Origin of the sequence: Stutzerimonas kunmingensis (assembly GCF_032106285.1) — a bacterium.
GTDB classification, from domain to species: Bacteria; Pseudomonadota; Gammaproteobacteria; order Pseudomonadales; family Pseudomonadaceae; genus Stutzerimonas; species Stutzerimonas kunmingensis_B.
In genome coordinates this window covers 55,030-110,540 of the sequence record NZ_DAMCPO010000017.1, presented here as the reverse complement: position 1 = coordinate 110,540, position 55,511 = coordinate 55,030, and the positions used below count along the sequence as shown (strand labels likewise).

The 55,511-nt window shown below is 63.3% G+C and carries 56 protein-coding genes, 1 tRNA gene and 1 riboswitch (2 of these 58 only partly in view); of the genes, 26 read left to right on the top strand and 31 right to left on the bottom strand.

Annotation, left to right across the window (positions count from 1 at the left end; all coding sequences use genetic code 11):
- From RT582_RS14815 to lpxC, 4 genes are all read left to right on the top strand, one after another.
- Positions 1-602, top strand: partial view of a cell division protein FtsQ/DivIB gene (locus RT582_RS14815; RefSeq protein ID WP_014821335.1) — the 3' portion only. The gene continues 256 nt to the left of window position 1, outside the view; only the last 602 of its 858 coding nucleotides appear in the window; the start codon falls outside the window, past its left edge; it ends in the stop codon at positions 600-602.
- 12 nt (positions 603-614) lie between these two features.
- Positions 615-1,862, top strand: a complete 1,248-nt coding sequence (gene ftsA, locus RT582_RS14810; protein ID WP_046617978.1) for a cell division protein FtsA — start codon at positions 615-617, stop codon at positions 1,860-1,862.
- Between the two features lie 49 nt (positions 1,863-1,911).
- Entirely contained in the window at positions 1,912-3,099 is a 1,188-nt protein-coding gene (gene ftsZ / locus RT582_RS14805; protein WP_014821333.1) for a cell division protein FtsZ, read from the top strand.
- A 115-nt stretch (positions 3,100-3,214) separates the two neighbouring features.
- Entirely contained in the window at positions 3,215-4,126 is a 912-nt protein-coding gene (gene lpxC / locus RT582_RS14800; RefSeq protein WP_003302766.1) for a UDP-3-O-acyl-N-acetylglucosamine deacetylase, read from the top strand.
- A gap of 119 nt (positions 4,127-4,245) precedes the next feature.
- Here lpxC and RT582_RS14795 read toward each other — a convergent pair whose 3' ends face one another.
- The 9 genes from RT582_RS14795 to RT582_RS14755 form a co-directional block, all read right to left on the bottom strand.
- Positions 4,246-4,779 (bottom strand): ferritin-like domain-containing protein, encoded by a 534-nt coding sequence (locus RT582_RS14795; RefSeq protein ID WP_014821332.1) that lies wholly within the window; start codon positions 4,777-4,779, stop codon positions 4,246-4,248.
- Between the two features lie 221 nt (positions 4,780-5,000).
- Entirely contained in the window at positions 5,001-5,399 is a 399-nt protein-coding gene (locus RT582_RS14790) for a Rho termination factor N-terminal domain-containing protein (protein ID WP_090519226.1), read from the bottom strand.
- Positions 5,400-5,466: 67 nt separating this feature from the next.
- Positions 5,467-5,808, bottom strand: coding sequence for an osmotically-inducible lipoprotein OsmE (gene osmE / locus RT582_RS14785; RefSeq protein ID WP_090519225.1), 342 nt, complete (start codon positions 5,806-5,808; stop codon positions 5,467-5,469).
- 82 nt (positions 5,809-5,890) lie between these two features.
- Positions 5,891-7,204, bottom strand: a complete 1,314-nt coding sequence (locus RT582_RS14780) for a PQQ-dependent sugar dehydrogenase (RefSeq protein ID WP_313478155.1) — start codon at positions 7,202-7,204, stop codon at positions 5,891-5,893.
- Positions 7,205-7,236: 32 nt separating this feature from the next.
- The gene (locus RT582_RS14775; RefSeq protein WP_014821328.1) at positions 7,237-7,755 is read right to left on the bottom strand and encodes an MgtC/SapB family protein; all 519 of its coding nucleotides are present in this window, start codon (positions 7,753-7,755) and stop codon (positions 7,237-7,239) included.
- Between the two features lie 57 nt (positions 7,756-7,812).
- Positions 7,813-8,835: a DUF5924 family protein gene (locus RT582_RS14770; RefSeq protein WP_023446561.1), complete on the bottom strand. Its 1,023-nt coding sequence runs from the start codon at positions 8,833-8,835 to the stop codon at positions 7,813-7,815.
- A gap of 164 nt (positions 8,836-8,999) precedes the next feature.
- Complete coding sequence (locus RT582_RS14765) at positions 9,000-9,485, bottom strand: SgcJ/EcaC family oxidoreductase (RefSeq protein ID WP_023446560.1); 486 nt, start codon at positions 9,483-9,485, stop codon at positions 9,000-9,002.
- A 118-nt stretch (positions 9,486-9,603) separates the two neighbouring features.
- Positions 9,604-10,080, bottom strand: coding sequence for a DUF2726 domain-containing protein (locus tag RT582_RS14760; protein WP_023446559.1), 477 nt, complete (start codon positions 10,078-10,080; stop codon positions 9,604-9,606).
- Positions 10,081-10,485: 405 nt separating this feature from the next.
- Positions 10,486-11,073 (bottom strand): LOG family protein, encoded by a 588-nt coding sequence (locus RT582_RS14755; protein WP_044315469.1) that lies wholly within the window; start codon positions 11,071-11,073, stop codon positions 10,486-10,488.
- Positions 11,074-11,766: 693 nt separating this feature from the next.
- On the opposite strand from RT582_RS14755, the gene RT582_RS14750 reads away from it, so the two are divergent.
- Positions 11,767-12,678, top strand: a complete 912-nt coding sequence (locus tag RT582_RS14750) for an SDR family oxidoreductase (RefSeq protein ID WP_256076038.1) — start codon at positions 11,767-11,769, stop codon at positions 12,676-12,678.
- Positions 12,679-12,715: 37 nt separating this feature from the next.
- Here RT582_RS14750 and dauA read toward each other — a convergent pair whose 3' ends face one another.
- The gene (dauA, locus tag RT582_RS14745) at positions 12,716-14,446 is read right to left on the bottom strand and encodes a C4-dicarboxylic acid transporter DauA (protein WP_213574617.1); all 1,731 of its coding nucleotides are present in this window, start codon (positions 14,444-14,446) and stop codon (positions 12,716-12,718) included.
- A gap of 192 nt (positions 14,447-14,638) precedes the next feature.
- On the opposite strand from dauA, the gene RT582_RS14740 reads away from it, so the two are divergent.
- On the top strand, positions 14,639-14,926 hold the full coding sequence (locus RT582_RS14740; protein WP_003302753.1) for a PA4642 family protein: 288 nt from the start codon (positions 14,639-14,641) through the stop codon (positions 14,924-14,926).
- A gap of 322 nt (positions 14,927-15,248) precedes the next feature.
- Positions 15,249-16,760: a malate dehydrogenase (quinone) gene (gene mqo, locus RT582_RS14735; protein ID WP_080950556.1), complete on the top strand. Its 1,512-nt coding sequence runs from the start codon at positions 15,249-15,251 to the stop codon at positions 16,758-16,760.
- 86 nt (positions 16,761-16,846) lie between these two features.
- On the opposite strand, the gene RT582_RS14730 is transcribed toward mqo, so the two are convergent.
- A complete protein-coding gene (locus RT582_RS14730) occupies positions 16,847-17,038 on the bottom strand; it encodes a hypothetical protein (protein ID WP_045665853.1) in 192 nt (63 codons plus the stop codon).
- Positions 17,039-17,206: 168 nt separating this feature from the next.
- Between RT582_RS14730 and RT582_RS14725 the strand changes: the two genes are divergently transcribed.
- Positions 17,207-17,791: a YajG family lipoprotein gene (locus RT582_RS14725; RefSeq protein ID WP_014821319.1), complete on the top strand. Its 585-nt coding sequence runs from the start codon at positions 17,207-17,209 to the stop codon at positions 17,789-17,791.
- A gap of 143 nt (positions 17,792-17,934) precedes the next feature.
- Here the strand turns inward: RT582_RS14725 and RT582_RS14720 are convergent, their stop codons facing one another.
- Positions 17,935-19,284: a DUF1329 domain-containing protein gene (locus RT582_RS14720; protein ID WP_042928499.1), complete on the bottom strand. Its 1,350-nt coding sequence runs from the start codon at positions 19,282-19,284 to the stop codon at positions 17,935-17,937.
- Positions 19,285-19,667: 383 nt separating this feature from the next.
- Between RT582_RS14720 and RT582_RS14715 the strand changes: the two genes are divergently transcribed.
- Positions 19,668-19,940 (top strand): hypothetical protein, encoded by a 273-nt coding sequence (locus tag RT582_RS14715; protein WP_313478146.1) that lies wholly within the window; start codon positions 19,668-19,670, stop codon positions 19,938-19,940.
- A 56-nt stretch (positions 19,941-19,996) separates the two neighbouring features.
- Here RT582_RS14715 and RT582_RS14710 read toward each other — a convergent pair whose 3' ends face one another.
- Positions 19,997-21,163 carry a 1-acyl-sn-glycerol-3-phosphate acyltransferase gene (locus tag RT582_RS14710; RefSeq protein WP_014821316.1) on the bottom strand — a complete coding sequence of 389 codons (1,167 nt, stop codon included), beginning with the start codon at positions 21,161-21,163 and terminating at the stop codon, positions 19,997-19,999.
- A gap of 238 nt (positions 21,164-21,401) precedes the next feature.
- On the opposite strand from RT582_RS14710, the gene RT582_RS14705 reads away from it, so the two are divergent.
- The 3 genes from RT582_RS14705 to RT582_RS14695 are packed head-to-tail and all read left to right on the top strand — an operon-like array spanning position 21,402 to position 22,473.
- Positions 21,402-21,584, top strand: a complete 183-nt coding sequence (locus tag RT582_RS14705; protein ID WP_003302744.1) for a CPXCG motif-containing cysteine-rich protein — start codon at positions 21,402-21,404, stop codon at positions 21,582-21,584.
- Positions 21,584-21,844: a putative signal transducing protein gene (locus tag RT582_RS14700; RefSeq protein ID WP_014821315.1), complete on the top strand. Its 261-nt coding sequence runs from the start codon at positions 21,584-21,586 to the stop codon at positions 21,842-21,844. Before RT582_RS14705 ends, RT582_RS14700 begins: the two co-directional genes overlap by 1 nt.
- Before the next feature lie 11 nt (positions 21,845-21,855).
- Complete coding sequence (locus RT582_RS14695; protein ID WP_102831974.1) at positions 21,856-22,473, top strand: SOS response-associated peptidase; 618 nt, start codon at positions 21,856-21,858, stop codon at positions 22,471-22,473.
- 21 nt (positions 22,474-22,494) lie between these two features.
- On the opposite strand, the gene RT582_RS14690 is transcribed toward RT582_RS14695, so the two are convergent.
- Positions 22,495-24,624 carry a methyl-accepting chemotaxis protein gene (locus tag RT582_RS14690; RefSeq protein ID WP_313478143.1) on the bottom strand — a complete coding sequence of 710 codons (2,130 nt, stop codon included), beginning with the start codon at positions 24,622-24,624 and terminating at the stop codon, positions 22,495-22,497.
- Positions 24,625-24,946: 322 nt separating this feature from the next.
- On the opposite strand from RT582_RS14690, the gene RT582_RS14685 reads away from it, so the two are divergent.
- Positions 24,947-25,765: a M48 family metallopeptidase gene (locus RT582_RS14685; protein WP_014821312.1), complete on the top strand. Its 819-nt coding sequence runs from the start codon at positions 24,947-24,949 to the stop codon at positions 25,763-25,765.
- 22 nt (positions 25,766-25,787) lie between these two features.
- Here the strand turns inward: RT582_RS14685 and RT582_RS14680 are convergent, their stop codons facing one another.
- The 4 genes from RT582_RS14680 to RT582_RS14665 form a co-directional block, all read right to left on the bottom strand.
- Positions 25,788-26,231 carry an ester cyclase gene (locus RT582_RS14680; protein ID WP_041014797.1) on the bottom strand — a complete coding sequence of 148 codons (444 nt, stop codon included), beginning with the start codon at positions 26,229-26,231 and terminating at the stop codon, positions 25,788-25,790.
- Between the two features lie 84 nt (positions 26,232-26,315).
- The gene (locus tag RT582_RS14675; RefSeq protein WP_014821310.1) at positions 26,316-26,903 is read right to left on the bottom strand and encodes a TMEM165/GDT1 family protein; all 588 of its coding nucleotides are present in this window, start codon (positions 26,901-26,903) and stop codon (positions 26,316-26,318) included.
- 90 nt (positions 26,904-26,993) lie between these two features.
- A riboswitch (yybP-ykoY riboswitch) is annotated at positions 26,994-27,110 on the bottom strand.
- A gap of 54 nt (positions 27,111-27,164) precedes the next feature.
- Positions 27,165-28,163, bottom strand: coding sequence for a class I SAM-dependent methyltransferase (locus RT582_RS14670; protein WP_313478138.1), 999 nt, complete (start codon positions 28,161-28,163; stop codon positions 27,165-27,167).
- Between the two features lie 84 nt (positions 28,164-28,247).
- Positions 28,248-29,207 carry a 2-hydroxyacid dehydrogenase gene (locus RT582_RS14665; RefSeq protein WP_313478136.1) on the bottom strand — a complete coding sequence of 320 codons (960 nt, stop codon included), beginning with the start codon at positions 29,205-29,207 and terminating at the stop codon, positions 28,248-28,250.
- A 68-nt stretch (positions 29,208-29,275) separates the two neighbouring features.
- Here RT582_RS14665 and RT582_RS14660 point away from each other — a divergent pair, with 68 nt between their 5' ends.
- The 6 genes from RT582_RS14660 (at position 29,276) to RT582_RS14635 (ending at position 39,460) form a co-directional block, all read left to right on the top strand.
- Positions 29,276-29,905, top strand: a complete 630-nt coding sequence (locus tag RT582_RS14660; protein ID WP_313478134.1) for a LysE family translocator — start codon at positions 29,276-29,278, stop codon at positions 29,903-29,905.
- 106 nt (positions 29,906-30,011) lie between these two features.
- Positions 30,012-31,697: a fatty acid--CoA ligase gene (locus tag RT582_RS14655; RefSeq protein WP_313478132.1), complete on the top strand. Its 1,686-nt coding sequence runs from the start codon at positions 30,012-30,014 to the stop codon at positions 31,695-31,697.
- 211 nt (positions 31,698-31,908) lie between these two features.
- A complete protein-coding gene (locus tag RT582_RS14650) occupies positions 31,909-32,553 on the top strand; it encodes an MBL fold metallo-hydrolase (protein ID WP_041014793.1) in 645 nt (214 codons plus the stop codon).
- Between the two features lie 138 nt (positions 32,554-32,691).
- On the top strand, positions 32,692-33,345 hold the full coding sequence (locus tag RT582_RS14645; RefSeq protein WP_003302724.1) for an OmpA family protein: 654 nt from the start codon (positions 32,692-32,694) through the stop codon (positions 33,343-33,345).
- Positions 33,346-33,493: 148 nt separating this feature from the next.
- Positions 33,494-37,210, top strand: a complete 3,717-nt coding sequence (locus tag RT582_RS14640; RefSeq protein WP_313478130.1) for a CHASE domain-containing protein — start codon at positions 33,494-33,496, stop codon at positions 37,208-37,210.
- 126 nt (positions 37,211-37,336) lie between these two features.
- Positions 37,337-39,460: a putative bifunctional diguanylate cyclase/phosphodiesterase gene (locus RT582_RS14635; RefSeq protein ID WP_101274379.1), complete on the top strand. Its 2,124-nt coding sequence runs from the start codon at positions 37,337-37,339 to the stop codon at positions 39,458-39,460.
- 9 nt (positions 39,461-39,469) lie between these two features.
- Here RT582_RS14635 and RT582_RS14630 read toward each other — a convergent pair whose 3' ends face one another.
- From RT582_RS14630 to RT582_RS14620, 3 genes are all read right to left on the bottom strand, one after another.
- Positions 39,470-40,378: an acyltransferase gene (locus tag RT582_RS14630; RefSeq protein ID WP_125897744.1), complete on the bottom strand. Its 909-nt coding sequence runs from the start codon at positions 40,376-40,378 to the stop codon at positions 39,470-39,472.
- 131 nt (positions 40,379-40,509) lie between these two features.
- Positions 40,510-42,606, bottom strand: a complete 2,097-nt coding sequence (gene pta, locus RT582_RS14625) for a phosphate acetyltransferase (protein ID WP_313478128.1) — start codon at positions 42,604-42,606, stop codon at positions 40,510-40,512.
- A gap of 164 nt (positions 42,607-42,770) precedes the next feature.
- Positions 42,771-43,958, bottom strand: coding sequence for an acetate kinase (locus RT582_RS14620; protein WP_014821300.1), 1,188 nt, complete (start codon positions 43,956-43,958; stop codon positions 42,771-42,773).
- A gap of 238 nt (positions 43,959-44,196) precedes the next feature.
- Between RT582_RS14620 and RT582_RS14615 the strand changes: the two genes are divergently transcribed.
- From RT582_RS14615 to RT582_RS14600, 4 genes are all read left to right on the top strand, one after another.
- Positions 44,197-44,682 carry an FKBP-type peptidyl-prolyl cis-trans isomerase gene (locus tag RT582_RS14615; RefSeq protein ID WP_014821299.1) on the top strand — a complete coding sequence of 162 codons (486 nt, stop codon included), beginning with the start codon at positions 44,197-44,199 and terminating at the stop codon, positions 44,680-44,682.
- 114 nt (positions 44,683-44,796) lie between these two features.
- On the top strand, positions 44,797-45,279 hold the full coding sequence (locus RT582_RS14610; protein ID WP_313478126.1) for a glutathione peroxidase: 483 nt from the start codon (positions 44,797-44,799) through the stop codon (positions 45,277-45,279).
- A 141-nt stretch (positions 45,280-45,420) separates the two neighbouring features.
- Positions 45,421-46,080 (top strand): TetR/AcrR family transcriptional regulator, encoded by a 660-nt coding sequence (locus tag RT582_RS14605; protein ID WP_313478124.1) that lies wholly within the window; start codon positions 45,421-45,423, stop codon positions 46,078-46,080.
- Positions 46,077-47,186 (top strand): NADH:flavin oxidoreductase, encoded by a 1,110-nt coding sequence (locus tag RT582_RS14600; RefSeq protein ID WP_313478121.1) that lies wholly within the window; start codon positions 46,077-46,079, stop codon positions 47,184-47,186. The genes RT582_RS14605 and RT582_RS14600 overlap by 4 nt, the downstream gene beginning before the upstream one ends.
- Before the next feature lie 98 nt (positions 47,187-47,284).
- Here the strand turns inward: RT582_RS14600 and RT582_RS14595 are convergent.
- From RT582_RS14595 to RT582_RS14565, 7 genes are all read right to left on the bottom strand, one after another.
- Positions 47,285-47,395, bottom strand: a tRNA-OTHER gene (locus tag RT582_RS14595).
- Complete coding sequence (cysZ, locus tag RT582_RS14590) at positions 47,361-48,116, bottom strand: sulfate transporter CysZ (RefSeq protein WP_023444190.1); 756 nt, start codon at positions 48,114-48,116, stop codon at positions 47,361-47,363. The genes RT582_RS14595 and cysZ overlap by 35 nt, the downstream gene beginning before the upstream one ends.
- A gap of 237 nt (positions 48,117-48,353) precedes the next feature.
- The gene (locus RT582_RS14585; RefSeq protein WP_313478119.1) at positions 48,354-48,692 is read right to left on the bottom strand and encodes a HopJ type III effector protein; all 339 of its coding nucleotides are present in this window, start codon (positions 48,690-48,692) and stop codon (positions 48,354-48,356) included.
- Positions 48,689-48,982, bottom strand: a complete 294-nt coding sequence (locus tag RT582_RS14580; RefSeq protein ID WP_003285880.1) for a DUF1244 domain-containing protein — start codon at positions 48,980-48,982, stop codon at positions 48,689-48,691. The genes RT582_RS14585 and RT582_RS14580 overlap by 4 nt, the downstream gene beginning before the upstream one ends.
- A gap of 76 nt (positions 48,983-49,058) precedes the next feature.
- Positions 49,059-49,433: a dihydroneopterin triphosphate 2'-epimerase gene (folX, locus tag RT582_RS14575; protein WP_003285881.1), complete on the bottom strand. Its 375-nt coding sequence runs from the start codon at positions 49,431-49,433 to the stop codon at positions 49,059-49,061.
- 18 nt (positions 49,434-49,451) lie between these two features.
- Positions 49,452-50,156, bottom strand: a complete 705-nt coding sequence (gene folM / locus RT582_RS14570; protein WP_313478116.1) for a dihydromonapterin reductase — start codon at positions 50,154-50,156, stop codon at positions 49,452-49,454.
- 66 nt (positions 50,157-50,222) lie between these two features.
- Positions 50,223-50,849, bottom strand: a complete 627-nt coding sequence (locus RT582_RS14565) for a PilZ domain-containing protein (RefSeq protein WP_313478114.1) — start codon at positions 50,847-50,849, stop codon at positions 50,223-50,225.
- Between the two features lie 233 nt (positions 50,850-51,082).
- Here RT582_RS14565 and RT582_RS14560 point away from each other — a divergent pair, with 233 nt between their 5' ends.
- On the top strand, positions 51,083-51,535 hold the full coding sequence (locus tag RT582_RS14560) for a flavodoxin (protein WP_102831959.1): 453 nt from the start codon (positions 51,083-51,085) through the stop codon (positions 51,533-51,535).
- A 104-nt stretch (positions 51,536-51,639) separates the two neighbouring features.
- Positions 51,640-52,416, top strand: coding sequence for a class II aldolase/adducin family protein (locus tag RT582_RS14555; protein ID WP_044315541.1), 777 nt, complete (start codon positions 51,640-51,642; stop codon positions 52,414-52,416).
- Between the two features lie 15 nt (positions 52,417-52,431).
- Here RT582_RS14555 and RT582_RS14550 read toward each other — a convergent pair whose 3' ends face one another.
- The 3 genes from RT582_RS14550 to olsB are packed head-to-tail and all read right to left on the bottom strand — an operon-like array spanning position 52,432 to position 54,558.
- Complete coding sequence (locus RT582_RS14550) at positions 52,432-53,004, bottom strand: acyl carrier protein phosphodiesterase (RefSeq protein WP_003285887.1); 573 nt, start codon at positions 53,002-53,004, stop codon at positions 52,432-52,434.
- A 33-nt stretch (positions 53,005-53,037) separates the two neighbouring features.
- A complete protein-coding gene (locus RT582_RS14545) occupies positions 53,038-53,811 on the bottom strand; it encodes a lysophospholipid acyltransferase family protein (RefSeq protein ID WP_191122303.1) in 774 nt (257 codons plus the stop codon).
- Positions 53,812-54,558 (bottom strand): L-ornithine N(alpha)-acyltransferase, encoded by a 747-nt coding sequence (gene olsB / locus RT582_RS14540; RefSeq protein ID WP_046618036.1) that lies wholly within the window; start codon positions 54,556-54,558, stop codon positions 53,812-53,814.
- Positions 54,559-54,745: 187 nt separating this feature from the next.
- Here olsB and RT582_RS14535 point away from each other — a divergent pair, with 187 nt between their 5' ends.
- Positions 54,746-55,511, top strand: partial view of an acyl-CoA dehydrogenase gene (locus RT582_RS14535; RefSeq protein WP_046618037.1) — the 5' portion only. 143 nt of this gene lie beyond the right edge of the window; only the first 766 of its 909 coding nucleotides appear in the window; the start codon lies at positions 54,746-54,748; the stop codon falls past the right edge of the window.

Below are 55,511 nucleotides of genomic sequence, written 5' to 3'. Positions count from 1 at the left end.
GCTATGTGAGTCGCGAGGCGGTCCAGCAGCGCATAGCGCCTTTCGTCGAACAGAGCTTCTTCAAGGTTGATCTGAACGGCATGCGCCACCAACTGGAACAGATGCCGTGGATCGCCCATGTCGAAGTCCGCCGCGTCTGGCCGGACCAGGTGATGGTGCGGCTGGATGAGCAATTGCCGATTGCCCGCTGGGGGGGCGAAGCATTGCTTAACAATAAAGGGCAGGCTTTCTCGCCGGATGACCTGACCCGATATGAACACTTGCCACATTTATATGGTCCGAAGCGGGCCCAACAGCGTGTCATGCAGCAATACCAGATGCTCAGCCAGATGCTGCGCCCATTGGGATTCTCCATTTCCCGTCTGGAGCTGCGCGAGCGTGGAAGCTGGTTCCTGACCACCAACCAGGGCGTCGAGTTGCTGCTGGGGCGGGACCAGGTTGTAGAAAAAATGCGTCGCTTCACCGCCATCTATCAAAAGGCGCTGGAGCAGGAAAGCGAGAAGATCGCACGGATCGATCTGCGCTATGCGAACGGCCTGGCCGTCGCCTGGCATGAGCCGGTCCCGACTGTGACGGATACGACCGTCGCTGCGAAGAATTGAGGAATGAAACACATGTCGAGCGTGCAAAGCGGCAAGATGATCGTCGGCCTGGACATCGGCACCTCCAAGGTGGTGGCGCTGGTAGGTGAGGTGACCGCCGATGGTGAGCTGGAAATCGTGGGAATCGGTACCCATCCTTCGCGCGGGTTGAAGAAGGGCGTAGTGGTCAATATCGAATCCACCGTGCAGTCGGTTCAGCGCGCTATCGAAGAAGCTCAGCTGATGGCTGGCTGCCGCATCCATTCGGCCTTCGTCGGCCTGGCTGGCAACCACATTCGCAGCCTGAACTCCCATGGCATCGTCGCGATCCGCGACCGTGAAGTCAGCGCCGCGGACCTGGAGCGGGTACTTGACGCCGCCCAGGCTGTGGCCATTCCGGCGGACCAGCGCGTGCTGCACACGCTGCCGCAGGATTACGTGATCGACAACCAGGAAGGTGTGCGCGAACCGCTGGGCATGTCCGGCGTGCGCCTTGAGGCCAAGGTCCATGTGGTCACTTGCGCGGTGAATGCGGCGCAGAATGTCGAGAAGTGCGTGCGTCGCTGCGGCCTGGAAGTGGATGACATCATCCTGGAGCAACTGGCCTCTGCACACGCGGTACTGACCGACGATGAAAAGGAGCTGGGCGTCTGCCTGGTGGACATCGGCGGCGGCACCACCGACATCTGCATTTTCACCGAAGGCGCGATTCGTCATACCGCGGTCATCCCGATCGCCGGCGATCAGGTCACCAACGACATCGCCATGGCATTGCGCACGCCGACCCAGTATGCCGAAGAGATCAAGATTCGTTATGCTTGCGCGTTGGCCAAGCTGGCCGGTGCAGGCGAGACCATCAAGGTTCCCAGCGTCGGCGATCGCCCACCGCGCGAACTCTCGCGGCAGGCTCTGGCAGAGGTGGTCGAGCCGCGCTATGACGAGCTGTTCACCCTGATCCAGGCCGAGCTGCGTCGTAGCGGATACGAGGATCTGGTCCCGGCCGGGATCGTTCTCACAGGCGGTACAGCGAAGATGGAAGGAGCCGTCGACCTGGCCGAGGAAATCTTTCACATGCCGGTGCGCCTGGGCGTGCCGCACAGCGTCAAGGGACTGAGCGACGTAGTACGTAACCCCATCTATTCAACGGGCGTGGGCCTGTTGCTGTACGGACTGCAAAAGCAGGCCGACGGCATTCCCGTGTCTGGCATCGGCAATTTCGCCGACGAATCAAAGACGTCTGTTCTGGACCGACTCAAGGGCTGGATCCAGGGCAATTTTTAAGCAGTGCGCTGTAACAACCAAAACTAGAAAGCTGGAAGGAGAGAGGGAAATGTTCGAACTCGTAGATCATACCCCGCAAAGTGCAGTCATCAAGGTCATCGGTGTCGGTGGCGGTGGCGGCAATGCCGTGAACCACATGGTTCGCAATAACGTCGAAGGCGTCGAATTCATCTGCGCCAACACTGACGCCCAGGCGCTGAAGAAAGTTGAAGCACGCACCGTGTTGCAGCTCGGCTCGGCCATCACCAAAGGTCTGGGTGCCGGTACCAATCCGGACATCGGTCGCCAGGCGGCGATGGAAGATCGTGAGCGCATCGCCGAAGTACTGGAAGGTGCGGACATGGTGTTCATCACCACCGGCATGGGCGGCGGCACCGGTACTGGAGCTGCGCCGATCATCGCTTCGGTAGCCAAGGAAATGGGCATCCTTACCGTCGCCGTGGTCACCCGTCCGTTCCCCTTCGAGGGTCGTCGTCGCATGCAGGTGGCCGACGAAGGTATCCGTGCGCTGTCCGATTGCGTCGATTCGCTGATCACTATCCCCAACGAGAAGTTGCTGACCATCCTCGGCAAGGACGCCAGCCTGCTGGCCGCTTTCGCCAAGGCTGATGACGTACTGGCCGGTGCGGTCCGTGGCATCTCCGACATCATGCAGCGTCCGGGCCTGATGAACGTCGACTTCGCCGACGTCAAGACCGTTATGGGCGAGATGGGTATGGCGATGATGGGCACTGGTTGCGCCACCGGCCCGAACCGTGCTCGCGAAGCCACCGAGGCTGCCATTCGCAACCCGCTGCTGGAAGACGTCAACCTGCAGGGCGCACGTGGCATTCTGGTCAACATCACTGCTGGTCTGGACCTTTCGCTCGGCGAGTACGCTGCCGTGGGCGAAATCATCGAGGCCTTCGCGTCCGATGAGGCCACCGTCAAGGTTGGCGCCGTGATCGATCCGGACATGGCCGACGAGCTGCATGTCACCGTGGTCGCTACCGGGCTCGGTCCGCGCAATGAAAAGCCGGTCAAGGTCGTCGACAACACCGTGCAGACCTCTGTTGCCGCTTCCGCCGCTCCGGCACCGCGTCAGCATGAGCAGGCCGCGGTCAATTATCGTGACCTCGAGCGTCCGACCGTGATGCGTAATCAGGCGCATGCAGCTGCCACTGCAGCCAAGCTGAATCCGCAGGAAGATCTGGATTATCTGGACATTCCCGCGTTTCTGCGTCGTCAGGCCGATTGATTGAATTTATCAGGAGTATCGTTGTGATTGGTGTTCAGCAAAGTTGGCTTCTGCTATTATCGCCGCCAATTGTTGAAAACTATTCGCAACTAGCGCTAAAGCGAAGCAAAAGGCCATGATCAGACAACGCACCCTGAAGAACATCATTCGCGCCACCGGCGTCGGCTTGCATTCGGGAGAGAAGGTTTATCTCACCCTGAAACCGGCACCGGTGGATACCGGAATCGTGTTCTGTCGCACCGACCTCAATCCGCCTGTGGAGATTCCTGCGCGGGCCGAGAACGTTGGCGAAACCACCATGTCCACGACATTGGTCAACGGTGACGTCAAGGTCGACACGGTGGAGCATTTGCTGTCGGCAATGGCTGGCCTGGGGATCGACAACGCCTACGTCGAACTCTCAGCGTCGGAAGTGCCGATCATGGATGGTAGCGCTGGACCTTTCGTATTCCTGATTCAATCCGCCGGCCTGCAGGAGCAGGACGCCCACAAGAAGTTCATCCGCATCAAGCGTGAAGTGACAGTCGAGGAAGGTGACAAGCGCGCTACTTTCCTGCCTTTCGACGGCTTCAAGGTGAGTTTCGAGATCGATTTCGACCATCCGGTTTTCAAAGGCCGCACCCAGACTGCCAGTGTGGATTTCTCGAGCACTTCCTTCGTCAAGGAAGTCAGCCGTGCACGTACCTTCGGGTTCATGCGCGACATCGAGTTCCTGCGCTCGCACAACCTGGCGCTTGGCGGCAGCGTTGAGAACGCAATCGTGGTGGACGAAACCAGTGTGCTCAACGAAGACGGCCTGCGTTACGAGGACGAATTCGTGAAGCACAAGATTCTCGATGCCATTGGTGATCTGTACTTGCTGGGCACCAGTCTGATCGGCGAATTCCGCGGCTATAAATCCGGCCACGCGTTGAACAACCGTTTGCTGCGCACCCTGATGGAACAAAAGGATGCGTGGGAACTGGTGACCTTCGATGACCCGCAGACCGCACCGATCTCCTACATGCGTCCGGTGGCAGCCGGCTAAGCTGTACCTCTCTTCCTAAAATTTAAGGCCACCCTAGGGTGGCCTTTTTTTATGTTTCGCTGAAAAGCTGACGGGAATGGCGTGCCGCCTGCTTCAGCGAGGCGCCGGCAGGTCCTGGGCTAGTTCATGCCGTCCAGCAGGCCAGCCAGATCATCGGCGTGCTCTTCTTCCTGAGCGAGGATGTCCTCGAAGATGCGGCGGGTGGTCGGATCCTTGTCACCGATGTACTGCACGATCTCGCGGTAGCTGTCGATGGCGATGCGTTCGGCCACCAGGTTCTCGAAAACCATGTCGCGCAGGCCGTTGCCTTCGGCGTACTGCGCGTGGGCGCGCTCCGTCAGGCCGTCGGGGTTGAAGTCCGGCGCGCCACCCAGTTGGACGATGCGCTCGGCCAGCCGATCGGCGTGTTCCTGCTCCTCATTAGCGTGCTCGAGGAACTCGTCCGCGGCGGCGCTGGATTTCAGCCCTGTGGCCATGTAGTAGTGGCGCTTGTAGCGCAGATAGCACACCAGTTCTGTCGCCAGCGCTTCGTTCAGCAGATTGATCACGACTTCTCGATCGGCCGAGTAACTCTCGGTGACGGCTCCATTCTCGACATGTTGACGAGCCCGCTCGCGCAGGCTCTGTTTATCGCTCAATTGTACGTAGCTCATCGCCATCTCCTGGTCTGGTTCACCGCGGACGCGGTGATTCACGGTTCCCAGTTTGAGAACAGGATGCTGGCGAAAAGTTTAGCGGTGGGGCTCGTCCGGCGGTGCGGGCGCCGGCTCAGGCTCACCCGGCTCATCAATCGGCACAGGGTCGCCTGGGTCCTCGCGCTTGGGATTGCCCTCTTTCGGAGCGGTTTGGTCAATCATCGGCATGCCCTCAGTCCTCAGCTCAGCGCCCGTAGCAGTTCGTTCTTGCGCATCTTCGAACGGCCACGAATGTCCCGCTCGCGGGCCTTTTCCATGAGCTGGTCGCGGGTCATGTCGGCAAGCGCCGTGCTGGCCGACTTCGAGCTTCGTGCCGAACCCTTGTTTGGTGATTTGCCCTGGCGGGCATCGGCTGCGCGGTGGGCCGAGTCCTTGCGCTCAGCCCGCTTGGCGGTCTCGCCCTTGCTCCTGCCCGAGCCCCCTTTGCGTTCTCCGCCGCCGGATTGCTTGTTGACCGTCGCCCATGCGCGCGCTTCGGCCTCGTCCTCGGGGACGCCACGCTTCTCGTAGCCTTCCTCAATGTGTTCGGCCTTGCGTTGCTGCTTGTCGGTGTACTTGGTTTTTTCTCCACGAGGCATGCTGGTCTCCTTCAAGGGGAGCGTTGAATGCACAGGCCCGAAGCGTGCTCGCGCCTGTGCCCGGCTGTCAGCGGTGCAGTTTGCGCTGGTTTTCCTCAAGCTGATCGCAGGTCAGGAAGCCCTGGCCGTCCACGCGGCCGGAGCCATCGAAACTGACGTAATAAGGTTGCTGATGGCCATCGCGATTGAGGATGTAATCGTGGCAGATGCCAGGCACTACAGTGCGAGCTGCGGCCTTCGAGGGCTCGCCACCGATGGTCAGTACCTGCTCCTGAGACATGCCGGTCTCCACATCGCGTACCAGTGGCTCGTCACGGAAGGTGATGCGGTCTACCGGGTTCTGCACATTGCCGGAACAGCCGGCGAGCAGCACGACAGGGGCGAAGATGTAGATGGCGCGCTTGATCATGGGAGTGCCTCGTTGCGTATGGACGTTACCTTTATGGCCATACGGCGTCCGGCAAGGTTCAACGGATCAGCGGGCGACGGTATCAACGGTCATCAGGGGTGACGCGCCAGACCACGTTGCCGACATCGTCGGCCACCAGCACGGCCCCGGTCTTGTCCACGGCGACCCCTACCGGGCGACCCATTGCCTCTCCTGCCTCGTTGACGAAGCCGGTCAGCACATCCTCTGCCTGCCCAGCCGGCATGCCGTCGCGGAAGGGGATGAAAACCACCTTATAGCCACTGCGCGGCTTGCGATTCCAGGAGCCGTGCTGACCAACGAACGCGCCGTGGCGGTAGTGCTGCGGCAGCAGCGTGCCTTCGTAGAAGGCCAGGCCGAGCGAGGCGGTATGCGCGCCCAGTGCATAGTCTGGGACGATGGCACGCTCGACCAGATCCGGGCGTTGGGGCTGCACGCGCTCGTCGATGTGCTGGCCGAAGTAGCTGTAGGGCCACCCGTAGAATCCGCCGCCCTGCACCGAGGTCATGTAGTCCGGCACCAGGTCGCTGCCGATCTCGTCTCGCTCGTTGACGGTGGTCCATAGCGCTCCGCTGTCCGGCTGCCAGGCAAGGCCATTGGGGTTGCGCAGGCCTGAAGCGAACAGACGCATGCTCCTGGCTTGCGGATCCACCTCGAGAATCGCTGCGCGGTTCTCTTCGGCCTGCATGCCGTTCTCGGCCACATTGCTGTTGGAGCCGCTGGTGACATAGAGGCGGCTGCCGTCCTGGCTGGCAATGACGTTCTTGGTCCAGTGGTGATTGATCGGCCCAGCGGGTAGGTCCACGACCTTCTCGCCGTTCGCGGTGATACGGGTGGTGCCGGGCGTATAGAGAAAGCGCAGCAGCGCGTCCGTGTTGGCGACGTAGAAGTGGTTGCCTACCAACGCCATACCGAACGGGGAGTTGAGGTTTTCCAGAAACACCGTGCGCTGTTCCGCCACGCCATCGCCGTCACGATCGCGCAGCAGGGTGATGCGGTTGGCGCTGGGGCCTCCGGAGCCAGCGCGGGCCATGATCTTGCTGGCAATCCAGCCGCGCAGTCCCTGGCTCTGTTGCTTCGGCGGTGCGTCCGATTCCGCCACGAGCACATCGCCATTGGGCAGCACATGGAGCCAGCGGGGATGGTCCAGGTCACGGGCGAACGCCGCCACGCGCAGACCGGCCGCCGCCTGCGGTTTGCCATCTTGCGGCCAGCCTTTGGCGGGGGCGATGTGTACCGCGGGCAGGACTGTCTTGTTCGGCTCTGGCAGCGCCGGTGTCGGGCCGTATCCGGATTCCACCGGAAGCTTGGCCGTTTCGCTGCAACCTGCCAGAGCAGTTAGAACGGCGCCGGTCAGAAGAATACGGAAGTTGGACATGGCGAAATCCTTGGGCAGTGGAGTGGCGTTCGCTAGCGCGGCTGGTCCGGGTGGCGACGCTTGCGCGCGGCACGCAGGGCAGTATGTCGCTCCAGCCGTGGCATCAAAGCAAAGATCGCCAGCGCCAACAGCGTGCTCATTACGGCCGTTGCTTCATGCCCGAGGCCGACGGCGACACCGATGGCGGCCGTAAGCCAGATGCCCGCGGCGGTGGTCAGGCCCTTGACGTCTTCCGCGGAGTCGCCCTTGAGGATAGTCCCGGCTCCGAGAAAGCCAATACCGGTAACCAGGCCCTGAATCACCCGGGAAATGTCCTCGAGGCTCATGCCCGCCTGCACCGGTACCAGTACGAACAACGCTGCACCAAGCGCAACCAGCATGTGGGTGCGCAAGCCGGCGGCCTTGCGTCGGCGCTCGCGTTCATAGCCGAGCAGGCCGCCGAGAATCGACGCGATCAGCAGTCGGCTACTGACGCGGGTCGCGTCCTCCAGGTCGGTGATGTCGGAGAACTCCGACGCGATGGTGTAGGAGATGCTCGCCCACCACTCCATGTCCTTCTCCAAGCCAGGCTGGTTCTGATTTGGATACGCGAGGCGGCGGGTGGTTCGCTAATCGGTGACCTGGAAACGCAGCATGCCGATCATCTGGCCTGCTTCGGTAACGACACGTACTCGCCAGCGGCCCGATGATCTTTCCGGGAAGTTGCGCTTGTGGGTCCATGCGCGATAACCGGCTTCGCGGCCGCCGCTGATCTCCAGGGCGATACGGTCGACGCGCCGGCCGTTGTGGGTCCACTCGTGGAAGATGCGCTCCTTCAGGCCGCGCGGTGCGTTGATGGCGGTATAGGCGTAGAGGCCATTTGCGTGCAGTTCTGCGCTGGTGATTTCGCGCAGCCCCTTGCCGGGTTTGCGTTGCCGATCATCGAGGCTCATGGTCACGGCGACATCGGTCAGCCACAGGGTTGCCGGGGGTACCCAGGTCCGTCCCAGCCAACCTGCGGCACCCAGCGCCACCGCCAGCAACAGGATGCCGGGCCACGTGCGCCAGTTCGAGCGGGGAAACAGTCCGCTGAGGCTCGGCAGGGCCAGCACTACTGCGACGCCCAGCGCCAGTTGATAACTCTGCGGGGTGGACAGATGAAGGATGATCGGCAACGCGGTCAGCAGGACGGCGAACAGCGTCAGCGCGTGAAACCCCAGGTAGACCCAGCGCCGCGGTGCCAGCCATTTGTAGTACAGCGGATCGATCAGCGAAACGAGCGCGGCGGCGCCAAGCAGGCCGGTGAACAGGGCTTGTCCGCTGTTCCAGGTGGTGGTGATGGCAAAGAACGGAATGATGAAGAACAGGCTTTCCTGATGCACCATCTGGGTGGCATAGCGCAGCAGCGGTCGTGGCACCTGCCAGCCGAACCAGCGCTGCAGGCTACGCCGCAGGCTCGACTCCAGCACCAGCCAGAGCCAGCTCACCAGCATCACCAGGGCGACCACCTTGGCGAGGCCGGCGTGGCGTTCCACCAGAACGAAACTCGCCACCCCGGAAACGAATCCGAACAGCGCAACCGTACCGGGATAGCGCCGAATCAGGCGGCTGGCCAAGTCGAACAGGCGTGATAACAGCGGCTTGAGTTGCATGGTGGTTCGGGTCCGAATACGGCGTGCTTATCAGAAGTATCGAGCACAGGCGGGCTGGTGCAAGCGCGCGGTCGAGACCCTTCGCTTGTCGAGGGCGGATGGTACAGCGGGCGCGCCCCGCTGGTGTGGCAAGGCGCCCCTGTTTGGCGTATTTCGCAGGACGATCAGTCGCTCTCTTCGATCACCTGCTGTACCGCTTCGGGCTGCTCTGGCATCGCCGATGAGTGGTGACTGGTGATCAGCCACTGTCCGGCGTCGGCGAACCACTTGTAGGTAAAGGTATAACGCGCCGGCACCGTCTTGCCGTCGCCCAGCTTGAAGCTGTAGAGCCCGGTATCGAGCGCGCTGTTGCAGTCGATCATGATCATTCGCGAGACAACTTCGCCCTTCGGTTTCAGCGCCAGAAAGTGCTCGAAGTAGTCGAGCTTGGCTTCCACCGTCTGCCGCGGCGTGTTGGACACTGTAGGCAGCAGCATCGAGTCAGGTGCGTAGTTTTCCACCACGCGTTTTGGATCGCCTGATTGCACATCTTCGTTCCAGCGATCGAAAAGCGCGGCGACCTGCGCTTCGTTGGTGCCATGACAGGTCGGGTCGTCCGCCAGCGCAGCCAGCGGGGCGAGGGAAAGCAGCAGGGGGAGGGCGTATTTCATAGTGTCACTCGTAGCCGGTGGTCGATTGCGGATGTCTCCGCAGCGGTACTGCACAGCATGGATACGTCATGCAGACTTGTGACCGTCCGCTGCTGCGCTCATTCCCGCCAGCGGTCGATCAGGGCTGCAGCGCCGACTCGATGGCTTCCCGGACATCGCTATAGGAGCGCGCTGCATCCGCTGGCAGGCGGACCTGCGGCAACCCGACCGTCTCGCACAGTCGATCCATGAATTCCTCATCGGTGTCAGGGTCGTGCAGGTTGATGACGCAGACCGGCTGAAGATCGGCCCTGTCGCACAGCACGAAATCGAAGCGCGTGGCCGCGATGCGGTTGGTGGCGCGGTACCAGTACGCCCGTCGAGCGATGGCGGTGACTTCCACAACGTCGGCGACGCTTACCTTGGGGAAGATCAGATAGCGCTCGCCGACCGTGCGTTGCAGCATTTCCAGCAGCTCGCGTTCCGCTGGCGAGAACAGTGGCGCCTTGAGGCGATAGGGATATTGCAGCGCGGGATGGTTGAGCTGCCGGTTCTTGACGAAGAAAACCAGCACGAAGATGACGAACGCCACCAGTGTCAGGGCCAGCCAGCTCATGGACGTCTGTCCTGATGCAGCGATTGAAGCCTTGTTGATGAACCCATGGTGTAAGCCTCGGAATTAGACGAGCGATGCTTTTGTTGAGTCCAGCACGTTCGATTCGTTCGGCTACCTTATCCACTACAGCTGTGGGCCGAGTTGTGGATAACCCTTTAGCTGCTTGCTGCAACCTTAGCGGCACTAGCGATCGAGCCTATTGATCGAAAATTGTACGTTCGCAGGTTCAAGGCTTCTGAAACGTCGTATTGCCCGCACATGCGTACACCAATAGGTCGAAGCGAGCGCTTATCCACTTCTGCTGTGGATGCGCATGTGGATAACATGGGGAGGCTGAGCTGCGGCCTGCGTGGTGCGTGGCCTGCAGCTCGGAGAGTGAAATTTGATCAGCTGGATTCAGCCAGATCACAGCGGCGAATTTTTGGCCCAGCGACTATGAGTGGGCGGTTGCCAGGCATCCAGCAACTCTATGAGCGCCTGCGACTCGTCACTACGTCGCAACATCTCGCGGTGCTGTGAGCGGACGAATCCCTCTTCGACGAGGTGATCGAGGAAGTGACTGAGCTTGCTGTAGAAGTGGTTGACGTCCAGCAACCCGAGCGGTTTGGGGTGATAGCCAAGCTGGCCCCAGGTCCAGACCTCGAAAAGCTCCTCCAGCGTACCCAGCCCGCCAGGTAAAGCGATGAAGGCATCCGCGAGCTCTGCCATCCGCGCCTTGCGGGCGTGCATGCCGTCGACCACTTCCAACCGAGTGAGGCCGGTGTGGCCGACCTCGGCATCTTTCAGGCTCTGCGGAATGATGCCGATCACCTCGCCGCCGGCAGCCATGGTGGCGTCTGCCACGACCCCCATCAGGCCGACGGCGCCGCCGCCGTAGATCAACCGAATGCCGTTGGCCGCCAAGGTGCGGCCGAGATCCTGGGCTGCTTGTTCATAGATGGGGTTCGAACCACGGCTGGCGCCGCAGAAAACGCAAATGGAACGCAAGGTCATCGTTAACTCCGCTCTTAGGGCTGGCGGAAGGGTACGCGGGCATGGACGAACGGCCAAGCGTGCTGGGCGATGTCAGCGGCCGTTCAATGCACCTCCGCTGGCGCACGCGTAATTGGCAAACAGGCTCTCGAGCAGATTGCGACTGGACATGGGCGATCTCTCCGTCGGTTGATGCGCTCATGCTAAGAACAGGGCGCTCCCGGCGCTCTTAGATTCTCGACATTGCCGTGATAGCTTGCGCTATTTGCCGCTTCATTTATCCCCGATAGATGTGTGCGGTTCTGTGGATAACCTTGGGAAGGTCTGCTCCAGGCGAAGCGGCGCGGGACTTCCAGCAGTATGTGCGTTTTTTGCTCAGTCCCGCTTGATGCGACCACGGGCCGCATAACAGAAGGCCTCGCGCGTTCATCGGTAATATGTGCGATGCCGTTTCACAATGGTAGTGATCGCTTCAGTTATCCACGATGGCTGTGGATAACGCTGTGAGTTGTTTGGGCAAATACGCCGCCGGGCCAGTGATGGCACGGCTGTCGGCGGTATGAATAAAAAACGTCCAGAACATTGGCGGCGGAGCAGCCCATCCTCGACTCTTATGCACTGGCATTCATTTCCGGGCGGTTGGTTGTCGGGTCCCGGCGCCTGATCGACACTCGGCGCTCCTGAATTCATCCAAGACCGCTGAGGGAGTACGCCATGACTGATGCCATCCGCTTCGAAGACAAGGTAGTGATCGTGACCGGAGCCGGCGGCGGGCTCGGGCGGGCGCACGCGCTGCTGTTCGCCCGCCACGGTGCGAAGGTCGTGGTCAATGATCTGGGCGGCAGCACTCAGGGCGATGGAGCCAACAGCTCCGCCGCCGACCGAGTGGTGGAGGAAATTCGCGGGGCGGGCGGTACCGCTGTCGCCAATCATGATTCAGTAACCGATGGCGATCGCATCGTGCAGCAGGCCCTCGATTCCTTTGGCCGCATCGATGTGGTGGTGAACAACGCCGGCATCCTGCGCGACAAGACCTTCCACAAGATGGAAGACGCCGACTGGGATCTGGTCTATCGGGTGCATGTCGAGGGCGCCTACAAGGTCACCCGTGCCGCCTGGCCGCACATGCGCGAACAGAACTACGGGCGGGTGATCTTCACCGCTTCGACCTCCGGCATCTATGGCAACTTCGGGCAGTCGAACTACGGCATGGCCAAGCTCGGTCTGTACGGCCTGACCCGCACGCTGGCGCTGGAAGGGCGCAAGAACAACGTGCTGGTCAACGCCATCGCGCCCACCGGCGGCACGCGGATGACCGAGGGGCTGATTCCGCCGCAGGTGTTCGAGCAGCTCAAACCCGAACTGGTGAGTCCGTTGGTGGTGTATCTGGCTAGCGAGCAGTGCCAGGAAACCTCCGGCCTGTTCGAAGTGGGTGGCGGCTGGATGGGCAAGGTGCGCTGGGAACGCAGCCTTGGCGTCGGCTTCGACCCGCAGGCCGGCTTCGATGCCGAGGACGTCGCGGCTCAGTGGCAGCAGATCTGCAATTTCGAGAATGCCGCGCACCCGGCCGACAACATGGAAGCGTTGAAGGAGATGATGGCCAACCTGCAAAAATACGCAGGCTGACCTATGGCTTGCGCTGCCGGGCAAGCCGGGAGCGCATTCAGGCGGGGGCCTCGCCCGGCTCCGGGCGCAACAGGCGCAGTGCTTTCTCGCGGGCCTGACTCAGGTTGCGCACGTACAGCAGATGCCCCTGCAGGCGGTGAATGCCGGCGCGGCGCAATTTCAGGCGGACGCGCGCATTGCTGCCGCTCAGGATCAGCGTGACCCCCAGTCGGCGGTAATCCACCAGCACGTTTTCCAACGATGCCAGCGCTGTCATGTCCAGCATCGGCACCGCGCTGATGTCGACGATCACCACCTTGACCTCGGGATTGAAGCGCCGTAGGGCGCCCAGCGCCTTTTCCGCCGCGCCGAAGAACAGCGGCCCACGGATCGCGTAGGTCGCCACGTGCTCGGGCATGTCCTGGAGGATCCGCCGCTGCTCGCGCGAGAGAGCGGTGGTGTCGGTCAGCTCGCTCATGCGCTTTATGAACAGCCCGGCTGCCAGCAGCAGCCCGACCCCGACGGCCAGCACCATGTCGAACAGCACGGTGAGTGTCAGGCAGGTCAGCAGCACCAGCACATCGCTGCGCGGTGCGATGCGCAATACGTGCATCACGTGCGGTGCTTCGCTCATGTTCCAGGCCACCATCACCAGCAACGCCGCCAGTGCCGCCATGGGCAGGTAACTGAACAGCGGCGCCAGCCAGAGCACTGCGACCAGCACCACACCCGCATGAATCATTGCTGCCAGCGGCGAGAACGCCCCGGCCCGGACATTCGTGGCGCTGCGGGCGATCGCTGCGGTCGCCGTGATGCCGCCGAACAGCGGGGCGACCAGATTGCCCAGCCCCTGGCCGATCAGCTCGCCGTTGGGCTCGTGGTTGCTGCCGGTCATGCCGTCGGCGACCACGGCGCAAAGCAGCGACTCGATGGCGCCGAGCATGGCGATGGCAAACGCCGGCGCGAGCAATTCGCGGAACAGCTCGTAACTCAGCTGCAGCGGCTGGCCATCCGGACCGGGTAGCAGCCAGGGCCAGGCGAAATCTGGGAGAAACGGTGGAATACCCGGATGGGTGATCCCGTCCAGGGTGTAGCTGAACCGCTCGCCAAGGGTCGCCACGGACAATCCGGACGATTCCAGCAGCAAACCTGCCAGCGCACCGACGGTCAGTGCCACCAGGTGCCCGGGTACTTTCGGTACCCAGCGCGGCCAGATGATCAGCACCGCGAGACAGATCGCCGCCACCAGCGCGTCGCCGAGCCGGGCGCCCGGCAGCGAGCGCAGCAGCAGGCTGACCTGCTCGACGTAGTGCTGTGGTTGTTCGTTCAGCGTCAGGCCGAACAGGTCCTTGATCTGCAGGGTGGCGATGACGATGCCGATGCCCGCGGTGAATCCGAGGGTGACAGGGTAGGGGATGAATGCGATCAGGCGTCCAGCGCGCAGCAGGCCCAGTGCGATCAGGATCAGACCGGCGAGCATGGTGCACAGCAGAAGGCCGCCAAGGCCGAACTGCTGGGTGATCGGCAACAGGATCACCACGAAAGCCGCTGTCGGCCCGGAGACATTGAAGCGCGATCCCCCGGTCAGCGCGATCAGTGGCGCGGCGATCAATACGGTGTAGAGACCGTGCTGTGGCGCCACGCCAACGGCGATCGCCAGGGCCATGGCCAGCGGGATGGCGATGATGCCGACCGTCAGGCCGGCGCTGATATCGCCGCGCAGCGCGCGGGCACCGTAGCCCAGACGCAGGACCTGGTGCCAGGCGGCAAACAGTGGGGGAAGTTTCATGCCTGGGACGCTCCTTGTAGGCGAAGGCGCCATTATAAGCGCGGGCAGCTCTTGTTCTTTGTGCTGAAAGATCGCCCGGCATACCGAGGCGGCGATGTACGACCTTGGTCGCAAGCCGGCCTGGCGCGTTGAGTGCGTCGCCTGCGAGGAGTAAACTGCCGCCCCCGTGAGACCCCGTGGACCGGAGGCGGCATGCGTAAAGACAAGAAGCAGGTGATTGGCGACGAGATCGCGGATGAGTCGATCAAGCTGTTTCTTCAGCCTGAACCGGCTGACGATACCCCCCCTTCGCTGCACAAGCTGATCAAGGCCTATCGCGGCCTGCGCATTGATGATTTCGAGCGCTTTCTCGGCTTCTTCGTGGCCGCCGGCTACGACCTCGATGCCCGGGATAGCAAAGGGCAGAGCTTTATCGATCTGGTCGCCAACCAGCGTCAGGCCAGACCTTATATCGAACTGATCGAGGCCATGCGCGGCTGAACTGAGGGCCGCCGTTTCGTATCGAACGTATCGGCACAGTCCGCTGCCAGCGGCGAAGGCTGCGGCTGGCTTCGGCAACATGATTCGCAATCGTTTTCCTCGCAGCGTCCACCGTCGAGCATTGGGCCAGGCCCGCTCCGGATGGATCGCAGCGAGAGGAAGGAGGCCAAAAGCCGCCCTTCCGACAGCTGGCAGGCAGCCTCTGGCTTCCTGTTCTCGGGCACATGTTCCCGAGCAGCGGTCCAGGCACATGCTCCGTTCCTGACCGTCTGGCTGGTGGGTTTTACGGGGCCGCGTACTGCGGTCTCGACAGTTTAATGCTGTGATTCTGGAGAACGCGTTGATGACGCAACACGATAGCGAAGCAGTGGATATGGTGCTGGTGGGAGCCGGCATCATGAGTGCGACCCTCGCGGTACTGCTCAAGGAACTCGATCCCAATATCAAGCTGGAAATCGTCGAACTGCAGGAATCCGGAGCCATCGAAAGCTCCAATCCGTGGAACAATGCCGGTACCGGTCACGCCGGGCTCTGCGAGCTGAACTACACGCCCGACAGCAAAGATGGCGCGATCGACATCAAGAAGGCCGTGCTGATCAACACCCAGTTCGAGGTCTCCAAGCAGTTCTGGGCCTACCTCGCTGACCGTGAAGGTTTCGGTTCCCCGCGTGATTTCATCAATGCTGTTCCGCATCTGAGCTTCGTGCGCGGCAGCAAGAACATCGACTATCTCAAGCGTCGCTTCGATGCGCTGAAGACCCATCACGCCTTCGCTGACATGGAGTACAGCGAGGATCGCGCGACTCTGGCCGAGTGGATGCCGCTGATGATGCCGGGCCGCGCCGCCGACGAGCCCATCGCTGCAACTCGCGCCATGAACGGTACCGACGTCAATTTCGGTGCGGTGACCAGCCAGCTTCTCGGCTATCTGTCGCGTAGCGCTGGCGTCAAGGTGTCCTACAACCAGAAGGTCACCGGTCTCGACCGTACGGCCAGCGGCTGGAAAGTCGACATCAAGAACACTCGCACCGGCGAATCGCGCCAGGTGCAATCCGGCTTCGTCTTCCTCGGCGCCGGTGGCGCTGCGCTGCCGCTGCTGCAGATGTCCGGTATCGACGAAGGCAAGGGCTTCGGCGGCTTCCCGGTCAGCGGTCAGTGGCTGCGCTGCGACAACCCGGAAATCGTCAAGCAGCACCAGGCCAAGGTCTACAGCCTGGCAGCAGTCGGCGCGCCGCCGATGTCCGTACCGCACCTGGACACCCGTGTCGTCGACGGCAAGAAGTCCCTGCTGTTCGGGCCCTACGCCGGCTTCACCACCAAGTTCCTCAAGCGCGGTTCGTTCATGGACCTGCCGCTGTCGATTCGGCCGAGCAACATCGGCCCGATGATGGCCGTGGCACGCGACAACATGGACCTGACCCGCTACCTGATCAAGGAAGTGATGCAGTCCATGGAGGACCGCCTGGAAACCCTGCGTGGTTTCTATCCCGAGGCCAAGGCCGAGGACTGGCGTCTGGAGATCGCCGGCCAGCGCGTGCAGATCATCAAGAAGGACCCGAAGAAGGGCGGCATCCTGCAGTTCGGCACCGAACTGGTCGCGGCGAAAGACGGCACCATCGCCGCGCTGCTCGGCGCTTCGCCGGGCGCTTCGGTGACCGTTTCGATCATGCTCGACCTGCTCGAGCGCTGCTTCCCCGAGCAGTACCGTTCGCAGGCCTGGTCCAGCAAGCTGCAGGAAATGTTCCCGGCTCGCGAAACCACGCTGCAGAACGACGCAGCAGCCTACCGCGAAATCAGCGAAATGGCCGACAAGCGCCTGGGCCTGGAGTACTGACCAGCAGGCCAGTCCCGGCTCGAACGAAAAGCCCCGTACGAACCTGCGGGGCTTTTTTGTGCCCTGAACAAAGCGCCTGTTGCCGCTCAGGCCGCGCGTTCGCAGTCGGTGGGAAGATGCCGGCCAATCCAGCTCAGACGCGCTTCCTCGACCTCCACCCAGTTCGCGCCATCGGGCCGGCCAGCACTGCTCAGCAGCATGCGGCAGCGCCCCTGTTCGTCGAGCAGGGCGAAATGACGGGGCTTGCGGCGGCTCAGCAGCGAAAGGATCTGGCGCATGGGTTTCACTCCTGGCGAAGAGATGCTCCCTTATCGCAGGGCTCTATGACAGCCGCATGAAATGAACGGCGCAGCACTGCCATCGGTCTGAATCCGCATCACTGTCGGCGCGTCGTACCGCTGGGTATACTGCGCCGCACTCGTCGCCCTTAACCTGGAGAAAACAGCATGCTGCAACGCCTGTTGTTCGGTTTTGTCACCGTTCTTGGAATGAGTCTCGTAGGCTGTGCCCACAGCCCCCAGCAGCTCGATCCGAACCCCAAACTCAATGGCACCATCAATCCTGTCGGCCAGGGCCAGCCGGTCGTCGTGCGCGTGGTCGATGCGCGCCCCTCGCCGACCCTTGGCACCCGCGGCGGCCTTTACCCGGAAACCAGCGCGGTGATCGTGCCAAGTGCCAAGGTCATACCCAAGCTGCAGGCTCAGACCGAAGCGGCGGTGCGCCTGCTCGGCTTCACCCCGTCGCCCAACGCCTACAACGCGCCGCAGCTAACCCTGACCCTCGCGGAGCTGAAGTACCAGTCGCCGAAAGAAGGCCTGTACGTGACCGAGGCCAATATTGGCGCGACGCTGAAGATCGAAGTGCAGAACGCCGGTAAACGCTACAACGGCCGCTATGGTGCCTCGCTGAACCAGCGTTTCGGCATGGCGCCGAACGAGCAGACCAACACCAAGCTGGTCACCGATGTGTTGAGCGATGCGCTGACCCGCGTCTTCCGCGACGACAACATCGGTCGCCTGCTAGCCGAGTAAAGTCGCCAGCGATACGCACGACTCGCCGGTCCTGCCGATTCGAAACCCTGCCATGGCCCAGCCTGGCAGGGTTTCTTCGTTTTCACGGGGCGGAAAACGAAAACGCCCCGCGATCAGCGGGGCGTCGAGTGCAGCCAGTCGAATCAGCGAACGCCGGAGTTGCGCAGGGCAGCCGGGGTGTACTGGTTGGAGTTGGCCTTGTAGTTGTAGGTGTAGGGGTTCTTCTCTTCGTTCTTCATGCCCATGACCAGGTAGCGGCCAGAGATGAGGTCGTACAGGGTCTCCATCGAGTACAGCGGAACCTGCACGTTGTAGAAGTACAGACTGTGCGCCTCGGCTACGCGCCACAGCTGGTTGCGGCCGTCGTAATGGTCGATCACCGCAGCTTGCCAGGTGTCTTCGTCGATGAAGAAGTGGCGCTTGGCATAGATGTGGCGCTCACCCGACTTCAGCGTGGCTTCCACTTCCCATACGCGGTGCAGCTCGTAGCGGGTCAGATCCTGATTGATATGGCCGGCCTTGACGATGTCTTCGTACTTCAGCTCGGGCGAATCCAGGCGGTAGGAGTTGTAGGGGATGTACACCTCTTTCTTGCCGATCAGCTTCCAGTCGTAGCGGTCCGGCGCACCGTTGAACATGTCCAGGTTGTCGGATGTGCGCAGGCCGTCGGCTGCAGTGCCCGGGCCGTCATAGGCGACCTGCGGGGCGCGGCGTACACGGCGCTGGCCGGCGTTGTAGATCCACGCCATGCGCGGTTCCTTCACCTGGTCCAGGGTCTCGTGTACCAGCAGCACGTTGCCGGCCAGGCGGGACGGCTCGGTGACCTGCTGCTTGAAGTAGAACAGCACGTTGCCGTGCTTCTCGGGGTTGTAGTCGGTCAGGGTGTCGGTATAGACCACCTCGTCGACGAACTTAACCAGGCTGAAGCTGCCGTTCACCTGTGGCGTGGCCTGGGCGACGACGCGCCGCGCCGAGCCGCCGCGGTAGCGGGTGATGTGGTTCCAGGCGACTTCCAGGCCGTCCTTGGGAATCGGGAAGGCGACGGCCTTCTCGAAGTTTTCCAGGCCGTTGCCGCCGCGGACCATGTTGGTCTGCGTGGCATTGCGCGTGGCGGCGTCATAGACATGCTGGGGCATGGCCGCGCTGCGGCGTGTCTCGTAGACCGGCAGGCGGTAGCTGTCCGGATAGCGCTTGAGCATGGCGATCTGCCCAGGCGTCAGGTTGTCCTTGTACTGCTCGTAGTTCTGCGCCGTGATGGTGAACTTCGGCTTGTCGCTGGCGTAAGGGTCGCCGACGAAACCGTCTGGCGTCACCGCCGCAGCGTCCTGAGCCAGTCCGCCGGTCCAGGCCGGAATGGTACCTGCAGCGTTGCCGGACTTCTCCGCGCCGATCGGCGTCAGTTCGTTGCCGAGGCGGGCCGCCTCGGTTTCGGACACCGCAGCCATGACGTTACTGGCCAGCAGTGAAAGCGTGAGCGCTCCGGTTGTGAACATTGTTATTTTCATTATCTCGTCCTGTCATTTCTGAATAGCTGATTCCCCGTGGCGCTCGCTGCTGCTGCGCCATGTGATTCGGCCTGAAGAGCTGTGCCTGCAGCGCCTGGGTTGCGGATAACCGCTCGATGGAAAGGGATGCTTGTCCATCGACCGTTATCGCATTTGGCTGCCGCCCCCGCACAGGCTCTATTTCGCCGTTTCGAGGTATGCCGAGGGTGACGGCGCGCCCGACCTTTAGTCAAGGCCGACCGGTGAAGAGCGCGTCATAAGCTGGCCTGATAATGGTGCGGAGCTGACATCGCTCCGTCGGGGAATTCGGAATCCTGGCGGGCGTCTGGATACACTACGCGGCTGCCTGGGCGACTGAGAGGAAAATCTGAATGGTGTTACAAGCGCAGTCGGGGCTGGTGATCGCCCCAGCATTGCTTCTCAACGGGCTGGCGCTGCTGTGCGCGCTGTGCGGCGGCTGGTTGCTACTGGCGACGCAGTGGCGAGAGACACGCGACGTGCGGCGGCCGCTGGTCGCTTCCGCAATGGAAACTGCGTCGACGAGAGATGGCGCGACTCAGCGCGTCAATCAGCTGTTCAACAGGGTAGGCGGGGCTGGACTGCTGCTCGGTCTGGGGCTGTCGATGGCCTCACGGCTACTCTGAACGTGTTTTCGGTTCGCTGAAGGGCCCGCAGATCAGGTACTGCGGGCCTTATGGGTTCAGGGTTCCAGACCGGCGTTGAGCCGGTACTGATTGCGCACCGGCATGGCGTACTGCTGAATCAGATAGGGCTGCTGCACGCTCGGGCAGGCGGCCAGACGCTTGCTCCATTCGGCTTCGGCGCGCTCCACTTCCTCGCGACTGAACAGCTCGGCGGCACTGGGCACCTGGATATCCGGATCACGGTCGTCCCAGAGGCGGTACGCGAGGTAGTGCACCGGGAACAGCCGATAGCTGCCCAGAATCTGCCGATCCAGCGCCAGGGCCATCTGCTTGGAATCTTCGGGCGCGCGCTCCATGGGCGTGCCGAAGGCGATGTGCACGCGTCCCTTGTAGCCGGTGATGCCCAGGGCAATGCTCGCGTCGTCCTCGCCCGGTGCCTTGGTATAGGTGCCGGTGGTGGCGCGGATGTATAGCTCGCGGGCCTTGGCCTGATCGCATGGGTCGTATTCATAGCTGATCGCCACCGGCACCGGGCGCAGTGCCGCCAGTGCGTCCGCGAACGCCTCGTCCTTGCGGCTCATGTGCAGCATCTTGAGGATCGCCGAATCGGTGCGGTCGTCCCCATCCTTCGCGCGCCCTTCGGCCTGGGCTATCCACACCGACTCGCCATCGTTGCGGATCGAATGGTTGATGTACGCCGACAGCACCTGGTAAGCCGCCAGCTTCTCGCGCCGCCCGCTGATGGAGCGGCGCACGATGAAGCTCTTGTTCAGACGCATCAGGTCGCTGACGAAGGGGCGCTGCAGCAGGTTGTCGCCGATGGCGATGCGCGGAGTGCGGATGCCGGCCTGATAGACCGCATAGTTGACGAACGCCGGGTCCATGACGATGTCGCGGTGGTTGGCCAGGAACAGATAGGCTCGGCCCTGCTGGAGCTGCTCCAGGCCGGAAAAGGTCACGCCGTCGGTAGCGCGTTCGATCGTGCGGTCGATGTAGGCCTCGATCTTGTGCTGCAGTGCGTCTACCGTGCGGATACTGGCGAACTGCTTGCGCAACCTCCGCGAAATGACTGGCTTGATCAGCCAGCCCATGCTGTCGGCCAGTCGCGGAAAACGGAAGTGCGCCAGAATGTCGAGAAACTCGCGATCGGCGAACAGGCGCGCCATGACCAGCGGTACTTCGGCGTCGGCGTAGGGTCGGATGGCTTCGAATTCGTCCATCATGCTCTCTGTAAAGGAAACGAGGAACGGGCCTGCAACGGATGGGCAGGCAATTTGCGGAACGGACCGGAGCCGGCTGGCTCATACTCATCGAGTAAACGGCCGTTTCGCCTCATGCCTGTGAAATCCTGCTTGCGGCCCAGGGTGCCCAATTGCGGGACACACCGAGTCGGTCTTCTAAAGGTTCGAATCAGCGACCTTTAAAGACGGCGATTATAGCGACAAGTCATGCGGAGGACCGATGCTGGAAACACAGCTCTTTCATTGCCCTTATTGTGGCGAGCCGGTCGAGGCCGTCCTCGATCTCAGTGCGGGCGATCAGCAGTACATCGAGGACTGCGCCGTGTGCTGCCGGCCGATCGTCTTCGATCTGCGTACGGACGGTGAACAGTGGCAGCTGGAAACCCGCGGGGAGGACGAATGATGCGGCGTATCTACGAGCCGCGCGATCTGCTGGAGGCGGAGATGCTCAGCGGCATGTTGATTGCCGAGGGCATCGAGGCATTCCTTGCGGGTAGTCATCTGATCGGCGCCATGGGCGAGCTGCCGGCGGCCGGGCTGCTCGGACTGATGGTTGCGGATGCGGATGCCGAGCGGGCACGTCAGCTGATCGCTGCGTACAATGGCGCCGAGCCGTTGCCGGGCGATGAACCGGAGAGTTACCCCGGCGAACTGATCTGCTGACGAGTCTTTTTATGTGCGGTCGCTATGCCCTTTTCCGCTGGAGCCAGGACTTCGCTGCCTTGCCCGGCTTCCCCTCTGATCAGCAACCGCACTGGAGCCTCGCGCCTGGCGCTTCGGTGCTGCTGCTGCGTCAGATCGATGCGCAGTTGCAGCTCAGCCGCGTGCGCTGGGGGCTGACCCCGGCCTGGCTTACCGATCTGACGCGCACCCCTGCCCAGGCCCGGGCAGAAACCATCAGCGAACAGCCTATGTTTCGCGAGGCGTTTCGCCTGCGCCGCGGGTTGCTGCCGGCCAACGGCTTCTACGAGTGGCGTGGCGCGGCGCGCAAGCGCCCGTACTGGATGACCAGCGAAGGCTCGCTCGGCTATTTCGCCGCACTCTGGGAAGCCTATCCGGTACAGGGTCATACGTATCTGAGCGCCGCCGTGGTGACGCTGCCCGCGGCTACGCTGCGTCGGCCACTGATGCTTGATGAAGCCGGGCAGGCCGCCTGGCTCGATCCCGAAACGCCGCTCGAGACATTGCAGGCGCTGCTGGCCCAGCCTCAGCCGGCCTTGCGTGAGCGGCCACTGGCAACCGTGGTGAATGACCCGCGTATCGACGGGCCGGAGTGCCTCACGCCGGCGTGAACCGGCGCGGCTGTGTCGTCGTCACACCCTGAACTGGTTGATCAGACGACGCTGCTGTTCGGCCAGGCGCGTCAACCCGGCACTGGCCTGGCTGGCTTCCTCGGCGCCACCGGCAACTTCCTGCGCGACCTGACCGATGTTGGTGACGTTGCGGTTGATGTCTTCGGCCACCGCGCTCTGCTCCTCGGCGGCACTGGCGATCTGGTTGTTCATGTCGTTGATCAGCGAGACCGCCTGGGTGATCGCCTGCAGCGCCTCGGCGGCGGCATCCGCCTGCTCGACGCTGCGCTGGGTGCGGCTCTGACTCTGCTCCATCACCTGCACCACATCCCGCGTGCCGTTCTGCAGCTGCTGGATCATCTGCTGGATCTCGCCGGTCGCCTGCTGCGTCTTCTGCGCCAGGTTGCGGACCTCGTCGGCCACGACGGCGAAGCCGCGTCCCTGCTCGCCGGCGCGGGCCGCCTCGATTGCCGCGTTGAGGGCGAGCAGGTTGGTTTGCTCGGCAATGCTGCGAATGGTCACCAGGATGGCGTCGATGTTCTCGCTGTCGCGGGCCAGCGTCTGCACCACCTCCACCGCGCGGCCGATCTCGTCGGCCAGTTCGGTGATGGTCGAGCCGGTGTCCTGCACGATGTGCCGGCCCTGATTGGCCGCGCGATCGGCATTGTTGGCGGCTTCGGCGGCCTGGGTCGCGTTGCGCGCCACGTCCTGGGCGGTGGCGGTCATTTCGTGCACGGCAGTGGCCACCAGCTCGATTTCCGCCAGCTGGGTCTGCACGCCCTTGTCGGTGCGGATGGCGATGTCGGCGGTGTGCTCGGAGGCATCGCTCACTTTCTGCACCGAGCTGACGACCTCGCCGATCATGCCCTGCAGGCGCGCGAGGAAGGCGTTGAAGCCGGCAGCGATCTGGCCTAGCTCGTTGCGACTGTCGATGTTCAGGCGCTGGGTCAGGTCGCCTTCGCCCTGGCCGATGTTGTCCAGCATGACCACCATTTCGCGCAGCGGGCGGGTGATGCGGCGGCTGATCAGCCAGATCGCCAGCAGACCGGCGAGGCCGATCAGCACACCGATGACCAGCATGGTGGCAAGGCTGCTGCGGCTTTCGTCGGCGAGGGCGACCATCAACTGGTCCAGCTCCTTCATCACCTCGGCGGTCGGCAGCTCCAGCATCAGCACCCAGCGGGCCTCGGTGCCGGCAAAGGAAAACGGCAGGAACAGCGCTACGCGGCCACGGGCCTGATCGATTCGATAGTGGGTCTGACCGGCCGGCAACTGCTTGACCAGTGCCTGCTCCTCGGCGTCGAGTATCTGTGCGGCGGGCTTGCCGATAAGGCTGGTGTCGCGGCTGTAGGCGGCAAGGCGGCCGTTGTTGGAGATCAGCGCGATCTGGCCGACGCCACCGTAGAGCTGGGTGTTGGCGTCGCTCAGCAGCTGTTGGATGAAGTCGACGCTGATGTCCGCGCCGACGATACCGTGGAACTTGCCCTCGATTATGATCGGCGCATTGAACGACGACAGCAGCGACGTCTTGCCATTCATCTCGTAGGGTGCTGGATCGCCTACGCAGGGCTTGAGCTGCTCGCGCGGGCAGAGGTAGTACTCGCCGGCGCGCACGCCGGTTTCCAGCAGGCGGGTGTCCTCGATGTCGGTGAGCTTGTCGATCACCATCTGGCCGCTGGCGTCGCGGTAGATCCAGCTGGCGAAGCGGCCGTCGACCATGCCCGGGGCGTCGCCGCGGTACATGACGTCGTTGACGTCCACGCCGTTGGGCTCCCAGGCGATGTAGGTGCTGGTCAGATTAGGGTTCTCGAGCAGGGTCTGTCGCGCCAGATTGATCAGCTCTTCGCGCGTCAGGTTGGCCATCGGCATCCCTTCGTCATCACTGAGGCCGGTCAGGGTGTGTACTCGAGCGAGGCCTGTGGCGATCTGCAGGGGGGCCTGGAGTTGTGCCTGGATGCGGCTGACCTGGGTCTGGGCGAGGGCGGTGACGCGCTGCTCGACCATGCCGTCGATCAGCGAACGGGTCCGCTCCTCGACCAGCGCCTGGCTGCGCATTCCGGAAACCATCGCATACAGCAGAAGTGCGGCGATCACGGCCAGGGTGCAGGCGCCGGCCAGTGCGGCGAAGGCGGTCTGGATGGATCTGAACATGTGCGGAACTCCAATTGCGCAGCGGATAAGGAGGCTATCGGCAGGATTTGCGACAACTGCAGCGGTACGTTCGGTTGCCTGACAGGTGGGTCCGCGATAGGGTCTGTTCCCGTTTCGTACGCGGCCGCGCCGCCCGGCCCTGCGGGTTGCGCGGCAAATGGCGCCATGCGGCGTTGCGGGACTTGGCAAGGGGACCACCATTACCTGCGTCCCGCGCCTGCGGAACGCCGCCCGGCCATGGCGCCATTTGGCGCAGCAACGTGGCTTGCGACGAAACGGGAACAGACCCTAGGATACGGCGCAGGTTTTCCGGAGAGACTCGATGTTCAAACCGCACAGATTGTCGCTGTTGGTCGCCGCTGCCGTGCTGGCGGGCTGTCAGGCCGTCAACACCACCAGCGGCGGCGCCGTAGGCGTCGACCGCAAGCAGTACATGTTCAGCATGCTGTCGACCGAGCAGGTCAACCAGATGTACGCCCAGTCTTATCAAGAGACGCTCAGTGCGGCGTCAAGCAAGGGTGTGCTGGAGAAAAACAGCGCAATCACCAAGCGGGTCAACGGTATTGCCCAGCGGCTGATCGCCAAGGTGCCGGTGTTCCGCCCCGATGCCGCGCAATGGAACTGGGAGGTCAACGTCATCGACAGCCCGGAGCTTAACGCCAACTGCGGCCCGGGCGGCAAGATCATCTTCTACACCGGCCTGATCGAGAAGCTGAAGCTCACCGACGACGAGATCGCGGCCGTGATGGGCCACGAGATCGCCCACGCATTGCGCGAGCACGGTCGCGAAGCCATGTCCAAGGCCTATGGCGTGCAGATGGCGACGCAGCTGGGGTCGGCCATGGGCGTCGGGACCGGCGGCCTGCAGCTGGCGAACATGGGTGTGGAATATCTGATGACGCTGCCCAACAGCCGCGGCAACGAGAACGAAGCGGATCTGATCGGCCTGGAGCTCGCGGCACGCGCGGGCTACAACCCGAATGCGGCGATCACGCTGTGGGAGAAGATGGCTTCGGCCGGTGGTTCGGCGCCGCCCGAGTTCATGAGCACGCACCCGTCGTCCACCACCCGCACCGCGGCGTTGAAGACGAATATTCCGAAAGTGATGCCGCTCTACGAACAGGCCCGCAGCGGCCGTTGAGCGATGACCTGTCGCCGGCCGTTCAGGCCGGCGACAGCAGCGTCGAAAGGGGTGTCTCGATACCCAGTTGCTGATGCACGCCTTCGAGGTCGATGAGCGTGTGGATTTCCTCGATATCGCCAGCCGGGTTCAGCGTCCAGACGCTCATCACGGCGATCGCGAGAATCTTGTCGGCGACCGAGTAGCCGAACAGCGGCGTCGCCAGCGTTCCCATCGCCGTGCTTGAGGTGACCACCTTGTGGCCCTCGCAGATGCACTCATCCACCACCACTTCCAGATCCGGCATGGCTGTACGCACATTGCGCACGAGCTCGGCGAAACCTGCGCTGTTCAGCGGCTGGCCGATGAATGAGCCCTTGTAGGCGAAATACTTGCTCTGCATCTGTTCGGAAAGGGCCAGGCGGCCCTTGTTCCAGCTCAGATCGATATGGTTGCAGACTCGTTTCTTGCGTCCATCCGCTGACATGCAGCCTGATCTCCTCGGGGCGCTGATGTGCGCTGCGGTAGCGCACTCTATCAGCTCCCCGGTGGCGCAGATTTGCGCTGGGTATCAGCCTGAGACAATCGTGCTCATGGACAGCGCCTGATAGCCGGCGTACAGCGCGAGTGCGGCAAAGCCGGCCGCGGCGACCCGGCGGATCAGCGTCAACGGCAGGCGGTCGGCGGCGAAGTGGCTGATCAGCACCACCGGAACGTTGGCCAGCAGCATGCCGACCGTGGTGCCGAGGATGACCAGAATGAATTCCGGATACTGTGCGGCGAGCATCACCGTCGCGACCTGGGTCTTGTCGCCCATCTCGGCAATGAAGAAGGCGATCGTTGTCGCGACGAAGGGGCCGTAGGCGCGGCCCAGCTTGGCATCGTCGTCATCCAGTTTGTCCGGCACCAGCGTCCACAGCGCAACCGCGGCGAAGCTTGCCGCCAGTATCCAGCTCAGCGCCACCGGCGAAAGCAGGCTCGATACCCAGCTGCCGACCGCGCCGGCGGCGGCATGGTTGGCCAGTGTGGCGACGACGATGCCCCAGATGATCGGCCACGGTCGCCGATAACGCGCCGCCAGCAGCAGCGCGAGCAACTGCGTCTTGTCGCCGATTTCAGCGAGCGCAACGATCAGGGTGGGGACGAAAAACGATTCCAAGCGGCATTCCTTTAGGGCGGGTCGACAGATTCACCATGACATGCGCAGCCTGCCCGCCCGGGTCAGGTGTACATGTCATGGGTCTTGTCAAACCTGGCCTGGCGTATCGTTACGCGCTGGCCGGTCGCATGCGCCATGGTCTGCGGACCAAGTATGTTGACGCATGCCGGACGAGCAGGGCGCTCGTCGGAGACTACTCCCCCAAGGACGGCGGCGAGTTTGCCGCAACCGGCCGGTCGGTGCAACCGCCGGTCGCTGGCGTTAGGGGTGCACGGCGCGGTAGATACGGAAGCCGTCGCGCTCGGCAAGCGTGTGACAGGGGCCAAGATGCTGCTCGACCAGGGGGGGATACCTGAGGAACGCGTTGGCTACCAGGCGCAGCTCGCCACCGCTGACCAGGTGCTCGGCGGCGCGCTCGATCAGCGCCTCGCTGGCCCGGTAGCTGGTGTGCACGCCCTGGTGGAACGGCGGGTTGCTGACGATCGCCGCCAGGTGTCGTGGCGCGGCGTCGATGCCATCCCCGGCAATCACTTCAGCTTCGAGTCCGTTCGCGGCGAGCGTCCTGCGGCTGCTCTCGATGGCGAAGGCGTCCACATCCAGCAGCAGCAGATTGCTTTGCGGATAGCGACGCTTGAGCGTGGCGCCGAGAATGCCGGCCCCACAGCCGAAGTCGAGCACGCGCCCACTTGGGAGGTCATCGAGATGCTCGAGCAGCAGGGCGCTGCCGACATCCAGGCGACCATGGCTGAACACGCCGGGCAGGCTGATGACCTGCAACGGGCCGTCCGCCAGCTCGAGGGTGAAATGGTGTGCCAGGGCGTCCAGTTCGGGAGCAGCAGGTGCCTGCTCGACCATTACCTGCCAGAGCTGGCAGTGGCGGGCGCTGTCGAGCTTGCGTGCGCGGCCTAACCCGGCCAGTTGCCTGGCGGCGCGCTCGACGCCGGCACGTTTCTCGCCGACCAGATACAGCGGCCGTCCGTTGAGGCGCGCCGCCAGCGTTTGCAGCAGATAGTCGGTGAGTTCGCGGGATTTCGGCAGGAACAGCACGGCGGCGTCGAACTCGCCCGGTACCGGTGCGACGCCAAAGCTGCAACGCCCGCCGAAGCGACGGTCCAGCAATTGCTGCTCGCCTGCATGCCAGCTCCAGCCAACCGCGGCGGGAAGCTGACCCAGCAGGTCGTCGGCGGGCGGCCCGGCCAGCAGCAGCCGGCCTTGAAACAGCTCGGCCTGACGCAGCAGCACTTCGCTTCGAGGGTCCATTGGCGTTTCCCGGAAAAAGTTGGGGAGCTTAGGGGCTATCGGCGTTTTCTCGCAAGCCGGGACGCCCAGCCCCTGGGCCGGTGCTCAGTTCACCTGCCGAAATGGTGCGCCGGCAAAGAAGGCCGTTGCGTTCTCGGCGAGCTGGCCGACGATGCGCTGGCGCGCCTCGCGGCTGCCCCAGGCGCTGTGTGGGGTGATGATCAGGCGGGGCAGGCTCGGGTCCAGCAGCGGGTTGTCGTCGCTCGGCGGCTCGCTGGTCAGAACGTCGGTGGCGGCACCACCCAGGTGACCGCGGCGCAGGGCATCGGCCAATGCCTGTTCATCGACCAGGCCACCACGGGCGGCGTTGATCAGGAACGCGCTCGGCTTCATCAGTTGCAGCTCGCGCGCACCGATCAGATTGCGCGTCTGCTCTGTCAGCGGGCAATGCAGCGTCAATGCGTCCACCTGCGGCAGCAGTTCGTCCAGATCCAGGCGTTCCGGGCGCTTCGGCCGTCCCGGCAGGTTGCCGACCAGCACGCGCATACCGAACGCCTCGGCCAGTCGCGACACCGCGCTGCCGAGTTCTCCGTGGCCGAGCAGGCCGAGGGTCTTGCCTTCCAGCTCGACGATGGGGAAGTCCAGCAGGCAGAACTGACCGCTTTCCTGCCAGCGGCCGCGGGCGACGGCCGCCTGGTAGTCGGGCAGGCGCGTGGCCAGTGCCAGCAGCAACATCAGGGTGTGCTGGGCTACGGTCGGGGTGCCGTAGGCCTGGCAGTTGCATACCACGATGCCGCGCTCGCCAGCGGCCTGCAGGTTGATGTTGTTGACTCCGGTGGCAGAGACCAGGATCAGCTTGAGATCGGGGCAGGCCGCCAGGGTGTCTGCACTCAGCGCGACCTTGTTGACGATGGCCACCTGCGCGCCGCGCAGACGCTCGACAATCTGATCCGCTGTGCTTTGCTCATGACACACGAGTTCGCCGAACGCGTCCTGCAGCGGGGTCAGATCGAGGTCGCCTTGTTCGAGTGGGGAAAGATCGAGGAAAACGGCGCGACTGGACATCAACTGTACCTTTCGAAGAAGCCGGGGCTGATCGACAATGAAGCCCGGCATTGCGTGGAGACTGGATTGTGTACTGGATGGAATTTATGACCGTGGCGCTGGTGCATCTGCTCGCGGTGGCCAGCCCGGGACCGGATTTCGCGGTGGTGGTCCGCGAAAGCGTGACCCAGGGTCGTCGTGTCGGAAGCTGGACGGCGCTGGGCGTCGGCTGCGGGATATTCGTCCACGTCGCCTATTCCCTGCTCGGTATCGGCCTGATCGTCTCGCAGTCGATTGTGCTGTTCAACCTCTTCAAGTGGCTGGCTGCAGGCTATCTGCTCTATCTCGGCTGGCGCGCGCTGCGTGCACGACCCATGAGCCTGGATACGGCAGACGAGGTCGACACCACGTCGGATCGCTCACCCTGGCAGGCGTTCGTCGTCGGCTTCGTCACCAATGGCCTGAATCCCAAGGCCACGCTGTTCTTCCTCTCGCTATTCACGGTCGTGATCAGCGCCGATACGCCACTGTTGGTGCAGGCCGGTTACGGCGTCTACCTCGCCGGTGCCACCGCGCTGTGGTTTCTGCTGGTGGCCTGGCTGTTCAGCCGAGGCCGCGTGCGTGCTGGGTTTGCGCGAATGGGCCACTGGTTCGACAGGCTGACCGGCGCCGTGCTGATCGGCCTTGGTGTACGCCTGGCGGTAAGCGAGATCGGTTAACACGCTGAAACGAGGTGCGCGGAAAATAATCCTTTGGACTGATTTTGCCTGGGGGCGGACGCTCTAGAGTGCTGTTTACAACTCCAACAAGAACAGGATGCCCCTCATGCTGCAGACCCGTGTCATCAAGCCCGCGGCGAACGCTTACCAGTACCCTCTGCTGATCAAGCGCCTGCTGTTGTCCGGCGTGCGCTACGAGCGCATCCGCGAGATCGTCTACCGTGACCAGCTGCGTTACGACTACCGCACCCTGAATCAACGTGTCGCGCGGTTGGCCAACGTGCTGACTGCAGCCGGCGTCAAGGCAGGTGACACCGTGGCGGTGATGGACTGGGACAGCCACCGCTATCTGGAATGCATGTTCGCCATCCCGATGATCGGCGCCGTGGTGCATACCATCAACGTGCGCCTCTCGCCGGACCAGATCCTCTACACCATGAACCACGCCGATGACCGCTTCGTGCTGGTCAACAGCGAGTTCGTGCCGCTGTACCAGGCGATTGCCGGGCAGCTGACCACCGTGCAGAAGACGCTGCTGCTCACCGATGGCGACGTGCACGACGCCGGCCTGCCGGATTGCGTCGGCGAGTACGAAAGCCTGCTGGCTGCCGCCGAGCCGAGCTACGACTTTCCCGATTTCGACGAGGACTCGGTCGCCACGACCTTCTACACCACCGGCACCACCGGAAACCCCAAGGGCGTCTACTTCACCCATCGCCAGCTGGTGCTGCACACCCTGGCTGCGGCAGTGACGGTCGGCTGCCGGGAGAATCCTCGGCTGATGGGCTCGGACGACGTCTACATGCCGATCACGCCGATGTTCCATGTGCATGCCTGGGGTTTGCCCTACGTCGCCACCATGCTCGGCCTCAAGCAGGTCTATCCCGGGCGTTACGATCCCGAGTACCTGATCGACCTGTGGCGCCGTGAGCAGGTGACTTTCTCCCATTGCGTGCCGACCATCGTGCAGATGCTGCTCAACGCCAAGGCGGCGCAGGGCACCGATTTCAAGGGCTGGAAGATCACCATTGGCGGCAGTGCGCTGACCCGCGGCCTGTATGACCAGGCCAAGGCCCGTGGCATGAACCTGATCGCTGCCTACGGTATGTCCGAGACCTGCCCGCTGATTTCCGGCGCGCACATCAACGACGAGCTGCTCGAGGCCGACGAAGACACCCGCAGTACCTTCCACCTCAAGGCCGGCGTCCCGGTGGTGCTGGTCGATGCGGCGATTCAGGCGGCGGACGGCAGCTTCCTGCCGGCGGATGGAAGCTCCCAGGGCGAGCTGGTGCTGCGTGCACCCTGGCTGACCCAGGGCTATTACAACGAGCCGGAGAAGAGCGAAGAGCTGTGGGCTGATGGCTGGCTGCACACCGGCGACGTCGCGGTCATCGACGAGATGGCCAATATCGAGATTCGCGACCGCATCAAGGACGTGATCAAGACCGGTGGTGAGTGGCTGTCCTCCCTCACCCTTGAAGGGCTGATCAGCCGTCATGAGGCGGTGCGCGATGTCGCCGTGGTTGGTGTGCCGGACGAGCGCTGGGGTGAGCGACCCTTTGCCCTGGTGGTGCTGGGCGAAGGCCGCGAACTGAGCGCTGCCGACTTGCAGACCTTCCTTGAGCCGGCGGTGGCCGAGGGGCACATCAACAAGTGGGCGATCCCGCAGCAGATCGCGGTGGTCAGCGAGATTCCCAAGACCAGCGTCGGTAAGCTGGACAAGAAGCGCATCCGCAGCGAAATCGCGCGTTGGCAGAAAGAGAGGAGCGCCGAGCAGACCTCGCTCAGCTGAAGCGCGGTCGCGTATCGATTCAACGCCCGGTAGGGGCCGTCCACGGATTTGCCGGGCGCCCTGATACCGGGTGATCACCGTCGCGATCGGCCTGAACCATCGCGGCGGGCAATCGCTGTCGATCCGGCAGTTGCCTGAAGCCTGCCCACTCGGCAAGCTGCCCTCCCTGCGCGCCCGCGCAGCGAGAGATTGCCAAGCACCCGAGGACGTCATGGCTGCCACCCAACCGATGCTGATTCGCGAAACCTTCCCCGTCGGCCCTTTGCAGTGCAACTGCACGATCATTGGCGATCCTGTCAGCAAGAAAGCCATCGTGGTCGATCCGGGTGGCGATCCTGAACTGATCATGGCGCGACTCGACGCCCATGGCCTGAAGGTGGTGAGCATCATCCATACCCATGCGCACCTGGACCACTTCCTCGCATCCGGCTCGATGAAGGAGAAGACCGGCGCCACGCTCCATCTGCACAAGGCCGATCAGGTGCTCTGGGACAACCTGGAGATGCAGTGCCGCATGTTCGGCGTGCCTTACCGTCCGGTGCCAGCGCCCGATCAGTGGCTGAGCGACGATGAGGAGCTGGCCTGTGGCTGTGGCGTGGCATTGCACACGCCGGGGCATACGCCGGGATCCATGAGCTTCTGGTTCGCCGACGCCAAATTGCTGATCGCGGGCGACACCCTGTTCCGCCGCGGCATCGGGCGCACCGATCTGTGGGGTGGTGACTACGCCACCATCGAGCGCTCCATCAAGCAGCGGCTCTACTCGCTGGATGAAGACGCGACCGTGGTGACCGGCCACGGCCCGGATACGCGGCTGGGGGACGAAATGCGCGAGAATCCTTTCGTCCGGGCCTGACCCGGGGTGCCGTTGGCCGGGTTCTGCTGCACGGTTCCTATCCCTGGCGGTGACCGATGGTACTCTAGCGCCGCATTCAGGGCCGCGCTCGCAAGGGCTGGGGATTGCCCTGGTAACCGACGAGAGAAGGAAGTAACTATGAAAATGCTGAACATGACCGCCCTCGCAGCGAGCGTCGCTCTGCTGGTGGGATGCACCACCAATCCCTACACTGGCGAGCAGCAAGCCGGCAAGGCCGGCGTTTACGGTGGTATCGGCGCCGTCAGTGGCGCCGTCATCGGTGCGGCGACCTCGAGCAAGAAGGATCGCACCAAGGGCGCGTTGATCGGTGCAGCGGTCGGTGGTGCGGCTGCCGGTGGCTATGGCTACTACGTCGACACCCAGGAGGCCAAGCTGCGCCAGACGCTGCAGGGCACCGGTGTTCAGGTTCAGCGCAATGGTGACAACCTGACGCTGATCATGCCCGGCAACATCACCTTCGCCAGCAACTCGGCGGATATCTCCAGCAGCTTCTACCCGACCCTGAATTCCCTGGTGCAGGTGTTCAAGGAGTTCAACAAGAACGGCGTCGATATCGTCGGCCACACCGACAGCACCGGCTCCCTGCAGCTGAACCAGGACCTGTCCAACCGCCGCGCCCAGAGTGTTGCTTCCTACCTGGTCGGCAATGGTGTGGCCGCTTCGCGGATTTCTTCCTACGGTGCCGGCCCCAGTCAGCCGATCGCCAGCAACGATACAGCTGCCGGTCGCGCGCAGAACCGCCGCGTCGAGATCAACCTGCGTCCGTTGTAAGTATTCATAGGCCGCGGGGCTGCAACGGCCTCGCTGGCGTCGAAATTCAGACGCCATAATTCCGTTTGTCTCTGCTTCCATTGAACCTCTCTGCGCTATTCGTATCTGACATTCGATAGCACGCCAGTTGTGGCACAGAGGAGGTCGAATGGATGATCGTACCGCTCTCCATTCCCGCAGGTCCTGGTTGCCATTATTGGTCGCTCTGGCCCTGATGGCGGGCCTGGGTGGATGGATCGGCTGGCAGTGGCATGTCCAGGAACAGCGCAGCAAGGTCGAGCATGAGCAGCGCTTCACCTTCGCTGTAGATGACATCGAACACACGCTACGCGAGCGGATGCGCGCCTACGAGATGGTCTTGCGCGGGCTTGCTGGCGTCGTTGCCGGCAGCGACGAGGTCCGCATCGATGACTGGGCGCGGGCCGTGGATCAGCTGCAGCTCCAGGACTTCTATCCGGGCATCCAGGCTGTCGCGCTGGCGCGGCATGCGACGCCGGAAACCCTCACCACCCTGATCGACCAGATCCGCGCCTCCGGCCGCGAGCGCTTTCGCATGTATCCGCCGGGCGACCGCGAAGAGTACGTGGTGACCGACTACATCCATCCGACCGACTGGCGCAATCGGCGGGTGCTCGGCTTCGATCTGTTCAGTGAGGCGACCCGCCGCGAGGCGATCATCAGTACGCGCAACAGTGGCAATCCGGTGCTCACGGGGCCGTTGCGCCTCAAGCAGGAAACCGAGCAGAACGTCCAGGTGGGTGTTCTGTTGTTCTTTCCGATCTATGCGGCGACGGCGCCGGTTACCACCGAGGAGGAGCGTCAGCGCGCCTTTGTCGGCACCCTGCACGGCGCCTTCCGTCTGACCGACCTGATGGAAGGCATCCTCGGCTCGCGCAGCCGAATGCTGCAACTGCAGCTGTTCGATGCTGCCAATCCGGAGTCGCCACTGCTCACCGGACGTGCGCCGGTCAGTGCCGACGCTAAGTTCCAGCGCACTCGGAATATTTACATGTACGGCCGCAGCTGGCAGCTGCAGGTGGCCAGCACGCCGGAATACGAGGCGGTGCTGCGTGACAACAATCGGGCCTTCAGCCTCGCGGCGGCGCTTATGGCGGCGGCATTGTTCTCGTTGCTGGTGGGCGGCTATTTGTATCTGCGCGAACGTGCGCTGCGCAACAGTCAGGTATTGAGCCTGCAATTGCAGGAGCGCGAGGCGCGCTTCCGTCAGCTGATCGAACAATTGCCCGTGGCGACCCTGCTATGCAACGCCGGTGGGCGCATCGAACTGGCCAACCAGAGCGCCGGGCAGCTGTTCGGCAGCTCGACGGAGCTGCTGGCCGGCGAGCGTGTGAGTCGTTACGTGCCCGGCGTGCTCGGCGAGCAGGTGCTCGGGCAACTGCGCGAAACCAGTCAGCTCGAACTGCAGGCGCAGCGCGAGGACGGCAAGGCGATCCCGGTTGCCGTCAGCCTGACCAGCTTCAGACATGACGATGTCTTGTATTACGTCCTGAATCTGCTCGATCTGCAGGCGCGCAAGCGCGACGAGGAGCGCTTCCGTAATGTCGTCGAGGCCTCGCCCAATGCCTTTGTGCTGGTGGATACCCGCGGCGATATCGTCATGGTCAATCGCCAGACCGAGCTGCTGTTCGGCTATGAGCGCCAGGAGCTGGTCGGGCAGCCCGTGGAACTGCTGTTGCCCGAAGCCTTGCGTGAAGCGCATCGCGGTCTGCGCCAGGGTTATGCCGAGAATCCGGAACCACGTCGCATGGGCGGCAACCGCGAGCTGTTCGGCCGCCACCGCGACGGCAGCGCGTTGCCTGTGGAAATCGGCCTGTCGCCCTTGCGCAGTGGCGACGAGCAGCTGGTGCAGGCGGTGATCATCGATATCAGTCACCGCAAGGCGGCCGAGCGTCGCTTGCGCGAGCAGGCCGACCAGCTGGCAGTAGCCAATCGCTACAAATCCGAGTTCCTCGCCAATATGTCCCACGAGCTGCGCACGCCGCTCAATAGCATTCTCATCCTCAGCGATCAGCTGCGTCAGAACGGCTCGGGCAACCTCAACGACAAGCAGGTCCGGCATGCCGACATCATTCATCGCGCCGGTCATGAGCTTCTGCAGTTGATCAACGATGTGCTGGATCTCGCCAAGATCGAGTCCGGCCATATGCAACTCAAGCTGGAGCCGCTGAACCTGCGTGAGTTGCTGACCGAACTGGAAACCTCGCTGACGCCGATGGCCGAGCAGAAGGGCTTGGCGCTGAAGGTGGTGGTCGACGCCGACGTACCGCCTGCGCTGAATTCCGACCGGGCCCGGCTGCAGCAGATTCTGCGCAACCTGTTGACCAACGCCTTGAAGTTCACCGAGCAGGGGCAGGTGGAGTTGCTGGCGAGCTACCCGCCGGAGGACGCTGACGGACAAATCCTGCAGCTGCAGGTACGTGACAGTGGCATCGGCATCGCCAAGGACCAGCAGGAGCGGATCTTCCAGGCGTTCCAGCAGATCGATGGTTCGATCAGCCGTCACTACGGCGGCACCGGTCTGGGCCTGGCGATCACTCGCCAGTTGGTGGAGGTGCTCGGGGGGCACGTCACGGTTGATAGCGAACTCGGCAACGGCGCCACCTTCACTGTGCGATTGCCGGTGGAGTCGACGTCGGGCGCATCAGCGCAGCCGCTGTTGCCGCGCCAACCGCAGCGCCGTGGGCGTGGTCCGGGGCTGCTGATCATCGAGGACGATGCCGATTTCGCATCGGTAGTGGCGGAGGTCGGGCAGAGCCACGGCTTTACCAGCCTGATCTGCAGCACCGGCCAGCAGGGGCTGGAAGCCCTGCGGCGCGAGCACTTTGCCGCAGTGATCCTTGACATCCTGCTGCCGGACATCAGTGGTTGGCAGGTGCATCGGGAGTTGCGTGGCGACGAGCGTCATCAGGGCATGCCGGTGCTGATCATTTCCTGCGTGCCGCAGCCTCACGACTGGCATGACGATGGTTCGCGCTATCTGGTCAAGCCGGTAGCGCAGGCCGAACTCGAGCGCATCTTCATCGAACTGGCGCGCCACGAACAGAATTCGCTGCGCCTACTGCTGGTGGAGACCGATCCCCGTCGCCGCGAACTGATCCGTGAGTACTTCGAGCGGGTCGGCTATAGCGTCACGCTGGCGGGGGGCGCCGAAGCGGCCCGGCTGGCGTATGCAGAACAGAATTTCACCGTGGTGGTGGTCGAGCAGGAGCTGGCAGACGGCAACGGGCTGGATCTGCTGGATGCGCTGGAGCGCCTGCGTTCGCTTCGCGGCGTCACGGTGTTGGTGAACAGTCGTGAAAAGCTGTCGGATACAGACCTGCAACACTTGCGCCGTTATTCGGCTTCAGCACTTTCCAAGGAGGATGATGTGAAACGTATGGGAGAACTGGTGCGCCGAGGGCCAACGGTGTCGTCGCCAAGCGCCGCGGCTTCGCTGCAGGTGGCGGCGTCGGGCCGGCGCGTGCTGCTGGTGGATGAGGATGTACGGCTGATCTATTCGCTGACCGCCCAGCTCGATGAGCTCGGGCTGCTGGTGGTCCCGGCCACAAGTGCCGACGAAGCGGTCGAGCGTTTCGATGAGGATGCCTTCGATCTGGTACTGCTGGACATGAGCCAGCCTGGGGCGGAAGGTCCTGATTTGGCGCAGCGGCTGAAGCAGGTGCATGACTGTCAGGCCCCCATCGTTGCGCTGGTGACAACGACTGGTGGGGATGAGCGCGAGCGTTGCATGGCGGCTGGTGCCGACGACGTTTTGCTCAAACCCGTCGAGGCCACGGCGCTGGCGGCACTGTTGCAGCAATGGCTGGGTCTGGAGAGCGGTGCGGCCGAGGCTGAAGAGGAGTAAGCAAGTCGTGCGTGTTGAACATGCCTGTGGTGATGCGTTGATCGAACGATATGACACCTGGTGCGCGAATTCCCCGTGGGACGCTTGTTGTCGGCAGTTAGGCAACGGATTGCTCGGAGGTTGGCGATGACGCAGACGCAGCTCAAGGCCAAGCCTCGCAGTCGTACGCTGCTGGTGGTGGACGACCGGGAAGCGAATCTGGTGGCCATGGAAGCCTTGCTGGGCGATGGTGACTGGCAGGTGCACACGGTCAACTCCGGCGAGGCTGCGCTGCGGGCACTGCTGGAGCTGGACGTCGAGCTGGTGTTGCTGGACGTGCAGATGCCCGGCATGGATGGCTTCGAGGTCGCCCGGCTGATGCGTGGCAGCCCGCATACCCGCTACACGCCGATCATCTTCGTTTCGGCCATCGCGCATACCCGCGACTCCGTGCTGCGCGGTTACGCCACCGGAGCGGTGGACTTCATCCTCAAGCCGTTCGATCCACAGGTGCTCAAGCACAAGATCAACACCTTGCTGGCCCACGAACACAACCGCCGTGATCTGCAACTGCTCACACAGCAACTGGACAGCGCCCGTGCATTCAATGCCTCGGTCCTGAGCAACGCGGCCGAGGGCATTCTGGTGGTCGCCGAGGACGGCTATATCAGCTTCGCCAATCCGGCGATCGCCGGCATGCTGCACACCCGCGTCGAGGACCTGCAGGGCACGCCGCTGCTCTCGCATCTGGCGGCGCCGGAGATGCCGGCCAACTGGCAGGAGTCGGACTTCTACCGTTACTGGCGCAGCGGCTCGACCTATCGTCTGCACGAGGCGCAGCTGCACACCGCCACCGGTACGCCGTTGCCCGTCGCGTTGTCCAGTTCGCCGCTGCCGCGCCAGCAGCGCTCCATGGTGGTCATCGCGTTGGACATGTCGGTGGTGCGCAACCTTCACGTTCAGCTGGAGACCCAGGCGGTCACCGACTCGCTGACCGGGCTGCTGAACCGGCGTGGCTTCCATCAGGCGCTGGAATCGTCGCTGGCGCGGGTCGATCGCAACGGCAAGCGCATGGCCATCCTTTATATCGATCTGGACGGCTTCAAGCGCATCAACGATTCGCTCGGCCATGATGCCGGCGACGAAATTCTGTGCAAGGTGGCGCGCCTGCTGGAGACCTGCATGCGTCCCTACGACATCATCGCGCGCATGGGCGGCGACGAGTTCACGGCACTGCTGGATTCCCTCGATCACCCGGAGGATGCCGCACGGGTAGCGGAGAAGCTGATCGAGCTGATCTCGGTACGGCACAGGATCGACGGTACCGAGGTGACCCTTGGTGCCAGTATCGGCATCGCTCACTTTCCCGACTGCGGGGTCAGCGTCGATCAGCTGCTGCGCTCGGCAGACATGGCGATGTACGAGGCCAAGCGTGCCGGTCGCCGCCAATACCGATTCTTCTCCAGCGACATGAACGAACGCGCGCATGCGCGGCTGATGATGGAGGAAAACCTGCGCAGCGCCACCGAGCGCAACGACTTCGAGCTGCTGTACCAACCGCAGATCATGCTGGCGACCGGTAAGCTGAGGGGGTTCGAGGGTTTATTGCGCTGGCCCCAGGGTGATGCAGAGGAAAACCAGCCGGGCAACTTCATCCCATTGCTGGAAGAAACCCGGTTGATCGAGCGGGTCGGCGACTGGGTGCTGCGCGAAGGCATGAATCAGTACTGTCAGTGGCTGCCGTCATTCGGCAGCGATCTGATTCTCAGCCTGAACGTCAGCCCGGTGCAGTTCAGCCGGGCTGGGCTGTTCGATTCGCTTCGCCGTCTGCTGGATGAATATCAGCTCCACCCTGCGCAACTGGAGCTGGAGGTCACCGAAGGCACGCTGATGCAGGATCTCGAGCAGAGCTGCGAAAAACTACGGCAATTGCGCAAGCTCGGCGTGCGCGTGGCCATCGACGATTTCGGCACCGGTTATTCGTCGCTGGCTTATCTGCGGCACTTCGAGCTGGATACGCTGAAGATCGACCGGCTTTTCATCGCCAACATGCTGGATTCCCCCCGCGATGCGGCGGTGGTCAGCACCATCATTGATCTGGGCCGCAACCTCAACCTGGAAGTGGTGGCCGAGGGCGTGGAAACCCGGGCGCAGCTTGACTGGCTGGTGGAGAACGGCTGCGACGTCATGCAGGGCTTTCTCGTCTCACCGGCATTGAGCGCCGAGCAGGCACGGGCCTTTCCCACTCAGGTCGCCTGGGACGCGCTCTGAGCGAGCTGGTCAGGGCTGCACCGGAAACTGCTGGTGCAGTTGCTCCAGTTGCAGATCCTTTTCACTCCAGAGCCCGTTGACCCACTGCTGGAATGCCAGCCGATACGACTCGTCCTGGTCGTAGTTGCGGCGGAGGAATTCGGCGGGTATCGGCTGTGCCTGGAGGCGCACGATTACCTGATGGATATTGCCGGCGAGCAGGTCCCAGAAACTCGGGCGACCGTCGGGGTAATGGATGGTGATGTTGATCAGCGCCGTCAGTTGCTCGCCCATGGCGTCGATGACGAAGGCGATGCCGCCAGCCCTTGGCTTGAGCAGATAGCGATAGGGTGAGGCTTGTTCGGTGTGCTTGTCCTCGGTGAAGCGTGTGCCTTCGAGGAAGTTGAACACCGACACCGGATTGGTCCGATAGCGCTCGCAGGCTTTGCGTGTGGTCGCCAGGTCCTCGCCACGCTTCTCCGGGTACTTGGCCAGATACTCCTTGCTGAAGCGCTTCATGAAGGGAAACTCCAGCGCCCACCAGCACAGGCCGATCACCGGGACCCAGATCAGCTCCTGCTTGAGAAAGAACTTGAGGAACGGCATGCGCCGGTTGAGCTGGTACTGCAGCACGAGGATGTCCGCCCAGCTCTGGTGGTTGCTGGTGACCAGGTAGGAGTGATGCATGTCAACCTGATCCAGACCCTGCACGTCCCAGCGGATCGGGCGAACCAGATCCATCCAGAAGCTGTTCATCGCGATCCAGGACTCGGCGATCCAGTGCATGCCGAAGCGCAGGCTGCGTTGTATCGAAGGGATTGGAAACAGCAGCTTGAGCAGCGAGAGCGCAAACAGCGGCCAGCACCAGAACAGGGTATTGAGCGCAAGCAGCAGGGCGGCGAGCGTGCCGCGGAGTGGAGCGGGGAGAAAGCTCAGCATGAAGTTCTCGTCGATACGGCTGATTCGAGGCGCCAAGAGTAGCGATTACGCGCTGAACTGCAACTATCGAGAGGGGTGAAGCACTGGCGCCGCCTGCCGGAGGGCGAGGCGGCTCCAGTCGGAAGCGGCCGTCAGGCCTTCTGGTTGGCAGCCTGCAGAGCGGTCAGGGCGATGGTGAAGACGATGTCATCCACCAGGGCGCCGCGGGACAGGTCGTTGACCGGCTTGGCCAAGCCTTGCAGCATCGGGCCGACGCTGAGGCAGTTGGCGTTGCGCTGAACCGCTTTGTAGGTTGTGTTGCCGGTGTTCAGATCGGGGAAGATGAACACCGTGGCCTGGCCGGCGACCTTGCTGTTAGGGGCCTTCTGCTTGCCGACGCTGAGCACGGAGGCGGCGTCGTACTGCAGCGGGCCGTCGATCGGCAGCTCGGGCGCACGACCCTGGGCGATGCGGGTGGCTTCGGCGACCTTCTCGACTTCTGCACCGCTGCCAGAGCTGCCGGTGGAATAGCTGATCATCGCCACGCGCGGGTTGACGCCCAGGGCCACGGCGGACTCGGCGCTCTGCAGGGCGATCTCCGCCAGCTCGGTGGCGCTCGGGTTCGGGTTAACCGCGCAATCGCCGTAGACCAGAACCTGATCCGGCAGCAGCATGAAGAACACCGAGGACACCAGGCTGTAGCCCGGTGCGGTCTTGATCAGCTGCAGGGCAGGGCGGATGGTGTTGGCGGTGGTGTGCACGGCACCAGAAACCAGGCCGTCCACCTCGTCGAGCGCCAGCATCATGGTGCCGAGGACCACGGTGTCCTTCAGCTGCTCGCGAGCATCGTCCGGGGTCAGGCCCTTGGCCTTGCGCATTTCGCACATCGGCTCGACATAACGGTTGGCGATGTTGTCCGGGTCGAGAATCTCCAGGCTGGCGGGCAGGGTGATGCCTTGCTCGCGAGCGACCTGCTGGACTTCTTCCGGCTTGGCCAGCAGCACGCAGCGGGCGATGCCGCGCTCTTGGCAGATGGCGGCGGCGCGGATGGTGCGCGGCTCGTTGCCTTCGGGCAGCACGATGCGCTTGTTGGCATCCTGCGCGCGTTTGACCAGCTGGTAGCGGAAGGCTGCCGGCGACATGCGCAGTTCACCGCGCGGCACGCTGTAGCGGGTGTGCAGGAACTCGGGGTGCAGGTGCTTGGCGATATAGTCGGTGACCCGTGTGGCGCGTTCGATGTCGTCCGACGGGGTCTCTTTGTTCAGGCCGAACAGGTTGTTCGCCGTGTCGTAGGAGTTGGTCTCCACGGTCATCACCGGCAGGCCGCCGTCCAGTGCAGCCTTGCACAGCTCGAGAATGCGCGGGTCCGGGGCGAAGTCGCTGCACAGCAGCAGGCCGGCGAGTTTTTCGCCGTTGAGCGAGGCCAGGCTGGCGGCCAGGATGATGTCGTCGCGGTCGCCTGGCGTCACTACCAGCACGCCGGACCGCAGCAGCTGTACGGTGTTCGGAACGGCGCGCGCGCACAGCACGATCTTGTTGACGCGACGCTGGTCGGCTTCACCGGCGCTCAGTACCTGAGCGCCGAGCAGCTCGGCGATGTCTCGGGTGCGCAGTGCGTTGAGCTCTTCGGAGAAGGGGATCGCGCCCAGCAGCTGGAAGTCGGCGCTGCCCAGCAGCGGCAGGTGCTGCTTGAGGCTGTCGACGAAAGCCGGCAGGCCTTCTTCGGTCTTGACCTTGTTGAGGATGACACCAAGCACCTTGGGGTCCTTCGCGCCGCCGTACAGCTGCGCCTGGATCTCGATGCGTTCGGCCAGGCGCTTGAGGCTGTCGCTGCCCTGGGCGCCGATCAGGATAACCTCGGCGTCCAGGCTCTTGGCCAGCTGGGTGTTGATGCGCTGGGTGTAGTTGGACTCGCGGGTGGGCACCATGCCTTCGACGATGACCACGTCCTTGCCGGCAGCGACTTCCTGGTAGCGGCTGATGACATCTTCGAGCAGCAGGTCGATCTCGCCATCGGCGAGCTGACGCTCTACCTGCTCCAGCGGCAGCGGCTCGGGCGAGGTCAGGTTAAGGGTGCGCTCGACCAGGATGCAGGAGCGCTCACGGCCCTGATCGACCGGAAAGGGCTGGGCGATCGGCTTGAAGAAACCGACCTTCAGCCCGGCGTTTTCCAGGGCGCGTATCAGGCCGAGGCTGATGGAATTGAGGCCGCCGCCGAAACCGGTAGGGGCTAGAAAGATTGTGTGCATGGCATCTCCTTGAGGGCAGGGTGCTCGGGGTAACGGTGCTGGGCGCCGGCAAGGCTAGGGCAGTTGCCTCGGGACGGAAACTGCCGGATTGCCGCGGCGCTGATGTGCAAAGACCCGACCGCCAGGGGCTGTCGGGTCTCGGAATCGCTACATGCCTACTGCGCTCAGGCGTCCAGCAGGGCCAGCGTATCGAGGGCAATCTGGCGCTCCTCGTTGGTCGGGACGACCATGACGCGCGGGCTGCCTTCAGCCTGGATTTCGCCGGCAACGCCGCGGGTGCAGCGGGCGTTGGCTTCGGCGTCGAGCTTGAAGCCGAACAGCTTGAGGTGTTCCAGTGTCCGCTCGCGCACTGCCGAGGAGTTCTCGCCGATACCACCGGTAAACACCAGGCCGTCCAGCTGCGGCAGGGCGCAGGACATGGCGGCCAGCGACTTGGCCAGGCGGTAGCAGAACACTTCGAAGGCCAGTACCGCACCCGGATGACCGGCGTTGCGGGCATCGGCCAGGGTGCGCATGTCGTTGGACAGGCCGGAGAGGCCCTTCAGGCCGCTTTCCTTGTTGAGCATGTTGTCGATCTTGGCCAGGTCCCAGCCCAGCGTCTTGCTCAGGAAGTTGTGCAGGCTCGGATCGACGTCACCGCTGCGGGTGCCCATCACCAGGCCTTCGAGCGGCGTCAGGCCCATGCTGGTGTCGCGGCTTTCACCGTTGACTACCGCGCAGGTGGAGCAGCCGTTGCCCAGGTGAGCGACCAGCCAGCTGCTGTTCTCGACCGGTACGCCGGCCAGTTCGGCGGCGCGCTTGCTGACGTAGCGGTGGCTGGTGCCATGGAAGCCGTAGCGGCGCACACCATGATCCTTGTACAGCACATCCGGCACGGCATAGCGGTAAGCGTGCTCGGGCATGGTCTGGTGGAAAGCGGTGTCGAACACGCCAACCTGCGGCAGCTCGGGGAACAGATTGATGGCGGCGTGGATGCCGCTCAAGTTGGCCGGGTTGTGCAGCGGCGCCAGCTGAATGTTGGCTTCGATGCCGGCCAGGGTTTCATCGGTGAGCAGCGAGGAGGCAAAGAACTTTTCGCCGCCGTGCACTACGCGGTGGCCGATGCCATCGAGATGGCCGCCAGCGGCGTCTTCCACGCGCGGCAGGATCTGGGCCAGAGCAGCCTGATGATCGGCATTCGGCACCTTGACGCTTTCCTTGCCGGCTGCGCTCTCGAAGTGGATGACGGCTTCCGGGCTGCCGATGCATTCGGCCAGGCCTTGTAGCGGGAAGGTCGCTTGCGCTTCGTTGACCAGGGCGAACTTAATCGACGAGCTGCCACAGTTAATCACCAGGATGTTACGAGCCGACATCGGTGCTCCTTGGTTCTCTAATGTTATTGATATGGGTGCCAAAGATACTTTCCGCCGATTCTTGCACATCGGCCATGGAAGCGATGCCATCCAAAGGTTGTAGTCCCATGTTCAATGGCACTACATGCGGGGCGAGGGCGACGAACGGCATTGGCCCGTTCATCCAAGGTCGGTTCGCAATCGGCGCGGTGGATGGTTAAACTTCGACATCCATTCTCTAAAGCAAAGGTTCTGCCCCATGCTGATTGCCGCTAACAAGGCTGTCTCCATCGACTACACACTCACCAACGACGCCGGTGAGGTGATCGACAGCTCGGCCGGCGGCGCGCCGCTGGTCTACCTGCACGGCGCAGGCAACATCATTCCGGGCCTGGAGAAGGCCCTCGAGGGCAAGCAGGGCGGTGACCAGATCCAGGTCGCCATCGAGCCGCAGGACGCTTACGGCGAGTACAGCGCGGAGCTGGTCGCTACCCTCAATCGCGCCATGTTCGAAGGCGTCGACGAGCTGGAAGTGGGCATGCAGTTCCACGCTTCCGGTCCGGACGGCGGCATGCAGATCGTCACCATTCGTGACGTGGAAGGCGACGACGTGATCGTCGACGGCAACCACCCGCTGGCCGGCCAGCGCCTGAACTTCGACGTCAAGGTCGTCAGCGTGCGTGACGCCAGCGAAGAAGAAGTTGCCCACGGCCACGTCCACGGCGAAGGTGGCCACCACCACTGATCCGGGTCGCCGCATAGGCGTCCGCAGGCACGGCGGCAGGAACCGCTACCGTGCGGATCGAAAAGAAGAGCGCTCCGGTCGTTGCCGGGGCGTTTTTTCGTTAGGAGAGATGAGATGAGCGCATTCCACCAATTGGTGTTGCCAGGCCTGGGCAGCGAGGAGCTGCCGTTGGCGCAGTTCGGCGATCGGATCACGCTGGTGGTCAACGTCGCTTCGCAGTGCGGGCTGACCCCGCAGTACGCCGGCCTGGAGCGGCTGCAGCTGCAATACGCTGCCCGCGGCTTCAGCGTGCTGGGCGTGCCATGCAATCAGTTCGCTGCGCAGGAGCCGGGCAGCGATGAAGAAATCCGCTCGTTCTGCACACTCAACTATGGTGTGAGCTTTCCGCTGAGCGGCAAGCTCGAGGTGAACGGTCCGCAGCGCCATCCGCTGTATCGTTTGCTGGCTGGCGAAGGTGCCGATTTTCCGGGGGACATCACCTGGAACTTTGAGAAGTTCCTGGTGGGCAAGGACGGCCGTGTGCTGGCCCGTTTCTCACCGCGTACCACGCCCGACGACCCCGCCCTGATCCAGGCGATCGAAACCGCTCTGGCCTGATCTGCAGATCTGCGACCGTACGCGCGGTCGCGTTCTCTTTCTTGAGTCCTGGATATACCGGCCATGCTTGCCGTGGTTGCCGCTGAATAAGCGTCATGGATGATGCTGTGCCGGCGAGACGACCGGTCATATTCTCGCTGCATGACCAATCCAGCACGCAACGACAAGCGCGACCTGATCCTGTCCAAGGGTGCCCGGGTGATGACCCGCCGCGGCTATCACGGCACCGGTGTCCAGGAAATCGTCCAGGCGGCCGGTATTCCCAAGGGTTCGTTCTATCACTACTTCGCCAGCAAGGAAGACTTCGCCCTGCAGGCGCTGGACTATATCTATGCGCCCCGGCTGGAGCGCTATCAGGCGGCGCTGAGCAACTCAGCAGTCTCGCCCCGGCAGCGCATCCTCGACTACTACGCCGATCTCGTTGCGCACTTCGCCCGCCAGGAAAAGCCCGAATATCACTGCTTCATCGGCAGCCTCAGCTTCGAGATGGCCGAGCTGTGCCCGGCCATCTCCAAACGGCTCAGCGCGATACTGACGCAATCGGTCGAGTTGCTTACGGCCTGCCTCGAACAGGCGCGTGTCGCTGGAGAGATCGCGGCCGATTGCGATTGTGCAGTGCAGGCGGAATTCATAAGCAACGCCTGGGAAGGTGCGCTGTTGCGCATGAAAGTGAGCGGCAGCGTTGCGCCTTTGCAGGTGTTTTTCCAGCAGCTCGAACGCCTGTTGGCGCCGGCTGCAATAACTTCGCCGGGGCATGAGCGCCCGGCTGCCTTGACCAATGCCACAGGAGTCGATCGATGACCGCCAGCGTACAAGCCTTGTTTCAGCCCTTTGAGTTGGGTGCTCTCCGTTTGCCGACCCGTGTGGTCATGGCGCCGATGACCCGTTCGTTCTCGCCTAACGGCGTACCCACTGCCGATGTGGTCGAGTACTACCGCCGTCGTGCCGCCTCCGGGGTCGGGCTGATCATCACCGAGGGCACCACGGTCGGCCACGCCGCGGCGAACGGTTATCCCCATGTGCCGCGTTTCTACGGTGAAGATGCGCTGGCTGGCTGGAAGGCTGTGGTCGATGCGGTGCACGCCGCTGGCGGCAAGATCGTCCCGCAGCTCTGGCACGTCGGCAACGTGCGCCGCAAGGGCACCGAGCCGGAGCCGGAGGTCGTCGGTTACGGCCCGATGGAGAAGCAGAAGGACGGCCAGGTCGTCGTTCATGGCATGACCAAGCAGGACATCCAGGATGTGATCGAAGCATTCGCTCAGGCTGCCCGCGATGCTCAGGCGATCGGCATGGACGGCGTGGAAATCCACGGTGCCCACGGCTACCTCATTGACCAGTTCTTCTGGGAAGGCAGCAATCAGCGCGCCGATGAGTACGGCGGCAGCCTGGCCAACCGCTCGCGCTTCGCCATCGAGCTGGTGCAGGCCGTACGCGCAGCGGTCGGCCCTGATTTCCCGATCATCTTCCGCTTCTCGCAGTGGAAGCAGCAGGACTACACGGCGCGCCTGGTGCAGTCGCCCGAAGAGCTCGGCGAGTTCCTGGCACCCTTGTCGGCGGCCGGCGTGGAAATCTTCCATTGCTCGACGCGCCGTTTCTGGGAACCGGAGTTCGAAGGCTCCGATCTCAACCTGGCCGGTTGGACCCGCCAACTGACCGGCAAGCCGACCATCACCGTCGGCAGTGTCGGCTTGGATGGCGAATTCCTGCAGTTCATGGTCAAGACCGACAAGGTGGCGCAGCCGGCCAACATCGAGGGATTGCTGGAGCGTCTGAACAAGCAGGAGTTCGATCTGGTGGCGGTGGGGCGTGCGCTGATCTGCGATCCGGATTGGGCGGTTAAGGTGCGTGAAGGGCGGATGGAAGAGATTCTGCCGTTCAGTCGTGAGGCGTTGAAGACGCTGGCGTGAGTGAGGGCGGCAGCCAGGGTGATCTGGCTGCCGATTTCCCCTGACCCGGCAGCATCCGATCTCGCCAGGCCTTCGCGCTGAGCTGTCAGCATGTGACGTGGTGCGGACGGAGAGCCTCGAACTCTCATACCTTGCAGCGCTAGAACCCTGACCGCCGAGTGCGACGCCTGACCTCTACGCTGGTCGGTCCAGCTGCCGATTCGGCCCGCCTTCCCTTACCCAGAACAGCGTCGCTCCCGCCACGGCCGCCGGCATGATCAGCAGGTTCAGGACCGGCACCAGCAACGCCGCATAAGTCACCGCACCAAAGCTCAGGCTCTGCCAGCGTCGCTGGCGCAACCAGCCCATCATGTCCGCCCAGCTCAGCTTGTTGTTGTCCGCCGGGTAGTCGATGTATTGCACTGCCATCATCCACACGCCGAACAGCAGCCATAAAGGCGCGGCAACAAGATTCAGCACGGGGATGAATGAAAGCACCAGCAACGCCAGCGCGCGCGGTGCGAAATAGCCCAGCTTGCGCAGCTCGCGGCCAATCGTGCGGGGCAGCATGGCCAGCAGCTCGGCCCAGCTGAAAGGCGGCGCGGCATCTTCGCCGCGCACCACCACCTCGACCTTTTCCGCCAGAAAGCCGTTGAACGGTGCGGCGATGATGTTGGCCAGCATGGTGAAGCTGAAGAACACCATCAGTACCACCAGCACGACGAACAGCGGCCAGAGGATGTATTCGAGAAAGGCGAGCCATGTGGGCAGGTTGGGCATGAAGGTGTCGACCCAGCCGCTGAACTGGCCGACCGCGAACCAGATCAGGCCGAAGAACAGCAGCACGTTCACCGTCAGCGGCAGGATCACGAACAGACGCAGCCCTGGGCTGAGCACCAGGCGCAGGCCTTCGCGAAGGTATTGCGGGCCGGAGAGGGCGGATACGGGCATTGGCGTCTCCTGAAAAAGGGCAGGGTTTCGTCGAGAGGGGCGTAGCGCAGCGGGATAGTCGATGACTATGGGTTGTATGCAGAACCTGAATTATCCACGGCCTCGGCGGATAGCTAAGGTGGCGCTCAACGGTTTTCGGGTCATCCGCTCCTTCAGCCTTCCCCAAGTGCTTGGGATGACCCTTTTTATTCCCATTGAGCCGGCATGGCCGGCTCAAATCCGTCGAATGGATGCGCGTTACTTGCGCTTGAGCGGTTGCGTGTCGAAACGCACGCCCGGCAGGCCGGTTTCCATGAGCGCGCGAATGTTGCGGTGGTCGCTGCCGTTCGGGTTGGCCAGGACCGCCTGATAGTGCTCGCCGAACGCAAGCAGCGCTTCTTCCGTCGTTAAGTCTTCAAGCAATGCGAGGCCCAGCGTCTTGCAGGAACCTTCGTTCTCGCCGGCAGCGTTCTCCAGTGTGCCGTTGACGAAGCGGCTCGGCTGGTAGTCGTAAGCGCTCTCGATGAATGCCAGTGTTTCGCTGAATGCGTGGTTGCGATTGCGCAGGCTTGCGCGGAAGTCCTTCAGGTCGTTCATTCTTTCTGGGCCTTGTCGAAAGCGGCCTGCTGCTCGGCGGTCGCTTCCTTCTGATAGCGTTTTTTCCACTCGCTGTACGGCATGCCGTACACCTCTTCGCGGGCTTGGTCGATGCTGACTTCGATCTCCAGATCATCCGCGGCAGCCTTGTACCACTTCGACAGGCAGTTGCGGCAGAAACCGGCCAGGTTCATCAGATCGATGTTCTGTGCATCGGGACGGGTACGCAGGTGCTGGACCAGGCGGCGGAAGGCGGCGGCTTCCAGTTCGGTGCGTTCTTGATCGTTCATCTCTTGGGTCTCGGCGTTGGCTGAGGTCGGCCGGATCATAACCTTGCGTCAGTGAGCCGGCCAGCCTTGCGCAGGGTCAATCCCGATGCGCAGCCAGGGTGATCGATACGGACTCGGCGAAGCGCAGCGCGTGGGGTTTGTCGACTTCCACTTCGGCGTAGCGCACCTGCGGGTAGCGCATGACCAGGTCGAGAATTTCCTGGGTCAGCCGCTCGAGCAGGGCGAAGCGGTTGTCTTCGACGTGCTGGATGATCGCCTTGGTGATGGTGCGGTAGTTCAGCGCCTGTTCGATGTCGTTCTCGCGCACCGCTTCCGCAGCGGGGTAGAGCATCGTCAGGTTGATCAGCACGTCCTGGCGATTGAGGATTTCCTCTTCCTTGATGCCGATGTAGGTGCGCAGCCGCAGGTCCTTGACGCGGATGCGGGCCATCGCGGGTTCCAGTCGGGGCATGGGGACTCCTTGCAGTCTTCAGATCAGGTGGCGGCCGCCGTTCACGGTCAGTGTGGTGCCGGTGACATAAGGGTTGTCGAACAGGTAGCGCAGGCTCTGGTAGATCACCTCGGCACCGGGTTCGATGCCCAGCGCGGATTTGGCCAGCGCCTTGCGGCGATATTCGGCGTCGTCGTCCGGGTTGAACTGGATCAGCGCCGGGGCGATGCTATTGACCTTGATCGCCGGCGCCAGGCTGGCGGCGAAAGATAGTGTCAGGTTGTCCAGGCCCGCTTTGCTCGCAGCATAGGCGATGTGCTTCTTGCTGCCCTTGCGGGTCACGTCGTCGCCGATGTGCACGATGTCCGCCGGCCCGCCGTGGCGAAGCAGTTCGGCGCAGTGCAGGTTGATCAGGTAGGGCGCGAGCATATGCACCTGGAACAGCTGGCGGAACGCCTCGGCTTCCTGCCCGGGGGTATCCGGGCGCCATTCGGAGGCGTTGTGCACGATGGCCCGTAGGCAGTCGGTCTGCTGCTTGAGAGCGCTGATAAAGGTGGTGATGCCGGTTTCATCGCTGAAGTCTGCCTGCAACGCCTGTGCGCCCAAGGCGCGAAGCCGGTCGATGCTGTCGCGTTCGCGACGGTAGGTAACGATGACCGGAAAGCCGTCTTCCAGCAGTCGCTCGGCACAATGCAGCCCGATCCGCTGGCTGGCTCCGGTGATGAGAATCGGGGCCTGATGCATGAAAATCCACTGCCTGAAATGGGCCGACCGCCCACACATTGAGGCGGTCGCTACAGGCGTGGCAGCTTACACCAGATCGGCTGGCTGCTCCGGCTGCAAATCAGGGTGCAGGCGCTGGTGCTGGCGATAGAGGAAGGAGCGGATCCGCTCGGCATCCTTTTCCTCGGTGAACTCCACTTCGTACGCGGCTCGTCCGCCGGTCAGCTCGCGGACGCGATGGGCGTCGATCTCCAGCGGGCTGTCATCGGGCAGCGCCAGGCGCAGGTGGAAGTGCTTGGGTGGTTTGCGATGTCCGCCGGCATCCACCAGCAAACCGTGCGGAGACAGCTCGTGCACGCTGAGCGAGCTTTCACCACCATCGTTTTCCAGCAGAGGGAGCGGCTGGTCCAAATGCAGGCGCCAGGCACGCGTAGTTGGTCCGCGTTCGTAGATCACTGGCGGGGCCAGCTGTAGGTCGAGGCTGTGTAGTTCGTCTTCTCGGAGCTGCAGCGGAAAGGACATGCGGAAATCCTCGAACTCCGCCTGCAACGACAGATTGGCGCGAGCGGCCAGCTGCAGCAGCAATTCGTTGGATTGCGCGCCGCCGTCGATCCGAAAGCCTGTCGTGCGCTCAGCGCTGGTGCTGCCGTTGCGCTGCATCAACTTGCGGATGAAGGTCAGTTCGTCTTTGCTGAGAATCGTCTCTTCCGCCATGCGGATACCCTCGGAGGGACAGTGCCCTCCACGTTTGGCGTCACGCGGCGGGGCCGCTATACGCCTGCAACCGGTATGGTCGCGGTGGGGCAATCGGCCCTATGACAAATGCGATCGACAGTGGTTCCGCAGGCTGCACATTTTCTGGATGGACGGCTTCGCCTGAGCAGGGTGTGCCGACCAGACTTGGCGATTGCGGCATAATGCGCAGCTTTGATTGCCTCGGAGCGCACATGAAAGTCGCCATTCTTTCCGGGAGCGTCTACGGCACCGCCGAAGATGTCGCCCGTCACGCCGAACACCAGCTGAAAGCCGCCGGTTTCGAAACCTGGCACGATCCCCGCGCCCAGCTGCCACAGATTCTCGATTTCGCCCCCGAAGCGCTGCTGGTCGTGACCTCGACCACCGGCATGGGTGAGCTGCCGGACAGCTTCATTCCGTTGTACTCGACCATCCGCGATCAGTTTCCCGCGTGGAGCGGCCTGCCCGGTGGCGTCATCGCCCTCGGTGACGCCAGCTACGGCGACACCTTCTGTGCTGGCGGCGAGCTGATTCGCGAGCTCTATGCCGAACTGGGCGTGCGGGAAGTCGTGGAGATGCTGCGCCTCGATGCCAGCGAGACGGTCACGCCGGAAAGCGACGCCGAACCGTGGCTGGAAACCTTCGCGGCGGCCTTGCGTGCCTGAGTGGCTCGCCGGGTCAGCGGCCTGGCTGCAAGAGCAACTGCCGGGCCAGTAGCGGCTGGCTAGAATCCAGGGCATCTTCACGACAATAACAAGAGGTGCCCTCGATGACTGCGCTGCACGCTTTGCCTTCTTTAGAAACCCAAGTGAGCCCCGCCGAATGGCAGGCGCGGGTCGATCTGGCGGCCTGTTACCGACTGGTCGCGCTGCATGGCTGGGATGACCTGATCTTCACGCACATCTCGGCCAAGATTCCCGAAACCGATCACTTTCTGATCAACCCATACGGGCTGATGTTTCACGAAATCACCGCGTCCAGCCTGGTGAAAGTCGATCTGGCCGGCAACAAAGTGACGGACAGCCCGTACGAGATCAATCCCGCTGGGTACACCATTCACAGCGCCGTGCATGAGGTTCGCCACGACGTCGCCTGCGTCATGCACACACATACCGCCGCCGGGGTGGCGGTCTCGGCCCAGCGTCAGGGCGTGCTACCGATCAGCCAGCAGTCACTGTTCGTGCTGGCCAGCCTTTCGACGCACGGCTATGAGGGTGTGGCGCTGAATCACGACGAGAAAGCGCGTCTGCAGGCCGATCTTGGCGAAACCGCTTTCATGCTGCTGCACAACCACGGTCTGCTGACCTGCGGTAGCAGCATCGCCGATACCTTTCTGATGATGTTCATCTTCCAGCGCGCTTGTGAAATCCAGGTCATGGCGCAGGCCGGTGGCAGCGAGCTGATCGCCATTCCGGAGCAGATTCTAGCCGGTGCGAAGGCCATGGCAGCGGGCGTGACCCGCACTCGCTCGGGCATGGGCGGCGCGCTGGCATGGCCCGGTCTGTTGCGCAAGCTGGATGCGCAAAGCCCGGGCTATGCGCAGTAGTACGGGGCGTTCGCGCTACATCGCTGCCTTGGCGAACTGCTGCAGCTGCGGGTAGAAGTGGCGGAAGTCCTCGAGCAGCGGGTCGTACAGCTGCTCCAGCTCTTCCAGCCCGCCGGCCAGGCCATCCGGCCGGCTCAGGCGACGGCCCATGTTCGCCAGCACCCTGCCCAGTACCTCGAATTCACGGTAACTACCGAGCCAGTCGTGTGCCGCCATGTGCGGTGCGATCACGGCGAGCTTGCCAGGCAGCGCGGGCTCATCGGCCAGCGCTCGGTAGGCGCGCCGGGTGAACTGGTCCAGCGGCTCGCCGGAGTAGTCCGCCCAGTTCGCAGCCAGGCAATGATCGAAGAACAGGTCCAGCAGGATTCCGGCGTAGCGGCGACGCTCGCTGGGAAAGCGCGCTTTGGCCTGCAGCACCAGCGGATGGCTGTCGGTGAAGGCATCGATCTGCCGATGCAGACGGATGCCTGCTTCGATCTGCGCCGGCCAGCGACCTTGGAGTGGGCCTTTGACGAAGTCCCCGTAAAGACTGCCGAGCATGTCCGCGGGGCCGGGGCCGCCAAGATGAAGATGAGCGAGATAGTTCATGGGCGAAGCTTAGCGCGCCTCGACAGGGGGTCGCTATGCGGCCTCGCGCGCGGGCTCCTGCGCCTCCCCAGACAGTGCCCGTTCGATGGCCCGCTGTGCTTGCTCGGCAAGAGCCCTGCGACTGAGTGAGGCAACGGGTATCGGCGCCAGCAGCTGGATTTCTACTTCTGCCACGTCGCTGGCCAACAGCCTGCGCAGGTGCGCGGGCAGTTCGTCGTCGCCAATGAAGGGGGCGACGGTATCGGGCTTGTCGTTGCGCGTATAGCGGATCGCCACGGGTTGAACAGCGCAGCCGGCCTCTATCGCACAGGCTAACAGTCGGGGGTGGAAGGTGCGCACGCTGCTGCCGTCGGTCGAGGTGCCCTCAGGGAAAATCAGCAGGTGGCGGCCCTGGATGAGGTGGCTGGCCAGCTGTTGGTTGATCTGCGCGGCATCGCCGGCGCCGCGGCGGATGAACAGCGTGCCAGCCTGGCGTGCCAGCCAGCCCAGCACGGGCCATTGTGCGACCTCGGCCTTGGCCAGGAACGACAGCGGCCGCAGCATTCCCAGCAACGGGATATCGCACCAGGACACGTGGTTGGCGACCCACAGCATCGGCTGAGCTGGTAGCTGACCGATGATGTGTACGCGATAGGGCAGCGCGGAGGCCAGGCGGACCATGAACCAGCGGGTCAGCTGTTGTCTGAGTTGCAGCGATAGGCGTAGCGCGAGGCGGTCGCCGAGACCCAGCGCGGTCGCCAACAGCAACCCCAGCAGGATCACCGCGGCGACCCGCAGCAGGCGCCAGTACAGGCGCAACCGCGGCATCTATACCGCCGCCTTGAAGTGGCGAGCGTAGCGCGGGCACAGCTCCTCGCGCTTGAGCAGGATGAAGATATCGGCAACCTGGAAATCCGGGTCCCAGCAGGGTTCGCCACAGATCTTCGCGCCGAGGCGCATATAGGCCTTGAGCAGCGGCGGGAGCTGGGCAGTGACGTTGTCCGGCAGTTCCAGTTCGGGAAGTGGTGTTCGCGGCTCGGCGTGCAGCAGTTCAGTGCTCAGGTGGCTGTCGCGCAGTCGTTGCATGATCGCTCGGGCCTGGATGCCACCGTCGCGCATCGGGATGCTCGCGCACCCCATAAGGTAGCGATAGCCACCCTGGTTGAGTACCTCGGCCAGTTCGCTCCAAAGCACTGCGATGGTCGCACCATTGCGATAGGCCGGCGCCACGCAGGTACGGCCGATCTCCAGCACCGGTTCGTTGATGTCCGCCAGGCCGTGCAGGGCAAACTCTCCTTCGCTGTAGAAGCGCCCGAGCTGCTTGGCGGTGAGGTGGTCGAGGAGGCGGGTGGTGGCGACCAGCTCACCGGTCGCGAGATCGCGCACGCCGATATGCCGGCAGTGGATATCAAAGTCATCCATGTCCAGCCCGAGCTCGGCGCCATTGAGTTGGGCGTCGAACTCACTGCTGAACACCCGATAGCGCAAGGACTGGGCTTCGCGGAGGGCCCGTTCGCCTTCCAGGCGTTCGGCTCGAAGTTGACGCGTGCTGCGTGGATCGACGATGGCATTCATGCTCTGTCTCCTTGTCCGCCGGGGCAGTGGCGGGTTGGCGATGCAACGCGAGCGTCTGGTTGTTATCGTTGGGCTCGACGGGTTTGGCGTGATCAGGCTAGGAGCGGCGCATGTCGCCACTGTGACGTTCGGATGATGGTTGGATGACGGCGCGAGCCTGTGGCCAGTGATTGCAGAACCTTTGGAGATGAAGATGCCCTGGAAACGATTGATCGGTCCGCTACAGCCAGTTGCCGAGCCCTCCGGGCTGCGCGACTGGTATCGGGCCGTGTGTAACGGTGCTCCGAGTACGGACTCGTTCAGCCAAGCGGTCTACGGCGGCCGGCTGGCGACCACGCCGGGGCTGGCCTTTCTCGCGGGATACCAGGCAGCCCTGCGGGCGCTCTGGCCGGATGCGCCGCCCGGGCTTGGCGCGCTATGCACGACGGAGCGGCGCAAGTTGCGGCCGGCCGACATGGCGACGCGTTGCGAGAACGGCCAGCTCACTGGCAGCAAGGATTTCGTGACGGCGGGGGACGCGGCGCAATGGCTGCTCGTTTCGGCTCGGGAGGAGGGGGGCGGTGAGTCACCGCGCCTCGGCCTGTTCGTCGTCGAGCCGTCCGGTGCCGGCGTGTCACTGGTGGCCGGGCCGGATCTGCCGATCGTGCCGGATATCGCGCATGGCAGATTGAGCCTTGAGCAGGCTGCTGGGAAACGCTTGCCTGGTGACGGCTGGAGCGAGTACGTCAAGCCGTTCCGCAGCCACGAGGATCTACATGTGCTGGCGGCGCTGACTGCCTGGCTCTACGGTGTGGCGCTGCTTGAGCAGTGGCCGCGCGCGCTGGCACTGCGTCTGCTCGGCGTTCTTGCGGCTGCGGCAGAGGTTGCGCGGCGGCCAGCCCATGAGCCTGCCACTCATCTGCTGCTGGCCGCGTTGCTCGAGCAGTTCGCTGCGCTGCAACCTGAGGTGGATA

Coding starts and splice junctions, on each gene's coding strand:
- RT582_RS14715 (WP_313478146.1), top strand. CDS start 19,668: ATGGTGTTACAAGCGCAGTCGGGGCTGGTGATCGCCCCAGCATTGCTT.
- RT582_RS14690 (WP_313478143.1), bottom strand. CDS start 24,624: ATGTTCAGATCCATCCAGACCGCCTTCGCCGCACTGGCCGGCGCCTGC.
- RT582_RS14610 (WP_313478126.1), top strand. CDS start 44,797: ATGAGCGCATTCCACCAATTGGTGTTGCCAGGCCTGGGCAGCGAGGAG.
- RT582_RS14695 (WP_102831974.1), top strand. CDS start 21,856: ATGTGCGGTCGCTATGCCCTTTTCCGCTGGAGCCAGGACTTCGCTGCC.
- RT582_RS14640 (WP_313478130.1), top strand. CDS start 33,494: ATGGATGATCGTACCGCTCTCCATTCCCGCAGGTCCTGGTTGCCATTA.
- RT582_RS14710 (WP_014821316.1), bottom strand. CDS start 21,163: ATGATGGACGAATTCGAAGCCATCCGACCCTACGCCGACGCCGAAGTA.
- RT582_RS14780 (WP_313478155.1), bottom strand. CDS start 7,204: ATGTCCAACTTCCGTATTCTTCTGACCGGCGCCGTTCTAACTGCTCTG.
- folX (WP_003285881.1), bottom strand. CDS start 49,433: ATGCCCCGACTGGAACCCGCGATGGCCCGCATCCGCGTCAAGGACCTG.
- ftsZ (WP_014821333.1), top strand. CDS start 1,912: ATGTTCGAACTCGTAGATCATACCCCGCAAAGTGCAGTCATCAAGGTC.
- RT582_RS14705 (WP_003302744.1), top strand. CDS start 21,402: ATGCTGGAAACACAGCTCTTTCATTGCCCTTATTGTGGCGAGCCGGTC.
- RT582_RS14725 (WP_014821319.1), top strand. CDS start 17,207: ATGCTGCAACGCCTGTTGTTCGGTTTTGTCACCGTTCTTGGAATGAGT.
- cysZ (WP_023444190.1), bottom strand. CDS start 48,116: ATGCCCGTATCCGCCCTCTCCGGCCCGCAATACCTTCGCGAAGGCCTG.
- RT582_RS14605 (WP_313478124.1), top strand. CDS start 45,421: ATGACCAATCCAGCACGCAACGACAAGCGCGACCTGATCCTGTCCAAG.
- RT582_RS14585 (WP_313478119.1), bottom strand. CDS start 48,692: ATGAACGACCTGAAGGACTTCCGCGCAAGCCTGCGCAATCGCAACCAC.
- RT582_RS14790 (WP_090519226.1), bottom strand. CDS start 5,399: ATGCCTCGTGGAGAAAAAACCAAGTACACCGACAAGCAGCAACGCAAG.
- RT582_RS14680 (WP_041014797.1), bottom strand. CDS start 26,231: ATGTCAGCGGATGGACGCAAGAAACGAGTCTGCAACCATATCGATCTG.
- RT582_RS14600 (WP_313478121.1), top strand. CDS start 46,077: ATGACCGCCAGCGTACAAGCCTTGTTTCAGCCCTTTGAGTTGGGTGCT.
- RT582_RS14670 (WP_313478138.1), bottom strand. CDS start 28,163: ATGGACCCTCGAAGCGAAGTGCTGCTGCGTCAGGCCGAGCTGTTTCAA.
- dauA (WP_213574617.1), bottom strand. CDS start 14,446: ATGAAACTTCCCCCACTGTTTGCCGCCTGGCACCAGGTCCTGCGTCTG.
- RT582_RS14755 (WP_044315469.1), bottom strand. CDS start 11,073: ATGACCTTGCGTTCCATTTGCGTTTTCTGCGGCGCCAGCCGTGGTTCG.
- RT582_RS14775 (WP_014821328.1), bottom strand. CDS start 7,755: ATGGAGTGGTGGGCGAGCATCTCCTACACCATCGCGTCGGAGTTCTCC.
- RT582_RS14560 (WP_102831959.1), top strand. CDS start 51,083: ATGAAAGTCGCCATTCTTTCCGGGAGCGTCTACGGCACCGCCGAAGAT.
- folM (WP_313478116.1), bottom strand. CDS start 50,156: ATGCATCAGGCCCCGATTCTCATCACCGGAGCCAGCCAGCGGATCGGG.
- pta (WP_313478128.1), bottom strand. CDS start 42,606: ATGCACACAATCTTTCTAGCCCCTACCGGTTTCGGCGGCGGCCTCAAT.
- RT582_RS14720 (WP_042928499.1), bottom strand. CDS start 19,284: ATGTTCACAACCGGAGCGCTCACGCTTTCACTGCTGGCCAGTAACGTC.
- RT582_RS14620 (WP_014821300.1), bottom strand. CDS start 43,958: ATGTCGGCTCGTAACATCCTGGTGATTAACTGTGGCAGCTCGTCGATT.
- RT582_RS14740 (WP_003302753.1), top strand. CDS start 14,639: ATGCGTAAAGACAAGAAGCAGGTGATTGGCGACGAGATCGCGGATGAG.
- RT582_RS14615 (WP_014821299.1), top strand. CDS start 44,197: ATGCTGATTGCCGCTAACAAGGCTGTCTCCATCGACTACACACTCACC.
- RT582_RS14555 (WP_044315541.1), top strand. CDS start 51,640: ATGACTGCGCTGCACGCTTTGCCTTCTTTAGAAACCCAAGTGAGCCCC.
- RT582_RS14700 (WP_014821315.1), top strand. CDS start 21,584: ATGCGGCGTATCTACGAGCCGCGCGATCTGCTGGAGGCGGAGATGCTC.
- RT582_RS14630 (WP_125897744.1), bottom strand. CDS start 40,378: ATGCTGAGCTTTCTCCCCGCTCCACTCCGCGGCACGCTCGCCGCCCTG.
- RT582_RS14580 (WP_003285880.1), bottom strand. CDS start 48,982: ATGAACGATCAAGAACGCACCGAACTGGAAGCCGCCGCCTTCCGCCGC.
- RT582_RS14550 (WP_003285887.1), bottom strand. CDS start 53,004: ATGAACTATCTCGCTCATCTTCATCTTGGCGGCCCCGGCCCCGCGGAC.
- lpxC (WP_003302766.1), top strand. CDS start 3,215: ATGATCAGACAACGCACCCTGAAGAACATCATTCGCGCCACCGGCGTC.
- RT582_RS14760 (WP_023446559.1), bottom strand. CDS start 10,080: ATGAGCTGGCTGGCCCTGACACTGGTGGCGTTCGTCATCTTCGTGCTG.
- RT582_RS14795 (WP_014821332.1), bottom strand. CDS start 4,779: ATGAGCTACGTACAATTGAGCGATAAACAGAGCCTGCGCGAGCGGGCT.
- osmE (WP_090519225.1), bottom strand. CDS start 5,808: ATGATCAAGCGCGCCATCTACATCTTCGCCCCTGTCGTGCTGCTCGCC.
- RT582_RS14565 (WP_313478114.1), bottom strand. CDS start 50,849: ATGGCGGAAGAGACGATTCTCAGCAAAGACGAACTGACCTTCATCCGC.
- RT582_RS14685 (WP_014821312.1), top strand. CDS start 24,947: ATGTTCAAACCGCACAGATTGTCGCTGTTGGTCGCCGCTGCCGTGCTG.
- RT582_RS14765 (WP_023446560.1), bottom strand. CDS start 9,485: ATGAAATACGCCCTCCCCCTGCTGCTTTCCCTCGCCCCGCTGGCTGCG.
- RT582_RS14635 (WP_101274379.1), top strand. CDS start 37,337: ATGACGCAGACGCAGCTCAAGGCCAAGCCTCGCAGTCGTACGCTGCTG.
- olsB (WP_046618036.1), bottom strand. CDS start 54,558: ATGAATGCCATCGTCGATCCACGCAGCACGCGTCAACTTCGAGCCGAA.
- RT582_RS14730 (WP_045665853.1), bottom strand. CDS start 17,038: ATGCGCCAGATCCTTTCGCTGCTGAGCCGCCGCAAGCCCCGTCATTTC.
- RT582_RS14545 (WP_191122303.1), bottom strand. CDS start 53,811: ATGCCGCGGTTGCGCCTGTACTGGCGCCTGCTGCGGGTCGCCGCGGTG.
- RT582_RS14770 (WP_023446561.1), bottom strand. CDS start 8,835: ATGCAACTCAAGCCGCTGTTATCACGCCTGTTCGACTTGGCCAGCCGC.
- ftsA (WP_046617978.1), top strand. CDS start 615: ATGTCGAGCGTGCAAAGCGGCAAGATGATCGTCGGCCTGGACATCGGC.
- RT582_RS14655 (WP_313478132.1), top strand. CDS start 30,012: ATGCTGCAGACCCGTGTCATCAAGCCCGCGGCGAACGCTTACCAGTAC.
- RT582_RS14645 (WP_003302724.1), top strand. CDS start 32,692: ATGAAAATGCTGAACATGACCGCCCTCGCAGCGAGCGTCGCTCTGCTG.
- RT582_RS14650 (WP_041014793.1), top strand. CDS start 31,909: ATGGCTGCCACCCAACCGATGCTGATTCGCGAAACCTTCCCCGTCGGC.
- RT582_RS14665 (WP_313478136.1), bottom strand. CDS start 29,207: ATGTCCAGTCGCGCCGTTTTCCTCGATCTTTCCCCACTCGAACAAGGC.
- RT582_RS14750 (WP_256076038.1), top strand. CDS start 11,767: ATGACTGATGCCATCCGCTTCGAAGACAAGGTAGTGATCGTGACCGGA.